44 protein-coding genes (1 of these 44 cut by a window edge) are annotated in these 44,509 nt (G+C 69.1%); 33 read left to right on the plus strand and 11 right to left on the minus strand.

Annotated elements, in window-relative coordinates; all coding sequences use genetic code 11:
- Positions 1 to 1,089: the end of an excinuclease ABC subunit UvrA gene (gene uvrA / locus MELE44368_RS20460; protein ID WP_128110176.1), read on the plus strand. It extends 1,815 nt beyond the left edge of the window; only the last 1,089 of its 2,904 coding nucleotides appear in the window; its start codon lies beyond the left edge, outside the window; it ends in the stop codon at positions 1,087 to 1,089.
- Between the two features lie 10 nt (positions 1,090 to 1,099).
- Here uvrA and MELE44368_RS20465 read toward each other — a convergent pair whose 3' ends face one another.
- The 4 genes from MELE44368_RS20465 to MELE44368_RS20480 form a co-directional block, all read right to left on the minus strand.
- Positions 1,100 to 2,257 (minus strand): winged helix DNA-binding domain-containing protein, encoded by a 1,158-nt coding sequence (locus MELE44368_RS20465; RefSeq protein WP_128110177.1) that lies wholly within the window; start codon positions 2,255 to 2,257, stop codon positions 1,100 to 1,102.
- A gap of 44 nt (positions 2,258 to 2,301) precedes the next feature.
- The gene (locus MELE44368_RS20470) at positions 2,302 to 2,553 is read right to left on the minus strand and encodes a hypothetical protein (protein ID WP_128110178.1); all 252 of its coding nucleotides are present in this window, start codon (positions 2,551 to 2,553) and stop codon (positions 2,302 to 2,304) included.
- Between the two features lie 94 nt (positions 2,554 to 2,647).
- Positions 2,648 to 5,959, minus strand: a complete 3,312-nt coding sequence (gene lysX, locus MELE44368_RS20475; RefSeq protein WP_128110179.1) for a bifunctional lysylphosphatidylglycerol synthetase/lysine--tRNA ligase LysX — start codon at positions 5,957 to 5,959, stop codon at positions 2,648 to 2,650.
- 45 nt (positions 5,960 to 6,004) lie between these two features.
- The gene (locus tag MELE44368_RS20480; protein ID WP_128110180.1) at positions 6,005 to 6,373 is read right to left on the minus strand and encodes a DUF1844 domain-containing protein; all 369 of its coding nucleotides are present in this window, start codon (positions 6,371 to 6,373) and stop codon (positions 6,005 to 6,007) included.
- 174 nt (positions 6,374 to 6,547) lie between these two features.
- On the opposite strand from MELE44368_RS20480, the gene infC reads away from it, so the two are divergent.
- The 4 genes from infC to MELE44368_RS20500 are packed head-to-tail and all read left to right on the plus strand — an operon-like array spanning position 6,548 to position 8,621.
- Positions 6,548 to 7,198: a translation initiation factor IF-3 gene (gene infC, locus MELE44368_RS20485; RefSeq protein WP_128110181.1), complete on the plus strand. Its 651-nt coding sequence runs from the start codon at positions 6,548 to 6,550 to the stop codon at positions 7,196 to 7,198.
- Between the two features lie 6 nt (positions 7,199 to 7,204).
- A complete protein-coding gene (rpmI, locus tag MELE44368_RS20490; RefSeq protein ID WP_046753174.1) occupies positions 7,205 to 7,399 on the plus strand; it encodes a 50S ribosomal protein L35 in 195 nt (64 codons plus the stop codon).
- 44 nt (positions 7,400 to 7,443) lie between these two features.
- Positions 7,444 to 7,833, plus strand: a complete 390-nt coding sequence (gene rplT / locus MELE44368_RS20495; RefSeq protein ID WP_128110182.1) for a 50S ribosomal protein L20 — start codon at positions 7,444 to 7,446, stop codon at positions 7,831 to 7,833.
- Between the two features lie 23 nt (positions 7,834 to 7,856).
- On the plus strand, positions 7,857 to 8,621 hold the full coding sequence (locus MELE44368_RS20500; protein WP_128110183.1) for a TrmH family RNA methyltransferase: 765 nt from the start codon (positions 7,857 to 7,859) through the stop codon (positions 8,619 to 8,621).
- Between the two features lie 71 nt (positions 8,622 to 8,692).
- On the opposite strand, the gene MELE44368_RS20505 is transcribed toward MELE44368_RS20500, so the two are convergent.
- On the minus strand, positions 8,693 to 9,922 hold the full coding sequence (locus tag MELE44368_RS20505) for an acyl-CoA dehydrogenase family protein (protein ID WP_128110184.1): 1,230 nt from the start codon (positions 9,920 to 9,922) through the stop codon (positions 8,693 to 8,695).
- A gap of 4 nt (positions 9,923 to 9,926) precedes the next feature.
- A complete protein-coding gene (locus MELE44368_RS20510; RefSeq protein WP_128110185.1) occupies positions 9,927 to 10,979 on the minus strand; it encodes an oxygenase MpaB family protein in 1,053 nt (350 codons plus the stop codon).
- Positions 10,980 to 11,180: 201 nt separating this feature from the next.
- Between MELE44368_RS20510 and MELE44368_RS20515 the strand changes: the two genes are divergently transcribed.
- From MELE44368_RS20515 to MELE44368_RS20570, 12 genes are all read left to right on the plus strand, one after another.
- Complete coding sequence (locus tag MELE44368_RS20515) at positions 11,181 to 12,062, plus strand: adenylate/guanylate cyclase domain-containing protein (protein ID WP_206613817.1); 882 nt, start codon at positions 11,181 to 11,183, stop codon at positions 12,060 to 12,062.
- A gap of 28 nt (positions 12,063 to 12,090) precedes the next feature.
- Positions 12,091 to 13,134 (plus strand): phenylalanine--tRNA ligase subunit alpha, encoded by a 1,044-nt coding sequence (gene pheS, locus MELE44368_RS20520; protein ID WP_128110186.1) that lies wholly within the window; start codon positions 12,091 to 12,093, stop codon positions 13,132 to 13,134.
- Positions 13,134 to 15,635, plus strand: a complete 2,502-nt coding sequence (pheT, locus tag MELE44368_RS20525) for a phenylalanine--tRNA ligase subunit beta (RefSeq protein WP_128110187.1) — start codon at positions 13,134 to 13,136, stop codon at positions 15,633 to 15,635. The genes pheS and pheT overlap by 1 nt, the downstream gene beginning before the upstream one ends.
- A 57-nt stretch (positions 15,636 to 15,692) precedes the next feature.
- Positions 15,693 to 16,727, plus strand: coding sequence for an N-acetyl-gamma-glutamyl-phosphate reductase (argC, locus tag MELE44368_RS20530; RefSeq protein ID WP_128110188.1), 1,035 nt, complete (start codon positions 15,693 to 15,695; stop codon positions 16,725 to 16,727).
- Positions 16,724 to 17,938, plus strand: coding sequence for a bifunctional glutamate N-acetyltransferase/amino-acid acetyltransferase ArgJ (gene argJ / locus MELE44368_RS20535; RefSeq protein WP_128110189.1), 1,215 nt, complete (start codon positions 16,724 to 16,726; stop codon positions 17,936 to 17,938). Before argC ends, argJ begins: the two co-directional genes overlap by 4 nt.
- Positions 17,935 to 18,807 carry an acetylglutamate kinase gene (gene argB, locus MELE44368_RS20540; RefSeq protein ID WP_128110190.1) on the plus strand — a complete coding sequence of 291 codons (873 nt, stop codon included), beginning with the start codon at positions 17,935 to 17,937 and terminating at the stop codon, positions 18,805 to 18,807. Before argJ ends, argB begins: the two co-directional genes overlap by 4 nt.
- Positions 18,804 to 19,982, plus strand: coding sequence for an acetylornithine transaminase (locus tag MELE44368_RS20545; RefSeq protein WP_128110191.1), 1,179 nt, complete (start codon positions 18,804 to 18,806; stop codon positions 19,980 to 19,982). Before argB ends, MELE44368_RS20545 begins: the two co-directional genes overlap by 4 nt.
- Positions 19,979 to 20,908, plus strand: coding sequence for an ornithine carbamoyltransferase (gene argF, locus MELE44368_RS20550; RefSeq protein ID WP_128110192.1), 930 nt, complete (start codon positions 19,979 to 19,981; stop codon positions 20,906 to 20,908). The genes MELE44368_RS20545 and argF overlap by 4 nt, the downstream gene beginning before the upstream one ends.
- A complete protein-coding gene (locus MELE44368_RS20555; protein WP_128110193.1) occupies positions 20,905 to 21,396 on the plus strand; it encodes an arginine repressor in 492 nt (163 codons plus the stop codon). The genes argF and MELE44368_RS20555 overlap by 4 nt, the downstream gene beginning before the upstream one ends.
- Before the next feature lie 2 nt (positions 21,397 to 21,398).
- Entirely contained in the window at positions 21,399 to 22,610 is a 1,212-nt protein-coding gene (locus tag MELE44368_RS20560) for an argininosuccinate synthase (protein WP_128110194.1), read from the plus strand.
- A 79-nt stretch (positions 22,611 to 22,689) separates the two neighbouring features.
- Positions 22,690 to 24,102, plus strand: coding sequence for an argininosuccinate lyase (argH, locus tag MELE44368_RS20565; RefSeq protein WP_128110195.1), 1,413 nt, complete (start codon positions 22,690 to 22,692; stop codon positions 24,100 to 24,102).
- Positions 24,099 to 24,974, plus strand: a complete 876-nt coding sequence (locus MELE44368_RS20570; RefSeq protein WP_128110196.1) for an alpha/beta hydrolase — start codon at positions 24,099 to 24,101, stop codon at positions 24,972 to 24,974. Before argH ends, MELE44368_RS20570 begins: the two co-directional genes overlap by 4 nt.
- Here the strand turns inward: MELE44368_RS20570 and MELE44368_RS26760 are convergent.
- Together MELE44368_RS26760 and MELE44368_RS20580 are read right to left on the minus strand one after the other, a co-directional pair.
- Complete coding sequence (locus MELE44368_RS26760; protein WP_164890178.1) at positions 24,971 to 25,453, minus strand: RAD23 family protein; 483 nt, start codon at positions 25,451 to 25,453, stop codon at positions 24,971 to 24,973. The two genes, MELE44368_RS20570 and MELE44368_RS26760, sit on opposite strands and share 4 nt — an antisense overlap.
- A gap of 22 nt (positions 25,454 to 25,475) precedes the next feature.
- Positions 25,476 to 27,227, minus strand: a complete 1,752-nt coding sequence (locus MELE44368_RS20580; protein WP_128110197.1) for an ABC-F family ATP-binding cassette domain-containing protein — start codon at positions 27,225 to 27,227, stop codon at positions 25,476 to 25,478.
- A gap of 126 nt (positions 27,228 to 27,353) precedes the next feature.
- On the opposite strand from MELE44368_RS20580, the gene MELE44368_RS20585 reads away from it, so the two are divergent.
- The 14 genes from MELE44368_RS20585 to MELE44368_RS20650 all read left to right on the plus strand — a co-directional run bounded on the left by MELE44368_RS20585 (position 27,354) and on the right by MELE44368_RS20650 (position 40,066).
- Positions 27,354 to 28,244: a phosphate/phosphite/phosphonate ABC transporter substrate-binding protein gene (locus MELE44368_RS20585; protein ID WP_128110198.1), complete on the plus strand. Its 891-nt coding sequence runs from the start codon at positions 27,354 to 27,356 to the stop codon at positions 28,242 to 28,244.
- A 1-nt stretch (position 28,245) separates the two neighbouring features.
- On the plus strand, positions 28,246 to 29,043 hold the full coding sequence (phnC, locus tag MELE44368_RS20590) for a phosphonate ABC transporter ATP-binding protein (RefSeq protein ID WP_241566705.1): 798 nt from the start codon (positions 28,246 to 28,248) through the stop codon (positions 29,041 to 29,043).
- Complete coding sequence (phnE, locus tag MELE44368_RS20595) at positions 29,040 to 29,873, plus strand: phosphonate ABC transporter, permease protein PhnE (protein WP_046753191.1); 834 nt, start codon at positions 29,040 to 29,042, stop codon at positions 29,871 to 29,873. Before phnC ends, phnE begins: the two co-directional genes overlap by 4 nt.
- On the plus strand, positions 29,870 to 30,604 hold the full coding sequence (locus tag MELE44368_RS20600; protein ID WP_128110199.1) for a GntR family transcriptional regulator: 735 nt from the start codon (positions 29,870 to 29,872) through the stop codon (positions 30,602 to 30,604). Before phnE ends, MELE44368_RS20600 begins: the two co-directional genes overlap by 4 nt.
- Positions 30,601 to 31,014, plus strand: coding sequence for a phosphonate C-P lyase system protein PhnG (locus MELE44368_RS20605; protein WP_128110200.1), 414 nt, complete (start codon positions 30,601 to 30,603; stop codon positions 31,012 to 31,014). The genes MELE44368_RS20600 and MELE44368_RS20605 overlap by 4 nt, the downstream gene beginning before the upstream one ends.
- Complete coding sequence (gene phnH, locus MELE44368_RS20610) at positions 31,011 to 31,571, plus strand: phosphonate C-P lyase system protein PhnH (protein WP_128110201.1); 561 nt, start codon at positions 31,011 to 31,013, stop codon at positions 31,569 to 31,571. The genes MELE44368_RS20605 and phnH overlap by 4 nt, the downstream gene beginning before the upstream one ends.
- 11 nt (positions 31,572 to 31,582) lie before the next feature.
- The gene (locus MELE44368_RS20615) at positions 31,583 to 32,584 is read left to right on the plus strand and encodes a carbon-phosphorus lyase complex subunit PhnI (RefSeq protein WP_241566706.1); all 1,002 of its coding nucleotides are present in this window, start codon (positions 31,583 to 31,585) and stop codon (positions 32,582 to 32,584) included.
- The gene (locus MELE44368_RS20620; RefSeq protein ID WP_128110203.1) at positions 32,584 to 33,444 is read left to right on the plus strand and encodes an alpha-D-ribose 1-methylphosphonate 5-phosphate C-P-lyase PhnJ; all 861 of its coding nucleotides are present in this window, start codon (positions 32,584 to 32,586) and stop codon (positions 33,442 to 33,444) included. The genes MELE44368_RS20615 and MELE44368_RS20620 overlap by 1 nt, the downstream gene beginning before the upstream one ends.
- On the plus strand, positions 33,441 to 34,283 hold the full coding sequence (locus tag MELE44368_RS20625) for an ATP-binding cassette domain-containing protein (RefSeq protein ID WP_164890179.1): 843 nt from the start codon (positions 33,441 to 33,443) through the stop codon (positions 34,281 to 34,283). Before MELE44368_RS20620 ends, MELE44368_RS20625 begins: the two co-directional genes overlap by 4 nt.
- Positions 34,280 to 34,951 carry an ABC transporter ATP-binding protein gene (locus MELE44368_RS20630; protein WP_128110204.1) on the plus strand — a complete coding sequence of 224 codons (672 nt, stop codon included), beginning with the start codon at positions 34,280 to 34,282 and terminating at the stop codon, positions 34,949 to 34,951. Before MELE44368_RS20625 ends, MELE44368_RS20630 begins: the two co-directional genes overlap by 4 nt.
- Positions 34,936 to 36,111 carry an alpha-D-ribose 1-methylphosphonate 5-triphosphate diphosphatase gene (locus tag MELE44368_RS20635; RefSeq protein ID WP_128110205.1) on the plus strand — a complete coding sequence of 392 codons (1,176 nt, stop codon included), beginning with the start codon at positions 34,936 to 34,938 and terminating at the stop codon, positions 36,109 to 36,111. Before MELE44368_RS20630 ends, MELE44368_RS20635 begins: the two co-directional genes overlap by 16 nt.
- A gap of 127 nt (positions 36,112 to 36,238) precedes the next feature.
- Entirely contained in the window at positions 36,239 to 39,211 is a 2,973-nt protein-coding gene (locus MELE44368_RS20640; protein WP_206613823.1) for an acyl-CoA synthetase, read from the plus strand.
- A gap of 95 nt (positions 39,212 to 39,306) precedes the next feature.
- Positions 39,307 to 39,843 (plus strand): hypothetical protein, encoded by a 537-nt coding sequence (locus tag MELE44368_RS20645; protein ID WP_128110207.1) that lies wholly within the window; start codon positions 39,307 to 39,309, stop codon positions 39,841 to 39,843.
- A 4-nt stretch (positions 39,844 to 39,847) separates the two neighbouring features.
- Positions 39,848 to 40,066: a Trm112 family protein gene (locus MELE44368_RS20650; RefSeq protein ID WP_128110208.1), complete on the plus strand. Its 219-nt coding sequence runs from the start codon at positions 39,848 to 39,850 to the stop codon at positions 40,064 to 40,066.
- On the opposite strand, the gene MELE44368_RS20655 is transcribed toward MELE44368_RS20650, so the two are convergent.
- The 3 genes from MELE44368_RS20655 to MELE44368_RS20665 are packed head-to-tail and all read right to left on the minus strand — an operon-like array spanning position 40,049 to position 42,187.
- The gene (locus MELE44368_RS20655) at positions 40,049 to 40,663 is read right to left on the minus strand and encodes a TetR/AcrR family transcriptional regulator (protein ID WP_128110209.1); all 615 of its coding nucleotides are present in this window, start codon (positions 40,661 to 40,663) and stop codon (positions 40,049 to 40,051) included. The two genes, MELE44368_RS20650 and MELE44368_RS20655, sit on opposite strands and share 18 nt — an antisense overlap.
- Before the next feature lies 1 nt (position 40,664).
- Entirely contained in the window at positions 40,665 to 41,489 is an 825-nt protein-coding gene (locus tag MELE44368_RS20660) for an ABC transporter permease (protein ID WP_128110210.1), read from the minus strand.
- Positions 41,417 to 42,187 (minus strand): ABC transporter ATP-binding protein, encoded by a 771-nt coding sequence (locus MELE44368_RS20665; protein WP_128110211.1) that lies wholly within the window; start codon positions 42,185 to 42,187, stop codon positions 41,417 to 41,419. The genes MELE44368_RS20660 and MELE44368_RS20665 overlap by 73 nt, the downstream gene beginning before the upstream one ends.
- Positions 42,188 to 42,247: 60 nt before the next feature.
- On the opposite strand from MELE44368_RS20665, the gene MELE44368_RS20670 reads away from it, so the two are divergent.
- A complete protein-coding gene (locus tag MELE44368_RS20670; RefSeq protein WP_128110212.1) occupies positions 42,248 to 42,859 on the plus strand; it encodes a DNA-3-methyladenine glycosylase in 612 nt (203 codons plus the stop codon).
- Between the two features lie 18 nt (positions 42,860 to 42,877).
- Positions 42,878 to 44,161, plus strand: a complete 1,284-nt coding sequence (tyrS, locus tag MELE44368_RS20675) for a tyrosine--tRNA ligase (protein WP_128110213.1) — start codon at positions 42,878 to 42,880, stop codon at positions 44,159 to 44,161.
- Positions 44,162 to 44,509: the final 348 nt, after the last annotated feature.

The following is a 44,509-nucleotide window of genomic DNA, read 5'->3' on the forward strand; positions in this document are numbered from 1 at the left end:
AAGGAGGAGATCGAGGTGCCGGCGATCCGGCGCCCGGTCGACAAGAAGCGCCAACTCACCGTCGTCGGCGCGCGCGAGCACAACCTGCGCGACATCGACGTGGCGTTTCCGCTCGGGGTGCTGACCTCGGTCACCGGGGTCTCCGGCTCCGGCAAGTCCACCCTGGTCAACGACATCTTGGCGTCGGTGCTGGCCAACAAGCTCAACGGCGCCCGACTGGTGCCCGGCCGGCACACCCGGGTGACCGGCCTGGACAAGGTCGACAAGCTGGTCCGCGTCGACCAGTCGCCGATCGGCCGGACACCGCGGTCCAACCCGGCCACCTACACCGGGGTGTTCGACAAGATCCGCACCTTGTTCGCGGCCACCACGGAGGCCAAGGTGCGCGGCTATCAACCGGGCCGGTTCTCGTTCAACGTCAAAGGCGGCCGCTGCGAGGCCTGTTCGGGCGACGGCACGATCAAGATCGAGATGAACTTCCTGCCCGACGTGTACGTGCCGTGCGAGGTGTGCCACGGTGCCCGGTACAACCGCGAGACGCTCGAGGTGCACTACAAGGGCAAGACCATCGCCGAGGTGCTCGACATGTCCATCGAGGACGCGGCGGAGTTCTTCAAGCCGATCACCTCGATCCACCGGTACCTGCAGACGCTGGTCGACGTCGGCCTCGGCTACGTCCGGCTGGGGCAGCCGGCGCCGACGTTGTCGGGCGGGGAAGCGCAACGCGTCAAGCTGGCCTCGGAGCTGCAGAAGCGGTCGACGGGCCGCACCGTGTACATCCTCGACGAGCCGACGACCGGCCTGCACTTCGAGGACATCCGCAAGCTGCTCAGGGTGATCAACGGGCTCGTCGACAAGGGCAACACGGTGATCGTCATCGAGCACAACCTCGACGTGATCAAGACCTCCGACTGGATCATCGACATGGGCCCCGAGGGCGGTGCCGGCGGCGGCACGGTGGTGGCGACGGGCACGCCGGAGGATGTCGCGGCCGACCCGGACAGCTACACCGGGCACTTCCTGGCCGAATGCCTCGGCGTGCGACGGCCCGCGCCGAAGAAGCGCAAGCGCAGCAGGGTCAGCGCCTGACCGACCGGCACTAGGTCTTCGACATCGGCGACGGGAAGCGCGGGTTGACCCGCACGCCGTCCAGCCATTCGGTCAACTCGTCCGCACGCTTCTGCAGCGCCTGGCGTTCGCCGCGGGGGAGGTCCTCGAGCAGACGTACCTCGACCCGGCCGGCTTGGTCCTGACCCCATCCGCCGACGATTCGCCCGTTGCACCAGGCCGTCGGGCCGCCGTTGCCGTTCCGATCGAACACCTGGCTGCGATGCCCGCCCAGGTACCAGTCGCGGTCGAACCAGCCCATTGTCGTGAGGTCCAGGCCGGGCAGCAGCGCGCACCACGGCTCTGGATCGGGTTCGACCTCCAGATCATCGGGCAGCACATAGCCAGGGGTGCCGTCGAGGTCGACCTCGACCGCGTCGAGATCGCGTAGCGCCTGGCGTGCCCAGGTCAGCGTGTTGCCGAACCACCACTTGACATCGGCGACGGTGGCCGGGCCGAAGCTGCGCAGCCACCTGCCCACCAGTTCCGTCCGGGCCGCTTCGGCGTCGATGGCTTGACCGGGGTTCACCAGGTGCGTCGCCGCCACCCAGCGCGGACGCGACGTCGTCCACTTGCCCTCGTTCGGCCCGCGCATCAGGTGTCCGCGGGCCGCCAGCACCGTCAATATCCTTGGCGCCAGGGGTGTTTCACCGCCCCACCGTTTTCCCGGTGCGGCGTCGTGGCTGCCTGCCAACTCCGGCAAGGCGCTGCGCAGGTCCCGCGCGTTGGTCGGCCCGTGCTCGCCGAGGTGTCGCAGCACCGCCGCGCAGGCGGCGTCGAGCCAGGCGTCGCCGTCGGTGCAGAGGCCGGCTTTGACGGCGTCGGCGATGAGCCGGCGCGCTTCGTTGTCGGCGACCCGGTCACTCGCCGCGGACTGGATCAGCGGCAGGTCGACCGCCCGCACCGCCCACAGGGTCCGCCGCATCGCCAGGTGTTTGACCAAGCGACGACGCACGTAGAGGTCGGCGTCCACATCGGCCACCGTGATGCCGGGCACCCGCGCCCACAACGACAGGTACGGCGTGGCCGGATCGGTGGCATGCAATCCGACGACGTTTCCCGTCACCGCCTCGGCGGATTCCGCTGGCGCCCCGAGAAAGTGGCGTCGCGCCAGCCGGGCCCGGCGCTCGCCAACCGTGAATGTCCGCATCGCCTGCGCACCGTACCGGTACGGTCCGACAAGCTCGAGGCCGGTTACTGCGCGTCGTCGTCCTTCATCGACTCGCGGATCGCGGCCAGCCGCTCGGCGGCAGCGCGTTGGCGCTTCTCGTACTGCTCCTCGACGCTGCGGCCCTCCGGGGTCTCGGCGGCCAACTCCGACGCGCCGATCGCGGTGCCGTAGCGGGTCTCGATCTTCTCGCGCACCGACTCGAAGGTCGGCACCCCGCTCTCGGTGTAGCCGACCTCTTCCGGCTCGCCGCCACCCGGCTGGTTCTCCTCCGGCATGCCGCCAAACTACTCCCGGCGGGCCGATCGGTGTCGGTGTCGATCGAAGTATTTCGCGATGACCACCTGCGTCATGCCAGTCGCAACCGTGTCGTCATCGCGGTTTGGCCAGCGGAAACGGCAGCGTCTCGCGGATGCTGCGGCCGGTGATCAGCATGACGACGCGGTCGACCCCCATGCCGAGACCCCCGGTCGGCGGCATGGCGTACTCCATCGCCTGCAGGAAGTCCTCGTCGAGTTCCATGGCCTCGGGGTCGCCGCCCGCGGCCAGCAGCGACTGCTCCTGCAGGCGCCTGCGCTGCTCGACCGGATCGGTCAATTCGCTGTAGGCGGTGCCCAGTTCGACCCCCCACGCCACCAGATCCCACCGTTCGGCGACGCCGGCGATGCTGCGATGCGGCCGGGTCAACGGCGACACCGACGTCGGGAAGTCCTTGTAGAACGTGGGTTCCTGGGTGCGGTCCTCGACGAGCCGCTCGTAGAGCTCGAGCACCACGGCGCCGGTGTCCCAGTGGGTCAGGTACGGGATGTCCGCGGCGTCGCACAGCTTCCGCAGCGTCGCCAGGTCGGTGTCGGGTCCGATGTGCTCGCCGAGGGCCTCTGATACCGCCTCGTGCACCGTCTTGATGGTCCACTGACCGGAGATGTCGACCGGTTCCAGCGTGCCGTCGGGACGGGGACGCAGGAACACGTGCGCCCCGTTGGCCGCCTGCGCCGCGTTCTGGATGAGCTCCCGACAGCCGTCGATCCAGACGTGGTAGTCCGCATGGGCCTGGTACGCCTCCAACAGGGTGAACTCGGGATTGTGGCTGAAGTCGACGCCCTCGTTGCGGAACGCGCGGCCCAACTCGAAGACCCGCTCGACACCTCCCACGCACAGCCGTTTGAGGTAGAGCTCCGGGGCGATGCGCAGGTACAGGTCCAGGTCGTAGGCATTGATGTGGGTGGCGAACGGCCGCGCATTCGCACCGCCGTGGATCTGCTGCAGGATCGGCGTCTCGACCTCCAAAAACCCCTTGTTCACCAGGGTTTCGCGAATCGCGTGCAGGACGGCGCTGCGGGCCCGGATCAGGTCGCAGGCCTCGTTGTTGATCGCCAGGTCGACGTAGCGCGCACGCACCCTGGCCTCCTGGTCGGTCAGCCCCTTCCATTTGTCGGGCAGCGGTCGCAGGCACTTGCCGATCAGCCGCCAGCTGTGCACGAGCAGTGACCGGGTGCCCTTCCTGCTGTGGCCCATCGTCCCGGACACCGCGATGAGGTCGCCCAGGTCGATCGCATGGGTGAAATCCGCCGGAGTACCGGTTTCCAGCAGTGAATTGTCCAGGAGCAGTTGGACTTCGGCGGACCAGTCACGCAGTTGGGCGAACAGCACGCCGCCGTAGTCGCGGATCCGCAACACCCGGCCCGCGACCGTCACCGGTGTCTCGTCCTCGCCGTCCAGCGCGGAGGCGACGGTGTGGCTGGGTTGCCGACCGACCGGATACGGGTCGATCCCGCTGTCGCGCAACGCCTTGAGCTTGGCCATCCGGACCCGTACCTGTTCGGGCAGCCGCAGTTGGTCTCCGTTCTCGGAAAGATCGGAATGCAGGTCCTCGAGGTCGGGGGCGCTGCCGTCGCGGTTCAGCAGTCCGGACGCCACCAGGCTCTGCGGCGCCGCGATGTGATGGCCGGTGTGCGGTTGGTCGTGGCGGCGCGAGAATGGCAGCACCAGAAAGCCTTCGGCGATCACCGAGGCGACGCCGACGCGCGGCACCAGGCGGGCGTCCTCGTAACAGGCGTACCGCGGCAGCCATTGTGGCCGGTACTTCATGTTCGACCGGTACAACGTCTCGAGTTGCCACCACCGCGAGAAGAACACCAGCAGCCAGCGCCACAGCCGCGCGACCGGGCCTGCGCCCAGCTGGGCGCCCTGTTCGAACGCCGACCGGAACATCGCGAAGTTCAGCGAAATACGGGTTATCCCAAACGTTTCGGCTTGCATGCACAGTTCGCTGACCATCAGCTCGACGGTGCCGTTGGGCAGTTGGGGTGAGCGGCGCATCAGGTCCAGCGAGACGCCGTTGGTGCCCCACGGCACCAACGACAGCATCGCGACGACGTGGTCGTCGTGCTGCACCGCCTCCACCAGCAGGCAGTCCCCGTCGGCCGGGTCGCCGAGCCGGCCCAGCGCCATCGAGAAGCCGCGTTCGTCGTCGGTGTCGCGCCAGGCGTCGGCGCGCTCGATCACCCGGGCCATCTCGTCGGCGTCGATGTCACGGTGCCGCCGGATCCGCACGCCGACACCGGCGCGTCGCGCCCGGGTCACCGCCTGCCGCACGGCCCGCATGTCGGGTCCGGAGAGCCGGAAGTCGTCGGGGTGCAGGACGGCTTCGTCGCCGAGCTGCAGCGCGTTGAGACCGGCCTGGCGGAACGCCTCGGCCCCGGCCGAACTGGCGCCCATCACCCCGGGTGCCCAACCGTACGTCTCGCACAGCTGCCGCCAGGCGGCGATCGCGGCGGGCCACGCCTTCGGATCGCCGATCGGGTCGCCGCTGGCCAGGCAGACGCCGACCTCGACGCGGTAGGTGATGGCGGCGCGGCCGTCGGGCGCGAACACGACGGCCTTGTCCCGGCGGGTGGCGAAGTAGCCCAGGGAGTCGTTCTTGCCGAACAGTTCCAGCAGCCCGCGGATCGCCGACTCGTCCTCACCGGTGAGCGCATTCTCGGCGCGCTGCGACTGAAACAGCACGATCGCCGCCGCCATCAACGCGAGCGCGCCGAACAAGCCGAGCAGCGCATCGACGAACACGTGCGGATGCCCGGCGAAGATCGACGCGTCGGCGCCGGCGAACGCGCTCACCCGGTTCAGCGCGTACCAGAACCGGTCGTCGCGGGCCAGCGATCCCGGGAACAGCTGCAGCAGCCCCCACCCGACGAGCGTGCCGACCGCCATCCCGACGACCAGGGTGGCGGCCGCTTTCAGCAGCGCTCCGCGCCGCACCTTCGCCCAGAATTCGCGCCGGGCCAGCACCAGGAACAGGATCGCGGCGACGTGGAAGGCCAACCCGATGACCTCGCCGATCTCCTCCATCACCGTCTCGTCGCCGGCGATCAGGTCAGCGACGTTCCAGCCGATCGCGGCCACCAGGTAGCCGACCAGAATCCACCAGGCGATGCGTTTGCGGGCCGCCAGCGCCGCGGCGAGCAGCGCCAGCACGAACGCCCAGGCGAAGCTGGTGTCGGGGAAGTTGAAAAGGTACTCGTTGACGAACTCGCGCGGCACCCGGATCAGGGACCGGAAACTGGGGGAGACGCTGGCGATCAGGGACAACGTTGCGATCACGCCGACCGTCCAGCCGGCCGCAGCGGGCACCCACCGATATCTCGAGGTCGGGCGCGCGGCGGTGGTGGGGCTAGCGACCGTCATAGGCCGCGAGACTATTCGCTCGACCTGGAAATTTGGTGCGACTCGCTACCAGACCGGACCGGTGTATTTCTCGCCGGGACCGTGTCCGGGTTCCTCGGGTGCGGCGCTGGATTCCCGGAACGCCAACTGCAGCGTCTTGAGCCCGTCGCGGACCGGCCCGGCGTGCGGCCCGAGATACTCTGCCGAGGCGGTGACCAGCCCCGCCAGCGCGGTGATCAACCGACGCGCCTCGTCGAGATCGCGGTGCGGGCTGTCCTGCGGGTCGTCGGCGGACAGGCCGAGTTTCTCGGCCGCGGCGCTCATCAGCATGACCGCCGACCGGGTGATCACCTCGACCGCGGGGATGTCGGCCAGTTCGCGCACCGGGACAGCGTCAGAGGCGGCCTCTGGCGGAGTGTCAGGAACCTCGGTCATCCCTGCTAGACTGGCATACGCGACCGTCCCGGCACACGCCAGGGACAGCAAGTGGAGTCCCCCTCCCACCGTTTGCCTCGGGTACCGCCCGACGGTTCAACGGTCCGGTCAGGCGTTCACCGACGCCTGTTCTGGTCGGCATTGGGCCCTGCTTCGAGCAGGGCTTTTTCGCTGGTGGGATCGGGTCTCCTTGAGGACAACATAGGAGGGCCCATCAGCACTGAGACCCGCGTCAACGAGCGCATTCGAGTACCTGAAGTCCGTCTGATCGGACCAGGCGGAGAACAAGTAGGCATCGTGCGCATCGAAGACGCCCTCCGCGTCGCCGCGGAGGCCGATCTCGACCTTGTCGAAGTAGCCCCGAACGCCAGGCCTCCGGTCTGCAAGATCATGGACTACGGCAAGTACAAGTACGAGACGGCCCAGAAGGCGCGCGAGTCTCGCAAGAACCAGCAGCAGACCGTCGTCAAGGAACAGAAGCTTCGTCCCAAGATCGACGACCACGACTACGAGACCAAGAAGGGTCATGTGATCCGCTTCTTGGAGGCGGGGTCGAAGGTGAAGGTGACGATCATGTTCCGCGGACGCGAGCAGTCGCGGCCCGAGTTGGGCTACCGGCTGTTGCAGCGGCTAGGTGCAGACGTGGCCGACTACGGCTACGTCGAGACGCCGGCCAAGCAGGACGGACGCAACATGACGATGGTGCTGGCACCGCACCGCGGCGCGAAGACTCGCGCCAAGGCGGCACACGATGCGGACGCACCGCCCGCGCAGCGCGTGAGCGCCCAAAGCGGGGAAGCACCGACCGAGCAACGAAAGAACTGAGGACACATGCCCAAGGCGAAGACCCACAGCGGCGCTTCGAAGCGGTTTCGGCGTACCGGAACCGGAAAGATCGTGCGCCAGAAGGCCAATCGTCGACACCTGCTCGAGCACAAGCCGTCTACTCGCACCCGCCGGCTGGCAGGCCGCACCGAGGTGTCAGCGAACGACAAGAGCCGCATCAAGAAGCTGCTCAACGGCTGACCGAGTTCGACACCCGTACGACCTGAACGAATAGGAACACTCTCATGGCACGCGTGAAGCGCGCAGTCAACGCTCAGAAGAAGCGGCGCAGCATCCTCAAGGCATCCAAGGGCTACCGCGGTCAGCGCTCGCGGTTGTACCGCAAAGCCAAAGAGCAACAGCTGCATTCATTGAACTACGCCTACCGTGACCGGCGTGCCCGCAAGGGCGAATTCCGCAAGCTGTGGATCTCACGGATCAACGCCGCGGCGCGCGCCAACGACATCACCTACAACCGGCTGATCCAGGGGCTCAAGGCCGCCGGTGTCGAGGTGGACCGCAAGAACCTCGCCGAGATCGCCATCAGCGACTCGGCCGCCTTCACCGCGCTGGTGGAGGTCGCCAGGGGGGCGCTGCCCGCTGACGTCAACGCGCCCTCCGGAGAGGCCGCCTGACACTCACCGAGCGCTCCGCTCGGGTGGCAGCGGCGGTCAAGCTGCACCGCCAGGTCACACGACGACGCGCCGCGCGTTATCTCGCTGAGGGACCCAACCTCGTCGAGGCAGCGTTGCGGCGCGGACTCGTGTTGGAGGTGTTCGCCACCGAGGCCGCGATGCACCGGTTCGAAGCTGTGCTCGCCGGTAAGCCGGCCGACGTAGCCGTGCACGTGGTGACCGAGCGCGCCGCAAAAGCGTTGTCGGACACCGTCACCCCGGTAGGCCTGGTGGCGGTGTGCGCGATGCCGCAGACCACGCTCGAGGAGGTGCTCGTCGAGCCGAAGCTGGTCGCGGTCGCGGTCGGGATCTCCGAACCCGGCAACGCGGGAACGCTGATCCGGGTGGCCCATGCGATGGGCGCCGACGCGGTCGTTTTGACCGGCAACAGCGTCGACCCGTACAACGGCAAGTGCCTGCGGGCATCGGCGGGCAGCATCTTCTCGGTTCCGGTGATCTCCGACGCCGACGCCGAAGCGGTGGTCAAGGCGTTGCGCGCGGCCGGGTTGCAGGTGCTGGCGACGACGCTCGACGGCGAGGTGTCGCTCGAGGACCCCGATCTGCAGGCCGGGCTCTCTCAGCCCACGGCGTGGCTGTTCGGCCCCGAGGCGCACGGCCTGCCCGCCGAGCTGACCGCCGCCGCCGCGCACCGGGTGCACATTCCGATGGCCGGTGACGCCGAGAGTCTCAACGTCGCCTCGGCCGCGGCGATCTGTCTGTATGCGAGCGCCCGCGCCCACCACTTCTAGCGCGAGCAGACGCGAAAACCCCTACTTCAAGACGGTTTTGGGGGTTTTCATGCCTGCTCGGCGGTGGGAAATCAGTCGCCGTTGAGCAGGCCCCTGGCCACATGGGTGATCTGCACCTCGTTGCTGCCCGCGTAGATCATCAGGGACTTGGCGTCGCGGGCGAGCTGCTCGACCCGGTACTCGGTCATGTAGCCGTTGCCGCCGAACAACTGCACGGCATCCATCGCGACATCGGTCGCCGCCTGCGAGCAGTACCACTTGATCGCCGAGGCCTCCGACAGCGAAATCTGGTAGCCGCTCTCCGCCGCTTCGATGACCCGGAACAGCATGTTGCGCACGTTCATCCGGGCGACTTCCATGTTGGCCAGCTTCAGCTGGATCAGTTGGAACTGCGCGATCTCCTGGCCCCACAGCTTGCGGGTCTTGGCGTAGTCGACACACAGCCGCAGGCATTCCTCGATGACACCCAACGCCATCGCGGCCACGCCGATGCGCTCGGCGGAGAAGCTCGACCGCGCGCTGGCCCGGCCGTCGCCCGACGAAGTGTCCTCGGTCTCACCGAGCAGTCGGTCGCGGCCGAGCCGGACGTTGTTGAAGAACAACTCCCCGGTGCGCGACGAGTGAATACCCATCTTGCGGAACGGCTTTGACTGCACAAAGCCTTCCATACCGCGGTCGAGGACGAACGTGAGCACCTTGCGGTCGCGTTTGTCCACACCGGGTTCGTCCAGCTTGGCGTACACCACCACCACGTCGGCGTCGGGTCCGTTGGTGATGAACGTCTTCTGCCCGTTGAGGATGTAGTCGTCGCCGTCGCGGGTGACATAGGACTTCATGCCGCCGAACGCGTCAGAACCCGAGTCGGGTTCGGTGATCGCCCAGGCGCCCACCTTTTCGTAGGTGACCAGTTCGGGCAGCCAGCGTTCCTGCTGGGCCAAGGTGCCGCGGCTCATGATCGTCGGCACCGTCAAGCCCAGGCTGACCCCCATCCCGGTGACCACGCCCATGCACACCCGGCACAGCTCGCTGACCACGATGTAGCCCATCCCGCCGGAGCCGCCGAGCGCGCTGCCCCCGGCCTCGCCGGACGATTCGCCGCCTTCACGCAGCCGGGCCAGCCGCTTGTTGAGCGAGTCCCGGGCCATGTCGGCGATGCCGAACGTCGCGAAAAGCTTGCGGATGATGGGGTAGGGCTCCATCTCGCCGCTTTCCAGCGCGTCGACGTGCGGACGAATCTCCTTGTCTACGAACTCGCGGACGGCATCACGGACGGCAAGGTCGACATCTGACCATTCGAGCATGCAGTCATGCTGCCTTACCCGGCTTTTCGCCCCGACCCCGGGCCGGTCGACGCAGCCCGGTCAGCGAGAACGTGGTGTGCACCAGCGACCCGGCCCGGTCGAGCAGCGACTTGCTCTGCGGCACGTAATGCATCGGCAGACCGCGGCGGTCCCGTGGCGGTGCCATGAACCCGGGCGCCTCGACCAGCGGGGCGTCGGGCGGCAGCTTGCCCTGGGCGCGGCGGTAGGCGGCCAACGCCCGTGGGTGAAGCCTGATCTCGTCGGGCACCGCCAGGAACGCGAACTCCACGAACTTGCCGAACAGTCGCAGCAGCACCTCGTCGCCGGGGGTCCACCGCATCCCGGCCTTCTCGCGCAGCGCCTCGTCGAACAACCCGGCCGCGATCCACCGCTGCGCGCCGACCATCGGCTTGAAGAGCTGATCCCACAGCGGCGTCGGCATCAGGACGAACCACGGCTTGGGGATGCGAATCTCGAAGATGTCCATGGTGGCGCGGTTGATCTCGAGCTCTTCGCGGCACTTGGTCTCCCAGTACACCTGGAAGTCCTCCCAGGTCTCGGGGACCGGACGCATGCTCATGCCGTACATCCGGTACCACTGCACGTGTTCGTCGAACAGCTGGCGTTTCTCGGCCTCGGTCAACCCGCCGCAGAAGTACTCCGCGGTCTTGATGATGAGCATGAAGAACGTCGCGTGGGCCCAGTAGAACGTCTCGGGGTTCAGCGCGTGGTAGCGGCGGCCCTTGGCGTCGACGCCCTTGATCGAGTGGTGGTAGCTCTTGATCTGCTCACCGGTCTGGGCGGCGCGCTCGCCGTCGTAGACCACGCCCATGATCGGGTACACCGAGCGTGCCACCCGCTGAAGCGGCTCGCGCAGCAGGATGGAATGGTCCTCGACGCCGGCGCCGAGTTCGGGATACATGTTCTGGATCGCACCGATCCACACGCCGAGCATCCCGGTGCGCAGGTCACCGAAGTACTTCCACGTCAGCGAATCGGGCCCGAGCGGGTCGGCCGCCGCCTCCGCACTCTTCGTGGTGGTTGTCGTCTCGGTCATACGTCCTCGCTGACTCCAGTACCCACGGTTACACCCTCACGATAATGTTGACAACAGATGTTGTCTACGATTTGCGGGCGCGTCGGCCCAGGCGTTATCCACCGGCGACTGATGCGCCACACCCGCGTGATCAGCGCGGTTGCCGAACCCGCAGCTGGACCGAGATTGCTCGACTCCCGAAGCCGTGCTTAGGCTGGCGACGTGGATGGCGAGCCGCTCGACGACGGCGCCCGCGAACTCGCCGGGCCGCGCGCCAACCGACCGTTGGGCTGGCTGACGGCCACCAACCGCAATCCGGGCGTCATCGCCTTTCTGCGGCGTACCCGCCGCGCCCTGCCGGGAGATCCCGAATTCGGCGATCCGCTGTCGATGGCGGGTGACGGCGGACCACGCGCCGCCGCGCGCGCCGCCGACCGGCTTCTGAAGCGTGACGCGGCCACCCGCGAGGTCAGCCTCGGGGCGCTGCAGGTCTGGCAGTCGCTGACCGAGCGCGTCTCCGGTAAGCCCGCCAACCGCGAGGCCACGCTGGTCTTCACCGACCTGGTCGGCTTCTCGGCCTGGTCCCTGACCGCGGGCGACGACGCCACGCTGGCCCTGCTGCGACGGGTGTCACAGGTCGTCGAGCCGCCGCTGCTGGCGTCGGGCGGGCACATCGTCAAACGCATGGGCGACGGCATCATGGCGGTGTTCGCCGACCCGACCACCGCGCTTCACGCCGCGATCGCCGCCCGCGAGGCGGTGAAAACCGTTGAGGTGAAGGGCTATACACCGCGAATGCGGGTCGGCGTGCGCACCGGACGTCCGCAGCGGATCGGATCGGACTGGCTGGGCGTCGACGTCAACATCGCTGCCCGCGTCACAGAGCGCGCCACCCGCGGGGAGCTGGTGGCATCACAGGCCACCCTCGAGCGCATCTCCGCCGAGGACCTCGAATCGCTCGGCGTGGAGGCCAAACGCCTTCGCAGGCCGGTGTTCACGGCCAAGCAGGACGGCGTGCCGGCCGACCTGGACATGTACCGGCTGAGAAAACGCCGCGGGCGCGCCGTCGACGGAAGCCCGGACGGCTCGACGCCGGGGATCTGACGATTCCGGCGTCGCCTATGATCGCCGGGTGGCTGATCAGCCCATAGACCTGTCCGAAGACGCGCTGACCGAGGTCGTCGGCGGGGCCCTGCGCGCCTTCGAGCAGGCCGCCGACCTCGAGGCGCTGGCGCACGCCAAGACCGAACATCTCGGCGACCGCTCACCGATCGCGCTTGCCCGTCAGTCGCTCGGCACGCTGCCCAAGGCCGATCGCGCCGACGCGGGCAAGCGCGTGAACGTGGCCCGCGGCGAAGTGCAACGGGCATACGACGAACGCCTGGCCGTGCTGCGCGCCGAACGCGACGCCGCCGTGCTGGTCGCCGAGCGCATCGACGTCACGCTGCCGACGACGCGGACGCTCCTCGGCGCCCGCCACCCGATCACGATCCTGGCCGAGCATGTCGCCGACGCCTTCGTCGCGATGGGCTGGGAGCTGGCCGAGGGCCCCGAGGTGGAATCCGAGCAGTTCAACTTCGACGCGCTGAACTTCCCGCTCGACCACCCGGCCCGCAGCGAACAGGACACCTTCTACATCGCGCCGGAAGGATCGCGGCAGGTGCTGCGCACCCACACCTCGCCCGTGCAGATCCGGGCGCTGCTGCAGCGTGAGCTGCCGGTCTACATCATCTCGATCGGTCGCACGTTTCGCACCGACGAACTCGACGCCACCCACACCCCGGTCTTTCACCAGGTCGAGGGGCTCGCGGTGGACAAGAACCTGACGATGGCGCACCTGCGCGGCACGCTGGACGCGTTCGCCCGCTCGCAGTTCGGGCCCGCGGGCCGCACCAGGTTCCGTCCGCACTTCTTCCCGTTCACCGAGCCCTCCGCCGAGGTGGACATCTGGTTCGAGGACAAAAAGGGCGGTCCCGGCTGGGTGGAGTGGGGTGGCTGCGGCATGGTCAACCCGAACGTGTTGCGCGCCTGCGGCATCGACCCCGACATCTACTCCGGATTCGCCTTCGGCATGGGATTGGAACGAACCTTGCAGTTCCGCAACGGAATTCCTGATATGCGCGACATGGTCGAAGGCGACGTCCGGTTCTCGCTGCCGTTCGGGGTCGGGGCCTGATGCGGCTGCCGTACAGCTGGCTGCGCGACGCGGTGTCGGCCGGTGCGCCGGGCTGGGAGGTCGGCCCCGCCGAACTCGAACAGACGCTGATCCGCATCGGCCACGAGATCGAAGAGGTCATCCCGGTCGGCCCGGTCAGCGGGCCGCTGACCGTCGGACGGGTGGCCGACATCGAGGAACTCACCGAGTTCAAGAAGCCCATCCGCGCCGTCAAGGTCGACGTCGGCGAACCCGATCCGCGCCATATCGTGTGCGGTGCGACCAATTTCGTCGTCGGCGACCTGGTCGTGGTGGCGCTGCCGGGCGCAGTGTTACCAAGTACGGCGACATCCGGCGGTATCACGATCAGCAGCCGCAAGACCTACGGACGCACCAGCGACGGCATGATCTGTTCGGCCGCCGAGCTGAACCTCGGCGTCGACCACTCCGGCATCCTCGTGCTGCCCGCGGGCACCGCCGAACCGGGCGCCCCGGCCGCCGACGTGCTCGGCCTCGACGACGTCGTCTTCCACCTGGCCATCACCCCCGACCGCGGCTACTGCCTGTCGGTGCGCGGGATGGCCCGCGAGATCGCCAACGCCTACGACCTGGACTTCGTCGACCCCGCCGACGTGCCCGCACTGCCCGCCGACGACGAGGCGCTGCCGGTGACCGTGCAGGACGGCACCGGCGTCCTGCGGTTCGCCCTGCGCCCGGTCACCGGCATCGACCCGGCCGCCGTGTCGCCGTGGTGGTTGCAGCGCCGGCTGCTGCTGTCGGGCATCCGCGCGATCTCGCCGGCCGTCGACGTCACCAACTACGTGATGCTCGAACTCGGCCATCCGATGCACGCCCACGACCGCAACCTGATCACCGGCGGGTTCGCGGTGCGGTTCGCCGAGCCGGGGGAGACGGTCGTCACGCTCGACGACGTCGAACGCCGGCTCGATCCCGGTGACGTGCTGATCGTCGACGAAGTCGCCACCGCCGCCATCGGCGGGGTGATGGGCGCCGGCACCACCGAGGTCCGCGACAGCACCACCGACGTGCTGCTGGAAGCCGCGGTCTGGGACCCGGCGGCGGTGTCGCGCACGCAGCGGCGCCTGCACCTCTACAGCGAGGCGGGGCGCCGCTACGAGCGCGGGGTGGACCCGGCGGTCTCCGTGGCCGCGCTGGACCGCTGCGCCGCGCTGTTGGCCGACATCGCCGGTGGCACAGCCCAACCCGCGTTGACCGACTGGCGAGGGGATCCGCCCCGCGACGACTGGTCGCAGCCCCCGGTGCGCATGCCCGTCGACCTGCCCGACCGCACCGCGGGCATCCGGTACGCGCCCGGCACCACCGAGAAACGGCTGACCCAGATCGGCGCCGGCGTCGTCGTCGCCGACGGCCAGGTGACCGCCGTTCCGCCCAGCTGGCGCCCCGACCTGCGTCAGCCGGCCGATCTGGTCGAAGAGGTGCTGCGGCTGGAGGGCTTGGAGCAGATCCCGTCGGTGCTGCCGCTGGCCCCGGCCGGACGGGGGCTGACCGCGGAGCAGAAACGCCGGCGTGCGGTCGGAAAAGCGTTGGCGTTCAACGGCTATGTCGAGATCCTGCCGACACCGTTCCTGTCTGCCGCGGTGTTCGACCAGTGGGGCCTGCCGCCCGAGGACGCGCGCCGCTCGACGGTTCAGGTGCTCAACCCGCTGGAAGCCGACCGCCCACACCTGGCCACCACGTTGCTGCCGGGTCTGCTGGAGGCATTGCATCGCAACGTGTCGCGCGGCGCCGCCGACGTGTCCCTGTTCGCGATCGCCCAGGTGGTCATCCCCACGGATCAGACCCGCCCGGTCGAACGGATTCCGACCGATCGACGGCCCACCGACGAGGAGATCGCGGCGCTGGACGCGTCGCTGCCGCGACAGCCGCAACATGTCGCCGCGGTGTTGGCCGGGCAGCGCGAACCGGACGGTCCGTGGGGGCCGGGGCGTCCCGCCGAAGCCGGCGACGCGTTCGAGGCGGTGCGGCTCATCGGCCGCGTCACGGGCGTCGACTTCATCCTGCGGCCCGCGCAGTACCTGCCGTGGCACCCCGGCCGGTGCGCGGAGGTGCTCGTCGGCGACACCGTCGTCGGCCATGCGGGCGAGTTGCATCCCGCGGTGGTCGAACGCTCGGGGCTGCCCAAGCGCACCTGTGCCGTCGAACTCGACCTCGACGCGATCCCGATCGTCGAGACCCGGCCCGCCCCGTCGGTGTCGCCGTTCCCCGCGGTGTTCCAGGACATCAGCCTGGTGGTCGATGCCGAGGTCACGGCGCAGAGCGTCATCGAGGCCGTGCGCGCGGGCGCCGGGCCGCTGATCGAGGACGTGCGGCTGTTCGACGTCTACACCGGGCCGCAGATCGGCGAGGGCCGCAAGTCGCTCGCCCTGGCGCTCCGGTTCCGTGCCCCGGACCGTACGCTGACCGAGGACGAGGCCAGCGCCGCGCGCGAGGCGGCGGTGCAGGCGGCGGCCGAGCGCGTCGGCGCCGTGCTCAGGGGCTGAACCCCTCCGCGGTTAATGGATTTGCATCAGTATGCATAACCATGCAGAATTGCGCGCATGGTTTCTGTCGCTGTGGCCGGTGCCAGCGGATACGCCGGCGGAGAGATTCTGCGCCTTCTATTGGGCCATCCCGCCTGCGCCGACGGGCGACTGCGCATCGGCGCGGTGACGGCCGCCGCGAGCGCGGGCACGCCGCTGGCCGAGCACCATCCGCACCTGTTGCCGCTGGCCAACCGGGTGCTGGAGGCCACCGACGCCGACACGCTGAGCGGCCACGACGTGGTCTTCCTGGCCCTGCCGCACGGGCACTCCGCCGCGCTGGCCGAACAACTCGGCCCCGAGGTGCTGATCGTGGACTGCGGCGCCGACTTCCGGCTGAGCGACCCAGCAGCCTGGGACCGGTTCTACGGCTCACCCCATGCCGGTAGCTGGCCCTACGGGCTGCCCGAAATGCCCGGGGCGCGCGACCGGCTGCGTGGCGCCAAACGCATCGCGGTGCCCGGGTGCTATCCGACCGCCGCGCTGCTGGCGCTGTGGCCGGCCGTCGCCGAGGACCTCATCGACCCGGCGATCACCGTGGTGTCCGTGAGCGGCACCTCGGGAGCGGGCAAGGCGGCCAAACCGGATCTGCTCGGCTCGGAGGTGATCGGCTCGGCGCGGGCGTACAACGTCGGCGGCAAGCATCGCCACACCCCGGAGATCGCGCAGGGCCTCAGGAGCCTCACCGACAAGGACGTCACCGTGTCGTTCACGCCGGTGCTGATCCCGGCGTCGCGCGGCATCCTGGCCACCTGCACGGCCCGCACCGACGCGACGCTGTCGCAGATCCGCGCGGCCTACGAAAAGGCCTATGACGCCGAACCTTTCGTGTACCTGCTGCCCGAGGGGCAACTGCCCAAGACCGGCTCGGTGCTCGGCAGCAACGCCGCGCAGCTGGCCGTCGCCCTGGACGAGGATGCGAAGACGTTCGTCGCCATCGCGGCGATCGACAACCTCGTCAAGGGCACCGGTGGCGCGGCGGTGCAGTCGATGAACCTCGCGTTGGGCTGGCCGGAGACCGAGGGGCTGTCGATCGTGGGGATCGCGCCGTGACCGAGACCTCGACACAGAGCCGGCTCCTTCGCAGCCAGGGCGTCACCGCTCCCGCCGGCTTCCGCGCGACCGGGATCGCCGCCGGCATCAAGGCGTCGGGCGCCCTTGACCTGGCGCTGGTGTTCAACGAGGGCCCCGACTACGCCGCCGCGGGGGTGTTCACCCGAAACCAGGTGAAAGCCGCACCGGTGCTGTGGTCACAGCAGGTGCTCACCACCGGGCGGCTGCGGGCGGTCATCCTCAACTCCGGCGGCGCCAACGCCTGCACCGGACCGCAGGGCTTCCAGGACACCCACGCCACCGCCGAAGCCGTCGCCGCCGCGCTGTCGGACTGGGGCACCGAGACCGGCGCGATCGAGGTCGCCGTCTGCTCCACCGGACTGATCGGCGACCGGCTGCCGATGGACAAGGTGCTGCCAGGAGTCACCGAGATCGTGCACGAGCTGGCGGGCGGGCTCACCGGCGGGGAAGAAGCCGCGCGGGCCATCATGACCACCGACACCGTGCCCAAGCAGGTCGCGCTGCACCACCCGGGCAACTGGACGGTCGGCGGGATGGCCAAGGGCGCCGGCATGATCGCGCCCTCGCTGGCGACGATGCTGTGCGTGCTGACCACCGACGCCGTCGCGGACGCCGCCGCGCTGGATGCGGCGCTGCGCAAGGCCGCCGCGCAGACATTCGAACGGCTCGACATCGACGGCAGCTGCTCGACCAACGACACCGTGCTGCTGCTGGCCTCGGGCGCCAGCGAGATCAGGCCGAGCCAAAGCGATCTCGACGACGCGGTGCTGCGCGTGTGCGACGACCTGTGCCGCCAACTGCAGGCCGACGCCGAAGGGGTTACCAAGCGCATCACCGTCACCGTGGCGGGTGCGGCCTCCGAAGCGGATGCGCTCACCGTCGCCCGTATCGTGGCCCGCGACAGCCTGGTGAAGACCGCGCTGTTCGGCTCCGACCCGAACTGGGGCCGGGTGCTCGCCGCCGTCGGCATGGCGCCGTTCACCCTCGACACCGACCGGATCACCGTGGCGTTCAACGGTTTCCCGGTATGCGCGAACCTCACGGGTCTGCCCGGCGCCCGTGAGATCGACCTGTCCGGCGCCGACATCGACGTCACCGTCGACCTGGGCGTCGGCGAGGCGCGGGCCAGCGTCCGCACCACCGACCTGTCGCACGCCTACGTCGAAGAGAACTCGGCATACAGCTCATGAGCATCGAAACCCCCCTCAAGGCAAAGGTTCTGGCCGCCGCGCTGCCGTGGCTCAAACAGATTCACGGCAAGATCGTGGTGGTCAAGTACGGCGGCAACGCCATGACCGATGACGTGCTGAAGGCCGCGTTCGCCGCCGACATGGTGTTTCTGCGCAACTGCGGTATCTACCCCGTCGTCGTCCACGGCGGCGGGCCGCAGATCAGCGCCATGCTCAACCGGCTGGGCATCGAGGGCGATTTCAAGGGCGGCTTCCGGGTGACGACGCCCGAGGTGCTCGACGTCGTGCGGATGGTGCTGTTCGGTCAGGTCGGCCGCGAACTGGTCAACCTCATCAACGCCCACGGCCCGTACGCGGTCGGCATCACCGGCGAGGACGCGCACCTGTTCACCGCGGTGCGGCGCAACGTCACCGTCGACGGTGTGGCCACCGACATCGGGCTGGTCGGCGACGTGGAGAGCGTCGACGCCGACGCGTTGCGCGATCTCATCGCCGCCGGCCGGATTCCGGTGGTGTCGACGATCGCCCCGGACAGCGACGGGGTGGTGCACAACATCAACGCCGACACCGCCGCCGCCGCGCTCGCCGAGGCGCTCGGCGCCGAGAAGCTGGTGATGCTCACCGACGTCGAGGGCCTCTACACCCGCTGGCCGGACCGGGACTCACTGGTCAGCCAGATCGACACGGCAGCGCTCGCCGAGCTGGTGCCGACGCTGCAGTCGGGCATGGTCCCGAAGATCGAAGCGTGCATGCGGGCGGTGTCGGGCGGGGTGCCCAGTGCGCACGTCATCGACGGCCGGGTCGAACACTGCGTGCTCGTCGAACTGTTCACCGACGAGGGGACCGGAACCAAGGTGATACCAGCATGACGCTTTTGGACAGATGGCAGACGGTGATGATGAACAACTACGGCACTCCGCCGCTCGCGCTGGTCAGCGGTGACGGCGCGGTCGTGACCGACGCCGACGGCAAGACCTATGTGGATCTGCTCGGCGGCATCGCGGTCAACATCCTCGGCCACCGCCATCCCGCGGTGATCGAGGCGGTCACCCGCCAGCTCAACACGCTGGGGCACACGTCGAACCTGTATGTCACCGAGCCCGGTGTCGCGCTGGCCGAGGCGCTGGTGGCGCTGTTGGGCGCCGGTCCGGCGAAGGTGTTCTTCTGCAACTCGGGCACCGAAGCCAACGAGGTGGCGTTCAAGCTCACCCGGCTCACCGGGCGCACCAAACTCGTTGCCGCCCAAGGCGCTTTCCACGGCCGCACAATGGGTTCGCTGGCACTGACCGGTCAGCCGGCCAAGCAGGCCCCGTTCGCGCCGTTGCCGGGCGACGTCACCTTCGTGCCGTACGGCGACGTCGACGCGCTCGCGCAAGCGGTCGAAGCGGACACCGCCGCGGTGTTCCTCGAGCCGATCATGGGGGAGGGCGGCGTGGTCGTGCCGCCGCCCGGTTATCTGGTGGCCGCCCGCGAGATCACCGCGGAGCACGGCGCGCTGCTGGTGCTCGACGAAGTGCAGACCGGAATGGGCCGCACCGGAGCGTTTTTCGCCCACCAGCACGACGGCATCGTGCCCGACGTGGTCACGCTGGCCAAGGGCCTCGGCGGTGGGCTGCCGATCGGTGCGTGCATCGCCGTCGGGGCCACAGCCGAGCTGATGACCCCCGGGCTGCACGGCAGCACATTCGGCGGCAACCCGGTGTGCACGGCGGCCGCGCTTGCCGTGCTGCGGGTGCTGGCCGACGACGACCTGACCGGTCGTGCCGACGTCCTCGGCAAGACGATCGCCTCGGGTATCGAGGACCTCGAGCATCCGCTGGTCGACCGTGTGCGCGGCCGCGGCCTGTTGTGCGGCATCGTGCTCACCTCGCCGGCGGCCAAACCCGTCGAGGAGGCCGCCCGCGCCGCCGGGTTCCTGGTCAACGCGGCCGCCCCCGAAGTGGTGCGGCTGGCCCCGCCGCTGGTCATCACCGAGGAACAGGTCGACGCGTTTCTCGGCGCCCTGCCCGCGGTCCTCGACACCGCTGCGGAGGCGGCCTCATGACGCGGCATTTCCTGCGCGACGACGACCTCACGCCCGAGGAGCAGGCCGAGGTGCTCGCCCTGGCGGCCGAGTTGAAACGCGAGCCGACGAAGCGCCGCCCGCTGGAGGGGCCCCGCGGTGTGGCGGTCATCTTCGACAAGAACTCCACCCGCACCCGGTTCTCCTTCGAGATGGGCATCGCCCAGCTCGGCGGCCACGCCGTGGTCGTCGACGGCCGCAACACCCAGCTCGGCCGGGACGAGACGCTGCAGGACACCGGCCGGGTGCTGTCGCGCTACGTCGACGCGATCGTGTGGCGCACGTTCGAGCAGGAGCGGCTGACCGCGATGGCCTCGGGTGCGAGCGTCCCGGTCGTCAACGCGCTCTCCGACGAGTTCCACCCCTGCCAGGTGCTCGCCGACCTGCAGACGCTGGCCGAGCGCAAGGGCGCGCTGGCCGGGCTGCGGCTGGCCTACTTCGGCGACGGCGCCAACAACATGGCCCACTCGCTGATGCTGGGCGGGGTGACCGCCGGTGTGCACGTCACGGTCGCCGCGCCGCCCGGGTTCGCGCCGCACCCCGAGTTCGTCGCGGCCGCCGAGAAACGCGCGGCGCAGACGGGTGCGACGGTGACGCTGACCGACGACGCGCGCCGCGCCGCCGACGGCGTCGACGTGCTGGTCACCGACACCTGGACGTCGATGGGGCAGGAGGACGACGGACTGGACCGCGTCGGGCCGTTTCAGCCGTTCCAGCTCAACACCGAGCTGCTTGCGCTGGCTGACCGCGAAGCTGTTGTGCTGCACTGCCTTCCGGCGCACCGTGGCCATGAGATCACCGACGAGGTGATCGACGGGCCGCAGAGCGCGGTGTGGGACGAGGCCGAGAACCGGCTGCACGCACAGAAGGCGCTGCTGGTGTGGCTGCTGGAGAAGGGCCGGAAATGACGTCGGCGACCACCCGCGCCGGCAGGCAGGCCCGCATCATCGCGATCCTGTCGTCGCAATCGGTGCACAGCCAGACCGAACTCGCCGCGATGCTGGCCGCCGAGGGCATCGAGGTGACCCAGGCGACGCTGTCGCGCGACCTCGAGGAACTCGGCGCGGTGAAGTTGCGCGGCGCCAACGGCGGCGTCGGCGTGTACGTCGTGCCCGAGGACGGCAGCCCGGTGCGGGGCGTCTCCGGCGGCACCGACCGGATGGCGCGGCTGCTCCCCGAGTTGCTGGTGTCCACCGACTCCAGCGGTAACCTCGCCGTCCTGCGCACCCCGCCCGGCGCGGCGCACTACCTCGCCAGCGCGATGGACCGGGCGGCGCTGCCCTACGTGGTCGGTACGGTCGCCGGTGACGACACCATCCTGGTGGTGGCGCGCGAGCCCATGACAGGGGCGCAGCTGGCGGCCAAGCTTGAAAGCTTTCAACAAGGAGGAGATTAGGTATGCCACAACCGGGGCCCGAGCGCGTCATCCTGGCGTATTCCGGCGGTCTGGACACCTCGGTGGCGATCAGCTGGATCGGCAAGGAGACCGGTCGCGAGGTGGTCGCCGTCGCGATCGACCTCGGTCAGGGCGGCGAAGACATGGAGGTGGTCCGGCAGCGGGCCCTCGACTGCGGTGCGGTCGAGGCCGTGGTCGTCGACGCCAGAGACGAATTCGCCGAGCAGTACTGCCTGCCCGCCATCCAGTCGAACGCGCTCTACATGGATCGCTATCCGCTGGTGTCGGCGCTGAGCCGGCCGCTGATCGTCAAGCATCTGGTGGCCGCGGCGCGTGAGCACGGCGGCGGGATCGTCGCCCACGGCTGTACCGGAAAGGGCAACGACCAGGTCCGCTTCGAGGCCGGGTTCGCTTCGCTGGCACCGGATCTGCAGGTGCTGGCGCCCGTCCGCGACTACGCGTGGACCCGGGAGAAGGCGATCGCGTTCGCCGAGGAGAACGCGATCCCGATCAACGTCACCAAGCGGTCGCCGTTCTCCATCGACCAGAACGTATGGGGGCGCGCCGTGGAGACCGGGTTCCTCGAGCATCTGTGGAATGCGCCGACCAAGGACGTCTTCGAGTACACCGAGGACCCGACCGTCAACTGGAGCACCCCCGACGAGGTGATCGTCGGGTTCGAGCGCGGGGTGCCGGTGTCGATCGACGGCCGGCCGGTGACGGTGCTGCAGGCCATCGAGGAGCTCAACCGCCGCGCCGGCGAGCAGGGGGTCGGCAGGCTCGACGTCGTCGAGGACCGGCTGGTGGGCATCAAGAGCCGCGAAATCTACGAGGCGCCAGGGGCGATGGTGCTGATCACCGCGCACACCGAGCTCGAGCACGTGACGCTGGAACGCGAACTCGGCCGGTTCAAGCGCTCCACGGACCGTAAGTGGGGTGAGTTGGTGTATGACGGGCTGTGGTTCTCGCCGCTGAAGACCGCGCTCGAGGCGTTCGTCGACCACACCCAGCAGCGGGTCACCGGCGAGATCCGGATGGTGTTGCACGGCGGGCACATCGCGGTCAACGGCCGCCGCAGCCCCGAGTCACTGTACGACTTCAACCTGGCCACCTATGACGAGGGCGACACGTTCGATCAGTCGGCGGCCAGGGGTTTCGTGCAGATCCACGGCCTGTCGTCGAGCATCGCCGCCCGCCGGGACCTTGGTTCATGACGCCGAACAGACGCCAATACCCCCAAAACACCGCGTTTCGGGGGGATTTCACGTCTTCTCGCGGGGGAGGGCTGACCCCGTGAGCACCAACGAGGGCTCGCTGTGGGGCGGCCGGTTCGCCGACGGCCCCTCGGACGCTCTCGCCGCGCTGAGCAAGTCCACGCATTTCGACTGGGTGCTCGCCCCGTATGACATCCAGGCCTCCAAGGCCCACGCGCAGGTGCTGTTCAACGCCGGCCTGCTGACCGACGAGCAGCGCGACGGGCTGCTGAGCGGGCTGGACCAGTTGGCCGCCGATGTCGCCGACGGCAGCTTCGGGCCGCTGCCAACCGACGAGGACGTGCACGGCGCGCTGGAACGCGGCCTCATCGACCGCGTCGGTCCCGAACTGGGGGGCCGGCTGCGGGCAGGCAGATCGCGAAACGACCAAGTGGCCACGCTGTTTCGGATGTGGCTGCGCGACGCCGTCCGACGCGTCGCCGACGGCGTGCTCGCCGTCGTCGACGCGCTGACCGCCCAGGCCGCGGCCCATCCGACCGCGATCATGCCCGGTAAGACGCATCTGCAATCGGCTCAACCCGTCCTGCTGGCCCACCACCTGCTCGCCCACGCGCATCCGCTGCTGCGCGACGTCGACCGGCTCAGCGACTTCGACAAACGAACCGCGGTGTCCCCGTATGGATCTGGGGCACTCGCGGGTTCGTCGCTGGGCCTGGACCCCGACGCCGTCGCCGCCGAACTCGGGTTCGACGCGGCAGCCGACAACTCGATCGACGCGACCGCCGCCCGGGATTTCGCCGCGGAGGCGGCGTTCGTGCTCAGCATGATCGCCGTCGACCTGTCGCGGTTGGCGGAGGACATCATCCTCTGGAGCACCACCGAATTCGGTTACGTGACCCTGCACGACGCCTGGTCGACCGGCAGCTCGATCATGCCGCAGAAGAAGAACCCCGACATCGCCGAGCTGGCGCGGGGCAAATCGGGCCGGCTGATCGGCAACCTCACCGGTCTGCTCGCCACGCTGAAAGCCCAACCGCTGGCCTACAACCGCGATCTGCAGGAAGACAAGGAACCGGTGATCGACTCGGTGGCCCAGCTGGAGCTGCTGTTGCCCGCGATGGCCGGGCTGGTCGCCACCCTGACCTTCCACGTCGACCGGATGGCCGAACTTGCGCCGCTCGGTTACACACTGGCCACTGATGTCGCCGAATGGCTTGTGCGTCAAGGTGTTCCGTTCAGACTGGCGCACGAAGCCGCCGGCGCCGCGGTGCGCGCGGCGGAAGCGCGCAAAGTCGGTCTGGAAGACCTCGACGACGACGACCTCGCCGCCATCCATCCGGCGCTGACGCCGCAGGTCCGCGAGGTGCTCACCACCGAGGGTTCGGTGAGCTCCCGCGACGCCCGCGGCGGAACGGCGCCGATCCAGGTGGCCAAACAGCTCGACGTGGTGCGCGAGACCGCCGAGCGGCTGCGACTATCGTTGAGGAGATGACCGCGCGGATCACCTTCGAGTCCGGCGGGGAGACCTGCGTCGGCTACCTCTACGGTGACCACGCCAACCCGCGCGCGTGCATCGTGATGTGCCAGGGCTTCGGCGGCACCCAGGACACCCCCGCGTTCACCGCGAACGCCGAAGGCTTCGCCGCGGCCGGTTATCGCGTATTGACCTTCGACTATCGCAAATTCGGCGAAAGTACCGGCGCGCCAAGACAATTGGTCGACATCGACGGCCAGCTCGACGACATCGCCGCCGCTATCAACCATGCCCGCGGTTTACCTGACGTCGACGCGGACCGGATCGTGCTCTGGGGCACCTCGCTGGGCGGTGCTCACGCCGTGGTGGCCGCGTCCCGGGATCCGCGTATCGCGGCGGTGATCGCGCAGATCCCCTTCAACGGGACGGCACGAAAGGTGGAGGGCCGCTCGACCGCGGCGACCCTGCGGCTGCTCTGGGCCATGACGGTCGATGCGGCGCGCGGCCTGCTGGGGCTGTCGCCGGCCTACATCAAGGCGGTCGGCGGGCCGGGGGAACTGGCGGCGATGTCCAGCACCGATGCACAGCAGACCGTCGCCGGCATGACCAGCGCCACCTGGCGCAACGAGGTGGCACCGCGGGCGTTGTTCGGGTTGATGCGCTATCGGCCGGCCGACGCGGCGCCCAAGGTGCGCGCCCCGGCGTTGGTGTGCGCCGCGGAACGCGACAAGGAGATTCCGCTGGAGCTGGTCACCCAACTCGCCGATGCGTTACCGCACGGCGTGCTGCGCACCTACCCCTGCCCGCACTTCGCGTTCTACCGTGATGACGTCCGCGAGCAGGTGCTCGCCGACCAGCTCGCGTTCCTGGACCGCGTGTTCGACAACTAATCGTCGTCGTTGCAGATGCTGACCTCGGGTCGGCCGTCGTCGATCTCGACCTCGAGGTCGAGTTCCTCAGTGCCTCGCCGGAACGCGATCTCGACCTCCTCGGGCTCCTGGTCGTCGACGCGATGCGTCCATCCGTCCGCGGGGGTCACCGACTCCAGCGTCAGGCGGCCGTCGGCGAAGGTGACGACGGCCGAACCCGCGTCGAAGACCTGGTAGCGGCCGTCCGGTGCCGGTTCGACGCGCACACACTGATCGCGCGCCGGTCGGGCGGGCGCGGCGGGACCCGTCTGGGGCACCGGTGCCGGAGCGCCCGTCTGCGGCGCCGGCGGTGTCCCGGCGGGGGCGGTGGGCGACGCCGTGGCGGTCGGGGCCGGTTCCGTGACGGTCACCGTGGACTCGGTTTCGCCCGACGATCCGCACCCGGGCAGGAGCAGCACAGCTCCCGCGAGCGCCGTGACGCCTATCGATCTGCTGTCCATCCGCTCACCCTACGCGGTGGGATCACTCGTCGGCCGCGGTCAGCCAGGCCTCCTCCAACGAGACCTTGCGGCCCTCGAGTTCCTGCAGTTCGGCGTTGAGTTCACCGAGGCGCACATGGTCGGCGGCGGCCTCGGCCATGGCCACATGCAGCCGCTCGATGCGGGCCTCGAGCTTTTCGAGTTGACCCTCGATGCGGGCCATCTCCTTGCCCGCCCGGCGTTCGCGCGCAGCCGCGGACTCGCCGCGGGCCGGCCCCGGGCGACGGTCCGCCGGTGCCGTCCGCGCGGCGGCCCGGTCGGCCAGATACTGCTCGATGCCGCCGGGCAGCAGGTCGCAGCGCCCGCCGCCGGTCAACGCGTAGGTCACGTCAGTGACGCGCTCGAGGAAGTACCTGTCGTGGGTGACGACGATCAACGTGCCCGGCCAGCCGTCGAGGTAGTCCTCGATCACGGTCAACGTGTCGATGTCGAGGTCGTTGGTTGGCTCGTCGAGCAGCAACACGTTCGGCTCGTCGAGCAGCAATCGCAAAAACTGCAGCCGGCGCTTCTCCCCACCGGACAGCTCGCCGATCCGCGCGGTGAGCTTGTCGCCGCTGAACCCGAAGTCGCGCAACAACGTCTCGGCGCTGATCTCACGTCCACCGGCCAATTCCGTGACGCGGCGGCGGTTTTCGACCGCGTCGATCACCCGTTGGGCGCCGTCCATGTCGACGAGGGCCTGGCTGAGATAACCGATCTTCAGCGTCGCGCCGCGTTTGACGGTGCCCGACGCCGGCTGCAGCTGCCCGGCCAGCAGTCGCAGCACCGACGTCTTGCCGGTGCCGTTGACGCCGACCAGCCCGATGCGCGCGCCAGGCCCGATGGACCAGTCGATCCCGTCCAGGATCACGTGCGGACCCACCTCCAGCCGCACCCGGTGCAGATCGAAGACGTCCTTCCCCAGCCGGGTAGTGGCAAAGCGTTGCAGCACAAGCGAATCACGCGGCGGCGGTTCGTTGGCGATCAATTCGTTGGCCGCCTGGATGCGGAACTTCGGCTTCGACGTGCGCGCCGGCGGGCCGCGACGCAGCCACGCCAGCTCCTTGCGCATCAGGTTCTGCCGACGCGCCTCCGCACCGGCGGCAAGGCGCATCCGCTCGGCGCGGGCCAGCACGTAAGCCGCGTAGCCGCCGTCGTAGGCGTCGACGGTCCCGTCGTGCACCTCCCACGTTCGGGTGCACACCGCGTCGAGAAACCACCGGTCATGGCTGACCACCACCAGCGCCTTGGCACTCCGCGCGTTGAGATGCCCGGCCAGCCATTCGATCACCTCGACGTCGAGGTGGTTGGTCGGCTCGTCGAGCACCAGCACGTCGTGCCCGGCGATCAACACCTCGGCCAGCGCGACCCGGCGCCGCTCACCGCCGGACAGCCGCGCGACCTCGCTTTCCAGCGCGACGCCCGACAACAGGTGGGTGACGACGTCGCGGGTGTGCGGTTCGGCCGCCCAGACATGGTCTGGCCGGCCCCCGACGATGACGTCCCGAACCGTGGTCCCCACGAAATCGTCGCCCTGGCGCAGATAACCCACCGAGAGGCCCGACGTGTGCGTGACGCGGCCCGAGTCGGGCGGCCGCGCCAACGTCAGCACCTGCAACAGGGTGGTTTTGCCGTCACCGTTGCGGCCGACGACGCCGATGGCGTCGCCTTCGTCGATACCCAGGCTGACCTGAGCGAGCAAAGTACGGGTGCCGTAGCTGACGGTGGCACGCTCGACGTTGATCAGATTCGGCATCAGCCGCGATGATATGCGGCTCGCCATACGACATTGCGTCGGCCGTCGATCGCCATTAACCCGTAGTTCGCCCTTCTCATCTAGACAACTAGATGCCAACACCAACAGCGACGAGATGAGGAATCGATGTCTGCACGCGGGTTGATCGCGAGTGCACTGACAGTGCTCACCGCAGCAGCGGTGACGGTGGGTTGTAGCAGTGATTCGTCCGACACCAGCCACCCCGGCACGGTCCGCCTCGCGGTGACCGACCTGCAGGGCCTCGAGGAACTGCAGCGCGAGTTCGGCGCCTTCAAAACGGAATTCGAGAAACAGTCGGGCCTCACGGTGGACTTCTTCGCGGTCAACGACCGCACGGCGGCGGCCGCCGCGCTGCAGGCCGACCGGGTCGACGTGGTGTTCACGGGCCCCGCCGAGTACGTCGTCATCCACGAGAAAACCGGCGCCGAGCCGATCGTGGCCATCGAGCGCGACGGCTACCGCTCGACCATCTACACCAAGGCCGACAGCGGCATCACCAGCCTGGATCAGTTGCGCGGCAAGAAGGTCGCGATGAGCGACGTGGGCTCCACCAGCGGGCATCTCGGCCCGTCCCAGATGTTGGTGGACGCCGGTCTCACGCCGGGAACCGACGTCGAGGTGCTCACGGTCGGAGACACCGTGCACCAATCCCTCAAGCGCGGCGACGTCGACGCGGTCGGAATCGGCTACCACGACTACGAGGAGTTCATGGTCGAGGACGATCCCACCCAGTACCGGGTGATCGCCGAGGGACCTGTCCTCCCGCCGGACCTGCTGATGGCACGCCAGGGGCTCGACGAGCAGACCGTCACCACGATCCGAGAGACGTTCAACGACCACTTCGACACGTTGTTGCCCGCGATGCTCGAAGGCAAGGACAACGCGAAGTACGAGAACGCCAAGCTCGTCAACGTCACCGACAAGGACTACGACGAGGTGCGTTCGATGTATCAGGCGGTCGGCGTGAACGACTTCTCCCAGTTCCTGGGCGACTGACGTGGCCGCTCCGGCTCCCCACCTCACGGCGCCGCCCGCAGCCACCGCGACGGCCATCGACGTGTCGAATCTGTCGGTGCGATATCGGCGTAACGGCGCGGTGTCGTTGTCCCGCGTGGGCCTTACGATTCCCGATGGGCAGATCGTCGCTCTGATCGGCACCAACGGGGCGGGCAAGTCGACCCTGCTGCGCTGCCTCGTCAGGCTCATCGAACCCGTGGAGGGCGCGGTCACGATCGGCGGTACCGAGGTCACCGGGGCGTCACGGCGGACCCTGCGCCAGGTTCGACAAGACGTCGGGTTCGTGTTTCAGCGTTTCCATCTGATCCCGCGGCTCACCGTGTTCCACAACGTCGTTCACGGCGCGATGGGCCGGCACGGCTCGCGCTGCGCGTGGCCGCTCATCGCACCGCGCCATGTCCGGGCTCAGGCGATGGAGGCCCTGGGCCGGGTGGACCTGGCTTCCTACGCGGGGCGTCGCGTCGAGACGCTCAGTGGTGGCCAGCAGCAGCGGGTGGCCATCGCGCGGATGCTCATGCAGCAGCCCCGCGTCATTCTGGCCGACGAACCGGTGGCCAGCCTCGATCCGGCGTCGGCGAACTCGGTGATGGACCTGATGAGCGGGATCGCGGCCGAACGCGGAGTCACCGTTGTCGTCGCATTGCATCAAATCGATCTGGCACTGCGCTACGCCGATCGGGTGGTGGCGTTGCGTAACGGCGCGGTGCAGTTCGACCGGGCAGCGCGCGATTGCGACGCGGCACAACTCAGTTCGATCTACGCCGAGGAGAGTTCGTGAGTAGGGCGGCCCTGCGGGCACGGCCAGAATCCGAGCTGCCGCCGCGAATCCGGCGGCCGAGCCTGATGACGCTGGTCATCGTGCTGGTCGTCGGCGGGTTGCTGGTGCACGGCTGGACCCAAGGTGCGACGGTCCGCCCCGATTCGTTGGCCTCCGGCGTCTTCCGCCTCGGTGAGTTCCTCGAGGACGCCGTCCCGCCTGACGCCAGCCGACTCGGCCCGATCCTGAAGGCACTGCTGGTCACGGTGGAAATGGCCTTGCTGGGCACCCTCATCGGCGCGGTGCTCAGCCTGCCCCTTGCGGTGCTGGCCGCGCGCAACACCACACCCCACTGGTCGCTGTACGCGGTGAGCCGGGCGGTGATCACCATCAGCAGGACCATCCCGGATCTGGTGTGGGGGCTGATCTTCGTGATCGCGGTGGGGCTGGGTCCGGAAGCCGGTGTGCTGGCGATCACGGTCGACGTGATGGGGTTCTGCGGACGGTTCTTCGCCGAGAGCATCGAAGACATCGACCCGGCCAGAATCGAAGGCCTGCGGGCGTTGGGCGCGCCACGCACCGGTGTCCTTGTCGGCGGCGTGATTCCGGCGTGCATGCCGTCATTCGTCACGACCTCGATGTTCGCGCTGGAGTCCTCGGCGCGGTCGTCGGTGGTGCTCGGGCTGGTCGGCGCGGGCGGCATCGGCATCGAGCTGGCCACCTCGATGACGCTGCTGCGTTACGACGAAGCGGCCACCATCATCCTGGCGATTCTCGTCGTCGTCGTTGTCTTCGAAAGGGTTTCCGCCGCGATCCGGCGACGCGTCCTGGGAGGAGGGCAGACCGCATGACCGATGTTCTCGAGGCGATCAACAGACATGCCGAGCGTCCGATCTACCGACAGTTGAGCGACCTGCTGGAGGCACGGCTGATCGGAGGGGCGCGGCCAGGGGACCGGCTGCCGAGCGAAGCGGAGCTGTCCGAGCAGTTCGACGTCAACCGCCTCACCGTCCGGCGGGCACTCAACGAACTCAGCCAACGTGGGTTGATCGAAACCGTGCACGGGAAAGGCTCTTTCGTCGCACCGCCGGTGGTGCGTTACGACATCTCCGCGCGCCGCGATGCGAGCTTCACCCACAGCATGCGCGAACTTGGCCATCAGGTGACCGTCCGGCTGATCTCCAAGGACATCGTCACGTGCAGCCCATTGCAAGACGAACTGCGCACCAATGAGGAACTGTTCGTCTGCACCACGGTGCGCCTCGTCGACGACCAACCCTGGTCGCTGTCAGTGACGTCTATCGGCGCGGAGCGGTTCCCGGGACTCACCGACGACTGGAAGGGGCGGTCATCGCTGTTCGACTTTCTGCTCGAACGCCACGGGGTGCGCATGCAACGCGCATACCGCACCTTCTCATGCCGACTTGCCCAACCATCCGAGGCCGAACACCTGCAGGTCCGGATCGGTGCTCCCGTGCTGGAGATGCGCGGCCTCAACGTCGACCAGGACCAGCACCCGGTGGCCTTGGTACAGCACCGCTTTCGGGCCGATCGCGTCCAGTTCACCGTGGATCTGACATGAGGGCACAAGACCGGTACGAAGCGTTGGCAGCCGGCGACGGGCAGGCACTGGAGGCGCTGGCCGACGAAATCCTCGCCACCGGGGTCGACGTGTCGGTGACGGCAGGACCCGAATCGGTGAGCGCCCCGGTGCGGGTCGGCGTGAGCGGATCCGGCGCCACCGTGGTTCTCGGCCACATCGCGCTGACCCGGTGCACCGCGCACGTCGACGGCGTCCGCGGTGACGGGATCCGGGCGGGCCACGACCTGACCGGCGCCCTCGCGGCGGCGATCTGTGACGCCGAATGCGAACGGGGCGGGCCTCTTTCCCCGCGTGTGCACGAGTTGTGCCGGTCGGCGCAGACCGAGGCCGCACGGCGTCGAAGCGAGCGGGCCGATCTCGTGGCGATGACCACCATGGAGGAGCCGTGAGGTGGGATCGGGTGCACGACGGGCGCACGGCGTTCCTGGCGTGCATGTGGGCGATGTGCACACCGGGCACACCGATCGAGCTTGCCTGTCTGCCGCGTATCGGGGCGCGCCCCGAACTCGACGGCGCCGCGGGCGTTCTGCTGGCTTTGCTCGACCGCGGGCTGACTCTGGGCGTATCCGGCGGGGAGGCCGCCCACCAGGTCGCCGCCGTCGTCATGGCCGAAACCGGCGCGCGGCCAGGGGACGTCGCCGACGCCGAGTGGGTGCTGGTGCACGGCGCCGCGGCCGACGCCATCGCATGCGCGCGTCGCGGCGACCGCCTGTCCCCGGAGCGTGGGGCGACGCTGGTGCTCGCCGCGGCCGCCGAACCTCATCCGGTCTCGATCGCAGGCCCGGGTGTGCACGGACAGGCCGAGGTGTGGGTTCCGCTCGACGAGGTCGCGGTACGCGCCTTCGCCGCGGCCAATTCGGCCCCACCGTGTGGTGTCGATCTCCTGATCGTAACGGGCAATTGCGTCATCGGGCTGCCCCGTAGCGTCGCCCTGGGAGTCGTGTGATGTACGCGAGCATGCACGAAAACGATGCTCTGGAGGCGGCACGGACCATCGCCGGCCGCAGGGCGGCCCAACCGGGAAGTCGCACCGACACCAGCGCACTCGAGGAACAGGTGTGCGCCGAGGCCGGTCTGTGGGAGCTCGCCGCCGCGCGCCGCGCGCTGGATCAGTCCCGCGGCGACGCCTCGCACGCCGTGTCGATGCTGCGCGTCTGGGCGGCGACGCAGCCACACGTCCAGGCGCTGCCCGTTCGCCCCGACGACGTCGCGATCGTGCGGAGGCTGTCGTCGGCCTACCCCCGGATCCCGGGTGGGCAGTGGCTCGGCATGGCCCCGGAACTACGTTCCCGGCAACTGGATTGGACCGACGAGCGGCCTACCGTCGACACGTCGGCGAGGACGCCGACGGTGGCGCAGGCCGCCGACGCGCCCACCCGCGCCGGCACGCCGCGGGTACGGGATCTGATCGACGACGCCGTCGTGCTGGCCGGCGCCGCCGATGGGGACGGTGACGACCCCGCCCGCGCGGTGATGACGCCACCGTTCACCCGAGCCAACCGCCTGGCTCTGCTCGCCCGCGGCGAGACCGGGGCACTGGTCGCGCTCGCGGCGTTGATCCTGGGCCGACGACAGGAAGCGGTCATGGTGGAACTCACCGTCGGGTCGGCCGTGATCCGGGTGCCCCATCCTCGCAGCGGCGCACCGTGCGCGGTGGCCGAGATACCGATCACCGAGGTTGAGGTGGTCCTCGACGCCGACGCCGACGGACGGCCCGCGCTGGTGACCGGATGGGGTGCGACGCTGGGAACCGTTGAACGCCGGGCGATCTCGCTGGCGCTGCTCGACGCCGCCATGCAGGCCGACGGGGACCTGCGCGAACCGGTGACGCTCGACGACCAGACCGTGATCGCCGCCACCGACGGGCCCGCCACCAACGGTTTCGTCGAGCACCTGCGACTGCCGCACTACGCGAGCTTCGCGGCATATCTGGCCCAAGTGGGCGGAGAGGCGCAGTGATGAACAGGAAAGCGACCGTCGCGGCCCTCGCGGCCGAACACGGCCGCCCGCAGGCCTACGCCTATCTCGACGAGGACACCAAGCGCAATGTGCGGCGGGCGATCCTCAAGGCGCTGGCCATCCCCGGCTGGCAAGTGCCGTTCGCGTCCCGAGAGATGCCGGTGGCCAGGGGCTGGGGCAGCGGCGGCCTGCAGGTCACCCTGTCACTGGTCGGACCCACCGACACGGTCAAGGTCATCGACCAGGGCGACGACCTGTCCTCCAACGCCGTCGGGATGCGCAACCTGATCACCTCCTCGGCACGGTGCGACGCGACGACGAGCACCACCGAGGCGACGATCATCCAAAGTCGCCACCGCATACCGGAATTGGACCTTCGAGCCGACCAGTTGCTCGTCCTGCAGGTACCGCACCCCGAGCCGCTACGCCGCGTGGTGCCCGACGACGTCGCCGCGCTGCGCCACCACGCAGACCGCGACTACACACCGGCCTGGCTGGACCTCTACGACGCCGAGGCCTGTCTGGGCGGCCCACGCACCGGCGCCGACCACCCTGTGCTGGTCGACGGTTCGCGGTTGATGAGCCCAAGCCCGATCCCGCGGTACGACGTGCTGCGGCTCGACAACCGGCCGCATCCGATCCTGCTCGGGGCCGGCCGGCGTGCCCGGCTGACGGCGTTGCCGCCCTTCAGCAGGGTGCAACCGCTGGCGTTCGACGACCGGCCACTGGCTCCGGAGCGGGCCGACGGCCCGTGCCGACGGTGCGGAAGCACGACGTCGTATCGGGTTGCCTCCGACGGTTGGTGGTGCTGCAGCGACGTCGACGCCTGCCGCGTCCGGCACGAGGCGGCCGCGCCGTGACGTCCAACGCCATCGACGACTGGGCCGACCGCGACGCGCTGGTGCCTCCCGAGCCGGTGATCTCGGTGCGCGGCCTGACACACCGGTTCGGCGCGGGCTGTGACCGATGCATCCAACTGACTGGCGAGAGCGCAGGGACGAACCGCTGTTCGGTATGCGGCACGGTGGTCGCCGTCTACGACGCGTCGTTCGAGGTGGGCCCGCATGAGGTGCTCGGCGTGGTGGGCGAGTCCGGGTCCGGTAAAACCACCCTGCTGCGCTGCCTCCATCTGGACCTGCGGCCCGAGTCTGGATCGATTCGCGTTGGCGGACACCCACTCCAGCGCTCCGCGGTGATGATGGTGCACCAGAACGCCTTGGCCGCCGGCCTTTATCCTCGGCTGGCCGCCGAGTCCAATGTCGCGGAGCGGCTGCTCGGTAGGGGCGCGCGCGCCTTCGCCGAGATCCACGACCGCACAACCGAACTGCTCGGTGAGCTCGGCTTGCGTCCGGAACGCCACACCGACGCGTTGATGACGTTCTCCGGTGGTATGCAACAGCGCGTCCAACTGGCGCGCGCCCTGGTCGATCCGCCCACGGTGCTGTTGCTCGACGAACCGACAACCGGCCTTGACCCGTCGGTGCAGGCCGATCTGCTCGACGTCGTGCAGCGCGTCACCCAGAGCCTCGAATCCGCGTCGATCGTCGTATCTCACGATCTCGCCGCGGTGCGCGTGCTGGCTTCACGCATCATCGTGTTGCACCACGGGCGCATCGTCGAAGAGGGCATCTCCGAGCAGGTGCTCGAGGATCCACAGCATCCGTACACGCAACTGCTGGTCTCATCGAGGTTGACATGACGGGGACCACCGCGGCCGAGATCGTCGTCACCGGACTGTGCAAGCGGTTCGCCCCTCGCGAGACCGTGCTCGACGGCGTGCAGTTGACGGCGCGCAGCGGCGGCCTGTCGTTGGTCCTGGGAGAACCCGGTTCCGGCAAGTCCACGCTGGCGCGGTGTCTCAGCGGTGTATACCGGCCCGACGCCGGCGACGTCACATACCGGCTGGGCGGGCGCGGCGAAGTCACCCTCACCGCCTCAGACGCCCGCACGGTGGCGTGGCTGCGCACCCACCACATCGCGTCGTTCGACGGACACCTGGCCGCCGCACCGCGATTGTCCGTGGGGGCCGCAGCGGCCAGGGCCGCGCGGTGCAGCCGGTCGTCAGCCATCGCGGCGCTGCGGCGATTCCACGTCGCCCACCTGGCCTCGGTGCCCATCGGACGTCTTCGCGCACCGGATCGGCTGACCGTCGCGCTCGCCGCGGCACTGCTCGCCGAGCGCCCGTTCGTGGTCCTCGACGAACCGGAGGCGTGCGCTGACCCGCAACACCTGACGCGATGGCTGCGCCGACTGGCCGACGGAGGGGCCGCAGTCATCGCCACCGGCGGATTGGACAGCCCGCTCGCATCGATCGCAACCGCGGTGGGAGAGCTACGGAGAGGCGGAATCGAATGGCGCAAACGGTAATCGACGGTGTGACGGTGGTTCCCGGCGGAGGCATGCCGGTAATCCGGGACGCCGCCGTCGTACTCGACGGGCTCGGCATCATCGTGGACATCGGTGACGGCGCACCGTCCGACGATCTCTTCCTCGTTCCCGCCGGCGTGGACCTGCACCTGGACAACCTGGTACCGCGTCGCCGCCCGAGGGCGACGGTGACGCTGGACCACGAGGCGGTGATCACGGCGCTCGATGCCGAATGCGCCGCTGCGGGCATCGCGACGGTGTGTGTGGCGGCCCGCTGCGAACATTGTCCGCGCAAGGGCATCGACATCGCCGACGCCGCCGTGCTGGCCGCTGCGGTCGAAGTGCTCGCGCCGTATCTGTGTTGTGACTGGCGCATTCACGCCCGAGTCGAACTGACCGACGACGGGGCGCTCGACGCACTTCAGGCCGTGTTGGCCGCATCGTCGCGGGTGGCGCTGATCTCCATGATCGAGACCACCGTCGAGCGCAGCCGGTTCTCCTCGCTCGCGGAGACGCGGCGGTTCTACGCCCAGGATTGGGGTGTCACCGAGGCCGAGGTCGAAGAGGTGTTCAGGGTCGACGCCACCCGGTTGGCCGCCGTCGACGACCGGCGTAAACAGGTTGCCGCGCTTGCCGTTCAGCGCGGCATCGCACTCGCCAGCCACGACGACCGGACACCCGAGCACATCGACGAGGCCTTCGACTTCGGCGCGCGGGTGGCCGAGTTTCCCCTGACAATGGACGCCGCGCGCCGCGCACACGAACTCGGCATGCATGTCGTGCTGGGCGCGCCGAACGCGCTGCGCGGCCGGTCGACATCGTCGGGCAACGTCCTGGCCGCCGACGCGGTCTCGGCCGGCGTGTGCGACGTGCTGTGCTCGGACTACCTGCCGTCGTCACTCCAGTCCGCGCCCCACGCGCTGGCACGCCACGGTTCGGCACCGCTGTCGGCGGGCGTCGACCTCATCTCGTCGAGTCCCGCCGCGGTCCTGGGGCTGGGGCCGCGGCGGATCGAGGTGGGCAGCCCGCTCACGGCATCGCTGCGGCGGATACCACCGGACGCCGGAGGCGCCCACGTCGGAATCGCGCTCTGGCGCGACGGCCGGCTGGTCTTCGGTCGAGAATCGCCCGGATTCGCCATCATGGCCACTGCCGGTTAGCGGCACCTGGGAAGGCGCGGCTCACCTCGTGTGATCCCCGCCGGTCAATCACAGTGGGGGCCCATCGCAGCTATGCCATGATGACCCGGGGAAGCGGGCGCAGGTGAGCAGCTGAAGGGGAGTGGGACTGGTGGACTTGTCCGCGATAACCAAGCCGGTGGAGCGGCTGGTGGCCACCGCGCAAAACGGCCTGGAAGTGCTGCGCTACGGCGGTTTGGAGACGGGTTCGGTGCCGTCGCCGTTCCAGATCATCCAGAGCGTTCCGATGTACCGGCTGCGGCGCTACTTCCCGCCGGACGCGCGGCCGGGAGCAAAGCCGCCGGGGCCACCGGTGCTGATGGTGCACCCGATGATGATGTCGGCGGACATGTGGGACGTCACCCGCGACGACGGCGCCGTGGGCATCCTGCACCGGGCGGGGCTGGATCCGTGGGTGATCGACTTCGGCTCACCGGACAAGGTCGAGGGCGGCATGGACCGCAACCTGGCCGACCACGTCGTCGCGTTGGGCGAGGCCATCGACACCGTCAAGGAAGTGACCGGTCGCGACGTCCATCTGGCCGGTTACTCCCAAGGCGGGATGTTCGCCTACCAGACCGCGGCCTACCGCCGTTCGAAGGACCTCGCGAGCATCATCGCGTTCGGCTCACCGGTGGACACCCTGGCGGCCCTGCCGATGAACTTGCCGCCGAGTCTGGCGCCCGCGGCCGCCGACTTCATGGCCGACCACGTGTTCAGCCGCATCGACATCCCGGGTTGGTTGGCGCGCACCGGCTTCCAGATGCTCGACCCCCTCAAGACCGCGCAGGCGCGACTGGACTTCCTGCGCCAACTGCACGACCGCGAAGCGCTGCTGCCCCGCGAACAGCAGCGCCGCTTCCTCGCCTCCGAAGGTTGGATCGCCTGGTCCGGACCGGCGATCGCCGAACTGCTCAAGCAGTTCATCGCGCACAACCGGATGATGAGCGGTGGCTTCTCCATCCACGGCGACCTGGTGACCCTGTCCGACATCGATTGCCCGATACTCGCCGTCGTCGGTGAGGTCGACGACATCGGCCAACCCGCCTCGGTGCGCGGCATCAAACGCGCAGCTCCCAAGGCCGACGTCTACGAATTCCTCATCCGCGCAGGTCATTTCGGGCTGGTCGTCGGGTCCAAGGCGGCCAGCCAGACGTGGCCCACCGTCGCACAGTGGGTCAGGTGGATCGAGGGTGTCGGCGAGCTGCCCGACGGTGTGGTGCCGATGGCGTTGCAGCCCGAGGAACCCACCGAGAGCGGGGTCTCGCTCAGCTCGCGGGTGGCGCACGGCACCGCGGCCGCCACCGATATGGTCTTCAGCCTGGCGCGGTCCGCCGCCGACGCGCTCGTCGCCGCCAACAAGTCGGCGCGCACGCTGGCCGTCGAGACCGCCCGCACCCTGCCCCGGCTGGCGCGGCTCGGCCAGATCAACGACCACACCCGGATCTCGTTCGGCCGCATCATGTCCGAGCAGGCCCGCGACGCGCCCAACGGCGAGGCCCTGCTGTTCGACGGCCGGGTGCACACCTACGAGGCGGTGGACCGCCGCATCAACAACGTGGTGCGCGGTCTGATCGAGGTGGGGGTGCGGCAGGGCGCCCGAGTCGGCGTGCTGATGGAGACCCGACCCAGCGCCCTGGTCGCGATCGCCGCGCTGTCGCGGCTGGGCGCGGTCGCGGTGCTGATGCCACCCGACGCGGATCTGCCCACCGCCGCCCGGCTGGGCGCGGTGACGGAGATCATCGCCGACCCGAGCAATCTGGACGCTGCCCGCCAGCTCGACATGCGGGTGCTGGTGCTGGGCGGTGGCGAGGCACGCAACCTGGACCTGCCTGAATCTGACGGCGCGAACGTTGTCGATATGGAGAAGATCGACCCCGACGAGGTCGACCTGCCCGGCTGGTATCGACCCAACCCCGGGTTGGCCCGCGACCTCGCATTCATCGGCTTCAGTTCGATCAACGGGGAACTCGTCGCCCGCCAGATCACCAACTACCGGTGGGCGCTGTCGGCGTTCGGCACTGCCTCGGCCGCCAACCTCGGCCGCGGCGACACCGTGTACTGCCTGACCCCGCTGCACCACCAGTCGGGGCTGCTGGTCGCGCTGGGCGGGGCCGTCGTCGGCGGCTCGCGCATCGCGCTGTCGCGCGGACTGCGACCGGACCGGTTCGTGCAAGAGATCCGCCAGTACGGCGTCACCGTGGTGACCTACACGTGGGCGATGCTGCGCGACGTCATCGACGACCCGGCCTTCTCGCTGACGGGCAGCCACCCCGTGCGGCTGTTCATCGGCTCGGGTATGCCCGCCGGTCTGTGGAAACGGGTCGTCGAAGTGTTCGCCCCGGCGAAGGTGGTCGAGTTCTTCGCCACCACCGACGGGCAGGCGGTGTTGGCCAACGTGTCCGGCGCCAAGATCGGCAGCAAGGGCCGGCCACTGCCGGGCGGCGGCCAGATCGAGTTGGCTGCCTATGACCCCGAGGACGACCTGATCCTCGAGGACGAGCGCGGCTTCGTGCGCAAGGCAGAGACCAATGAGGTCGGTGTGCTGCTGGCTCGACCCCGCGGTCCCATCGACCCGACGGCGTCGATCAAGCGGGGCGTGTTCGCCCCGGCCGACACCTGGGTGTCGACGGAGTTCCTGTTCCGCCGCGACGACGACGGCGATTACTGGCAGGTCGACAACCGCGGCACGCTGATCTTCACCGCACGCGGCATCGTGTACGCCTCGACGGTCAACGACGCGGTCAGCCGCCTCGAAGCGGTGGACCTCGCGGTGACGTACGGCGTGCCGGTCGACGGCGGACAGTTGGCCGTCACGGCGCTGGAGCTTCGTCCCGGGGGCAGCGTTCCCTCGGCGGATCTTTCCGAGGCGCTGTCGGATCTGCCGGTCGGAAATCCGCCCGACATCGTGCACGTGGTCAGCAACATGGCACTGTCCGCGTCGTACCGGCCGCTGGTGAGCCCGCTACGGGCGAAGGGCATCCCCAAACCGGCGCGTAACGCCTGGTATCTGGATCCCGATACCAATCGGTACAAGCGGTTGACGGTCGCGGTGCGGGCGGAGATCGCCGGCGGGCGGTAACGACGGAAATGCCAGAAGGCAGGCACGCTGTTAGGCTCCCGCTTGGCGGCTGCCGCCGCCGGGTCGGGCAGTCGCGCCACCGCACTGGAGGATTGATGGCATCGCAGACCGGTACCAACCGCGACGTCTGGCGGCGCCTTGTCGTCGCCGGGGTGGCCGGCGGCGCGATGGTCGCGGGCATGGTGGCGGGAGCCGCGACGGTGTCGGCCCAGCCCGCCGAACCGACGGTCGAAACCGAGGCCCCCACGCCGGTGGCGGATGCGCCGCGTTCCTGCACCGGCGACGATTGCTCGAAAGGCCAGCCTGAGCCGGCGAAGGTCAATGCCGATCAAGTGCTGTTGCAGATCTACAACGAGTACGCGCAGGGTGACGGCGGCGGTCAGGTTTCCAAGCTGATCGACGACGCGGTGAAACTGCGCAGGCAGGGCTTCCGGCCCTCCAACGCCAACGCCGCGGCGCTCGCCGACGCGCTCGAACGCCGACCCAACCAGACGCCGCTGGTGGAAGCGCTGAAGAACACGATCGCCTACCAGCGCAAGCTGCAGGCCCAGGCCGCGATGACGGCGCAGCAGCAGGGCCCCGTGGCCGGTCAGGTGCCCGTGATTCCCGGCATGTCCGTGCCGGTGGGCTAGCGTCGTGGCACTCGACGAAAAACTGCTGGACATCCTGGTCTGCCCTCAGGACCGTGAGCCGCTTCTGCTGGTGGGCGACGAGTTCCTCTACAACCCGCGGCTTCGGCGCGCATATCGGATCGACGACGGCATTCCGGTGCTGCTGATCGACGAGGCCATCGCTGTCGACGATGACGCCGAGCACCAACGCATGCTGGACCGGGCCTCAGGAAAGGCCGGGTAGCTCGCCGGTGAAGTAGCGCTGCAGGTTGGGCGCGATGGTGTCGGCGATCTGCTCGGGGGACAGCGACCGGATCGGCTCGAGTTCGAGTATGTAACGCGCGACCACGATGCCGACGAGTTGCGAGGCGACGAACTGAACGCGGATCCGGCCCGATCCCGGTGGATTGTCCACGCGAGGACCGAGTTCCGTGGTGATCACCTCTTGCAGAAACGATCGGATGAGGGCGACGTCCGATCCCGCCAGCAGCGAGCGCAACGTGGCGATGAAGCCTTGACCGGCTTCGGAATCCCACAGGGGCACGAGCACTGACGGCAGCTTGTGACCGAGTTCTTCGACGGGCGTCTCCTTCAGCGGGCGGATGACGTCCATCGGGTTGACCGGGGCTTCGATCGCCGCGGCGAACAACTGCTGTTTCGTGCCGTAGTAGTGATGCACCAGCGCGGGGTCCACACCGGCAGCCGCCGCGACCGCCCGGATCGAGGTCTTGTCAACGCCGTTGCGTGCGAACAGATCTCGAGCGCACTTCAGGATCCGTTCCCGGGTGTCTGACGTCCCTCGCGGCCGCCCGGGACGTTTGCGCTCGGCGTCGGTGGTCAACTCAGGGCGTCCGTCGTCGCAGGGTCGCCGCCGCCAGGCACAGCGCGACGATCGCGCAGCCGATCACGACTGTGATGTCGCGCAGCGCGACGGCGGTCAACTCCGGGTACGCGCCGACCTCTCGCAAGGCCTCCAGCGCATAGCTCGCGGGCATGACATCGCTGATCCATTGCAACCACTCCGGCATTGTCCCCCGAGGCACGATGATCCCGGCCAGCAGGAGCTGAGGCACCATCACCAACGGGATGAACTGGACTGCTTGAAACTCGGTGCGGGCGAACGCGCTACACAGCAACCCGAGCCCCACGCCGAGGACCGCGTTGACGATCGCGATCACGAAGACCCATGCCGGGCTGGCCGCGGTCTCGAAGCCGAGCAGCCAGAAGGCGACGACGCAGGCCAGCGTCGCTTGAACCGCCGCGGCGATCGAAAACGCGGTGCCGTAGGCGCCGAGCAGGTCCAGCCGGCGCAGCGGCGTGGTGAGAATGCGTTCCAGCGTTCCGGAGACCCGTTCGCGCTGCATGGTGATCGAGGTGATCACGAACATCACGAACAACGGAAAGAGCCCGAGCAGGATCAGGCACGCGTTGTTGAACCCCGAGGTCGCGCCGGGCGCGGTCGGAACGTTGTCGAACATGAAGTACATCAGCGTGATGACGACGATCGGCACCACCATGATCATCGCGATGCTGCGATGGTCGGCCGCGAGCTGGCGCAGGATCCGCGTGGTGGTGGCGACGTAGGCCTGCGGGTTCAGCCGGCCACGCCGGCGGCTGCGGTGCTGCGCTTGATGACGGACAGAAACGCTTCCTCCAACGACTGACATCCGGTCTCCTCTCGTAGCTTCGCCGGGGTGGTGTGCGCGAGCAGGCGGCCCTCCCGCATGAGCAGCAGATCACCGCAATGATCGGCTTCGTCCATCACGTGGCTCGAGATCAGCAGGGTGGTACCGCGCTCGGCGAGGCGGCGAAACTGCTGCCACAGCTCCACGCGCAGCACCGGATCGAGCCCGACAGTGGGTTCGTCGAGCACAAGCAGGTCGGGGTTCGAGACCAGGGCACAGGCCAGCGACGCGCGGGTCCGTTGACCGCCGGACAGGTTGCCGCACAACGCTGTTCGATGGTCCTGCAGGCCGACCGCCGCGACGGCCTCGTCGGCTCTCTCGGCATCGGCGCCGTACAGCGAGGCGAAGTAGCGGGCGTTGTCGATCACCCGGAGGTCGTCGTAGACCGTCGCGTCCTGCGTGACGTAGCCGATGCGGTGGCGCAGTCCCGCCGAGCCTGCCGGACGGCCGAGGACCGTCACGGTTCCCGCCGCGATGACCTGGGTGCCGACGATGCAGCGCATCAGGGTGGTCTTGCCGCAGCCCGACGGGCCGAGCAAGCCGGTGATCGTGCCGCGCGCGACCCGCACGCTGATGTCGTCGAGCGCGACGCGCTTGCCGCGGACGACGCGCAGCCCGCTGATGTCGATCACCGGGTCGCTCCCATACGCCAAGAATTCATCATGCGATGAAGTCATCATGCGTTGAAATATTCTCCCCGGGGGCCCCGCTGTCAAGAGGTGAAGGCAGAATTGCTTGGCGTGAGCGCCGAGCTGCTGGCTGTTGACCCCCTGGCCGCGGCCCGCCGGCTTCTCGGCGCCACGCTGGTGGGGCGGGGGACCAGCGCATTAATCGTGGAGGTGGAGGCCTACGGCGGGCCCGCCGACGGCCCGTGGCCCGACCCGGCCGCGCACTCGTTTCGCGGACCGGGTCCACGCAACTGGGTGATGTTCGGCCCCGCCGGGCGGCTCTACACGTACCGCAGTCACGGTATCCACGTCTGCGCCAACGTGGCCTGCGCGACCGACGGGGTCGCGGGCGCGGTGCTACTGAGGGCCGCCGCGCTCGAGTCCGGTCTCGAGGTGGCGCAGCGCCGCCGCGGCGATTCCGTGCGTCCTGCGGCGTTGGCGCGGGGGCCGGGCAACCTCTGCTCTGCGCTGGGAATCACCATGGACGACAACGGACTTGACCTGTTCGACCCGAACAGCGAGATCCAGGTGCAGCTCGCTGAAGAGCGGCCGGCGGCCGAAGGGCCGCGCGTCGGAGTGAGCAAGGCCGCAGACCGCCCGTGGCGCCTGTGGCTGGCGGGGCGGCCCGAGGTGTCGCTGTACCGGCGCAGCCCGCGGGCACCGGCTCCCGACCAAAGCGATTAGTGCGAGAAGATCGAAGCCGTGACTTCTGCGGGTACGTCCATCCTCGACGAGCTCGAGTGGCGGGGGCTGATCGCCCAATCCACCGACCGTGACGCGCTGGCCGCCGAACTGGCCCATGGCCCCGTCACCGTCTATTCGGGGTTCGATCCCACCGCGCCGAGCCTGCACGCGGGCCATCTCATCCCGCTCCTGACGCTGCGGCGGTTCCAGCTGGCGGGCCACCGGCCGATCGTGTTGGCCGGCGGAGCCACCGGGATGATCGGGGACCCGCGCGACACGGGCGAACGCGCGCTGAACACCGCCGACACGGTGGCCGAATGGACCGAACGCATTCGTGGCCAGCTGGAACGGTTCGTCGAGTTCGACGACTCCGCGACGGGCGCGGTGGTGGAGAACAACCTGACCTGGACGGAGCGGTTGTCGGCCATCGAGTTCCTGCGCGACATCGGCAAGCACTTCTCGGTCAACGTCATGCTCGACCGCGACACCGTGCGGCGCCGGCTGGAGGGCGAGGGCATCTCCTACACCGAGTTCAGCTACATGCTGCTGCAGGCCAACGATTACGTGGAACTGCATCAGCGGTACGGATGCACGCTGCAGATCGGCGGCTCCGACCAGTGGGGCAACATCATCGCTGGGGTTCGGCTGGTCCGGCAGAAGCTCGGTGCGACGGTGCACGCGCTGACGACACCGCTGGTGACCGACTCCGAGGGCAAGAAGTTCGGCAAGTCCACCGGCGGCGGGAGCCTTTGGCTGGACCCGGCGATGACGAGCCCGTATGCCTGGTACCAGTACTTCATCAACACCGCAGACGTCGACGTGGTCCGCTATCTGCGCTGGTTCACGTTCCTGGCGCCTGAGGAACTGGCCGAGATGGAGCAGGCGACCGCCGAGCGCCCGCACGAACGCGCGGCGCAGCGCCGGCTGGCGCGCGAACTCACCACGTTGGTGCACGGGGAGGCGGCGACCCGCTCGGTCGAGCACGCCAGCCAGGCCCTGTTCGGCCGGGCTGACCTGGCTGAACTCGACGAGCCGACGCTGGCGGCGGCATTGCGGGAGGCCTCGGTCGCCGAGCTGAAGCCGGGCGGCCCGGATACGATCACCGACCTGCTGGTGGCCACCGGCCTGGCCCCGAGCAAGGGCGCCGCCCGGCGCACCGTCGCCGAGGGGGGCGCCTACGTCAACAATGCCCGGATCGACAGCGACGACTGGGCTCCGCAGCCGTCGGACTTCCTCCACGGACGATGGCTGGTGTTGCGCCGGGGCAAGCGGAACATCGCCGGCGTCGAACGCGTTGGCTGAGGCATCGGCGACGCCGGCCGCCCACGGGCGGAATAACTTGCGCGACGGCGGTGTTGAAGCGTGTTGCGTGAGTCGACGCACCCCCGGGTGCGCACGGTAGGTGACGCGCGAAAGACGCGCCCTATCAGCCCATTTGACTCCGCGTAATCCCTCACGTAACTTGTTGATTCGTCGCTGCGACACGGGCCTAGCCCGAAGAGCGCGGCGGATCCCAGAGGGAAATCCCACTTCGGTGGGTTCCTGAGCGTCCGCACTACGAGTACGCGGCTTTTGGCTGCGGGCTCACTGCGCGGTCGCGCGGGTGTGTTGTTTGAGAACTCAATAGTGTGTTTGGTGGTTTTTGTTTGT

This window comes from Mycolicibacterium elephantis DSM 44368 (assembly GCF_004014805.1).
In the GTDB taxonomy this organism is placed as follows: Bacteria; Actinomycetota; Actinomycetes; order Mycobacteriales; family Mycobacteriaceae; genus Mycobacterium; species Mycobacterium elephantis.

Excerpts from the sequence above, each read along its gene's own strand:
- MELE44368_RS20465 (WP_128110177.1), bottom strand. The coding sequence starts at position 2,257 with ATGCGGACATTCACGGTTGGCGAGCGCCGGGCCCGGCTGGCGCGACGC.
- MELE44368_RS20470 (WP_128110178.1), bottom strand. The coding sequence starts at position 2,553 with ATGCCGGAGGAGAACCAGCCGGGTGGCGGCGAGCCGGAAGAGGTCGGC.
- lysX (WP_128110179.1), bottom strand. The coding sequence starts at position 5,959 with ATGACGGTCGCTAGCCCCACCACCGCCGCGCGCCCGACCTCGAGATAT.
- MELE44368_RS20480 (WP_128110180.1), bottom strand. The coding sequence starts at position 6,373 with ATGACCGAGGTTCCTGACACTCCGCCAGAGGCCGCCTCTGACGCTGTC.
- rpmI (WP_046753174.1), top strand. The coding sequence starts at position 7,205 with ATGCCCAAGGCGAAGACCCACAGCGGCGCTTCGAAGCGGTTTCGGCGT.
- rplT (WP_128110182.1), top strand. The coding sequence starts at position 7,444 with ATGGCACGCGTGAAGCGCGCAGTCAACGCTCAGAAGAAGCGGCGCAGC.
- MELE44368_RS20505 (WP_128110184.1), bottom strand. The coding sequence starts at position 9,922 with ATGCTCGAATGGTCAGATGTCGACCTTGCCGTCCGTGATGCCGTCCGC.
- MELE44368_RS20510 (WP_128110185.1), bottom strand. The coding sequence starts at position 10,979 with ATGACCGAGACGACAACCACCACGAAGAGTGCGGAGGCGGCGGCCGAC.
- pheT (WP_128110187.1), top strand. The coding sequence starts at position 13,134 with ATGCGGCTGCCGTACAGCTGGCTGCGCGACGCGGTGTCGGCCGGTGCG.
- argC (WP_128110188.1), top strand. The coding sequence starts at position 15,693 with ATGGTTTCTGTCGCTGTGGCCGGTGCCAGCGGATACGCCGGCGGAGAG.
- argB (WP_128110190.1), top strand. The coding sequence starts at position 17,935 with ATGAGCATCGAAACCCCCCTCAAGGCAAAGGTTCTGGCCGCCGCGCTG.
- MELE44368_RS20545 (WP_128110191.1), top strand. The coding sequence starts at position 18,804 with ATGACGCTTTTGGACAGATGGCAGACGGTGATGATGAACAACTACGGC.
- argF (WP_128110192.1), top strand. The coding sequence starts at position 19,979 with ATGACGCGGCATTTCCTGCGCGACGACGACCTCACGCCCGAGGAGCAG.
- MELE44368_RS20555 (WP_128110193.1), top strand. The coding sequence starts at position 20,905 with ATGACGTCGGCGACCACCCGCGCCGGCAGGCAGGCCCGCATCATCGCG.
- MELE44368_RS20560 (WP_128110194.1), top strand. The coding sequence starts at position 21,399 with ATGCCACAACCGGGGCCCGAGCGCGTCATCCTGGCGTATTCCGGCGGT.
- MELE44368_RS20570 (WP_128110196.1), top strand. The coding sequence starts at position 24,099 with ATGACCGCGCGGATCACCTTCGAGTCCGGCGGGGAGACCTGCGTCGGC.
- MELE44368_RS26760 (WP_164890178.1), bottom strand. The coding sequence starts at position 25,453 with ATGGACAGCAGATCGATAGGCGTCACGGCGCTCGCGGGAGCTGTGCTG.
- MELE44368_RS20580 (WP_128110197.1), bottom strand. The coding sequence starts at position 27,227 with ATGCCGAATCTGATCAACGTCGAGCGTGCCACCGTCAGCTACGGCACC.
- MELE44368_RS20585 (WP_128110198.1), top strand. The coding sequence starts at position 27,354 with ATGTCTGCACGCGGGTTGATCGCGAGTGCACTGACAGTGCTCACCGCA.
- MELE44368_RS20600 (WP_128110199.1), top strand. The coding sequence starts at position 29,870 with ATGACCGATGTTCTCGAGGCGATCAACAGACATGCCGAGCGTCCGATC.
- MELE44368_RS20605 (WP_128110200.1), top strand. The coding sequence starts at position 30,601 with ATGAGGGCACAAGACCGGTACGAAGCGTTGGCAGCCGGCGACGGGCAG.
- MELE44368_RS20615 (WP_241566706.1), top strand. The coding sequence starts at position 31,583 with ATGCACGAAAACGATGCTCTGGAGGCGGCACGGACCATCGCCGGCCGC.
- MELE44368_RS20620 (WP_128110203.1), top strand. The coding sequence starts at position 32,584 with ATGAACAGGAAAGCGACCGTCGCGGCCCTCGCGGCCGAACACGGCCGC.
- MELE44368_RS20630 (WP_128110204.1), top strand. The coding sequence starts at position 34,280 with ATGACGGGGACCACCGCGGCCGAGATCGTCGTCACCGGACTGTGCAAG.
- MELE44368_RS20635 (WP_128110205.1), top strand. The coding sequence starts at position 34,936 with ATGGCGCAAACGGTAATCGACGGTGTGACGGTGGTTCCCGGCGGAGGC.
- MELE44368_RS20645 (WP_128110207.1), top strand. The coding sequence starts at position 39,307 with ATGGCATCGCAGACCGGTACCAACCGCGACGTCTGGCGGCGCCTTGTC.
- MELE44368_RS20660 (WP_128110210.1), bottom strand. The coding sequence starts at position 41,489 with ATGTCAGTCGTTGGAGGAAGCGTTTCTGTCCGTCATCAAGCGCAGCAC.
- MELE44368_RS20665 (WP_128110211.1), bottom strand. The coding sequence starts at position 42,187 with ATGATGACTTCATCGCATGATGAATTCTTGGCGTATGGGAGCGACCCG.